This is a genomic window from Streptomyces mabaensis (assembly GCF_053763515.1).
In genome coordinates this window covers 1-57,671 of the sequence record NZ_JBSOPZ010000011.1, presented here as the reverse complement: position 1 = coordinate 57,671, position 57,671 = coordinate 1, and the positions used below count along the sequence as shown (strand labels likewise).

Here is a 57,671-nt window from a genome sequence, read left to right as displayed (position 1 = left end):
CCGTGTTCGCGCGCTCGGTCTCCGGGCACTCGGAGCTGCGCGAGGCCTCGCGCGGGCTCGCGGGCCCCACGGCGACCGCGCTCGACGACGCGGCCGCGGCGAAGTTCGCGGAGCAGGTCGAGCAGGCGCTCTACGCGTCGAAGATCGTGTCGTACACGCAGGGCTTCCACCAGGTCCGGGCGGGCAGCGAGGCGTACGACTGGGGCGTCGACCTGGGCGCGGTGGCGGCGATCTGGCGCGGCGGCTGCATCATCCGCGCCGCGTTCCTGGACCGCATCAAGGCCGCGTACGACGCCCAGCCGGCCCTGCCGAGCCTGCTGTCCGACAAGACGTTCGCCGAGGAGATCGGTGCCGCGCAGGACGACTGGCGGGCGGTGATCGTGGCCGCCACCCAGCAGGGGGTGCCGACGCCGGGCTTCTCGGCGGCGCTCGCGTACTACGACGCGCTGCGCGCCGAGCGGCTGCCCGCGGCCCTCACCCAGGGCCAGCGCGACTTCTTCGGCGCGCACACCTACCGGCGCACCGACCGGGAGGGTTCGTTCCACACCCTCTGGGGCGGCGACCGGTCGGAGGTGGAGTCCGGCTGACCGCCGGACCGCCGGCGGTCAGAACAGCGCTCGTAAGGACAAGGACCGCGGTCGTCAGGTCAGCGGTCCGGGCTGCGGGCTCGGCTCCGGTACGGGGTCGGGCCCGGGCGGGCGGGGCACCGGATCGGGCTCCGGGTACGGCGGCGGACCGGGAGCCGGCGGGCCCGGGGAGGGCGGAACCGGTCCGGGCAGCGGCCCGGGGTCGGGACCGCCGGGTCCGGGAGGCGGTGTCGGCGCCGGGGGTACGGGGTCGGGGGGCGGCTGCGTCATGACGGGCCTTCCGGTGGTCGGGAACGTGGGCCTCCTCGCCCACTCTCACCCCCTGCGGCTGCCCCCGCCCGCCGGGTCCACTCTTCGGAGTATTCCGGGACTTCGGCCTGTCGACCCGGTCCCGTACCCGCCCAGCAGGCGTGGCCGGGGGCGCCGCGAACGCCCTTCAGCCCAGGCGGTGTTCCGAGGCCTCCGCGCCCGGCGCGCGGGCGAGGGCGGCCGCCGCGCTCAGCCCGGGGCGCGGGCTGGACAGGACCGGGACGCCGGCCTCGGCCCTCGTGGCGGCGGCCGCCATCGACGCCTGGGCCAGCACGATCACGTCCGCGGCCGTGTCCGCCTGCACGGCGTGCACCGTCTCGGCGACGGCCGTGAGAAATCCCGCCCGGTCGCCCGCCTCGAACCGTTCCCAGGCCCCTTCGGCGAGCCGGGTACGTACGTCGGCGAAGCGGCCGGCCCGCGCCGCCTCCTCCCGGATGAGCCCGACGGTCGGCTCCAGGGTGCTGCGCAGCGCGGCGATCACGACGATGCGTACGACGGTCCGGCCGGGCGCCGCGGTCACCGCCGCGGCCGCCATCGGCCGGTCCACCCGCAGGACCGGGATCCGGGCCGCCGCCGCGGCTGCCTCGGCGACACCGCCGATGGTCGAGCAGGTGCACAGGACCGCCGCGGCGCCCCCGGCGGCCGCCGTGCCGAGCACGGCGGCGATGTCGGCGGCGACGGCGTCGGGACCGTCCGTGCGAGCCCGGCCGAGCAGGTCCTCGTGCACCAGGTGGCGCAGCCGGAGACCGGGGTGGTCCGCGTCCCTGAGTGCGTCGAAGACCGGCACGTGGACGGGCGAGGTGTGCAGCAGCGCGAGTACCGGGCCGGTCCCGCCGGCCGGCCGGGTCAGAGTCCCGGCACCAGCGCGCGGGCGTGCGGGCTGCGCTCGGTGTCCGTGCCGGGGACGGGGGCCGAGGCGTCGGCGCCGAGCGCGACAATCCGGTTGCCGGCGTCGACATGCACGACGCGGGGCACGAGCGCGCGCGCCTCGGCGTCCTCGACCTGGGCGTAGCTGATCAGGATGACCAGGTCGCCGGGGTGGACGAGATGCGCTGCCGCGCCGTTGATACCGATGACGCCCGAGCCGCGCTCGCCCTCGATGACGTACGTCTCCAGGCGGGCGCCGTTGTCGATGTCGACGATGTGGACGAGCTCGCCGGGCAGCAGGTCGGCCGCCTCCATCAGGTCGGCGTCGACGGTGACCGATCCCACGTAGTGCAGGTCGGCCTGGGTGACGGTGGCCCGGTGGATCTTGGACTTGAACAGAGTACGCAGCATTTAGCGCTCCCAGAATTCGGCTCCCTGCCTGCTCTTGCAGGTCAAGGGCGTTCGTCACTCTATAACGGCACGCCAGGGCTCGAGGCCTGTGAGAAACATCGCTTCGCTCCGGCGAGAAGGCTCCCTGCCTGTGCTTCCGAGCCAACCAAGCTGCTGTGACGCCGCCGACCAGGCGCCTGTTCGGACACCGTCTCGGAATGTGCGGCGCCTGATACTGATCAGATGCTGACATACCTGACGCCACATCAGTCACATGAGTACACAGTGCGGTGAACCGCTCGACGCCGCGCACCTCGCGCATCGGAGTCAGCGGTGAACGCTCCGGTCGGGGATCGCCTTGACCTGAGCCAGGAGGTCGAGTACCTCGGCGACCCGGTAGCGCCTTTGCACTGACAGGCATGAACAAAGGAGCCCGACCCGGATGAAGCCCGGATCGGGCGCCTTCCACTCGCTCCGCCATGCATGCTCAGGGATTTCGCAGCGGGCCAGAGCGACCCCATGCGCCGATCAGCGACGTCAACAGGGAGAGCGCACCCAACGCGACCCAGCCCGCGCTGTACCCCGCAGCGGGGACGACCTCGCCGAAGACCATAGGCAGAAGGAAGCCGCCGACCGCCGCGAGGGTAAGCATGAGACCGATGGCGGTACCGATGTGCTCGGCGTCGATGCGGGAGATCTCGGTGGGGACGCAGAGCCATGCGGGGAAGCTGAAGAGGAACAGGAATCCGATGAGTGCAGAGAGGAACCACAGCAGCGGAGCCGAGCGGATGGGGACGAGGAACAGGGCCACACTCATCGCCAGGAACGGCACGATCATGATCAGTCGGTAGTTCTTCAGCCGGTCGGCCACATGTCCGCCGACGAGGCTTCCCGGGATGCCCGCCAGAGCGAAGACCGCCCCGAGCAGTCCTCCCTGCCCGGCCGTGAAGCCGAGTTCGTCGATCGCGTACTCGCCGAGCAGTTGCGAGGCGGTGATGTACGCACCGTAGACGCCGATCATGGCGCCGCCGTAGATCCAGAGCTGCCGCTCCCCCAGAGCCTTGGCGAGGCCTTCCCGGGTGATCTCCGCTCCGGCGAGGCCGGCCACGTCCACCGGGGTACGGAACCATGCCGCGGAGGCCGCGGCCAGTACCACGTTGACCGCCCCGCAGACCCCCAACATCAGTCGCCAGCCGATGACTTCGGTCAGGACGACACACCCGTACAGCCCGATGGCGGCGCCGACGCTGAACGCCGCACCACCGGTGACTCCCAGGGCGAAGTTGATCTCGTGATTGCGGAACCAGACGCTGACCGCGCCCACGGACACCGAGAGGAAGATGGAACCGCCGATACCGGCCACCACCCGGTACACGGCGAGATCGCCGTAGCCGGTGGCGATTCCCGACAACGCGCCACCGACGCCCTCCAGCACGAGGCCGAGGACCAGTGTGCGCTTCAGGCCCAGCCGGGTCGCGAGAAGGCCGGCGGGAATGTGGACCACGCCGTATCCGATCAGGAACAGCGCGATCAGGAAGGCCAGTTGCGTGAAGGACGCGCCCAGATCGGCGCTGATCGGCGTGAAGGCCGACGCGATGTTGAACCAGTTCAGTGTCAGGCCGATGTACCCGGCCACCAGGAGAGCGAGCATGCGCCAACGAGCAGCGTAGATGTCAGATGACATGAGCCGGTCTTCCCTTCTCGGAGGTGCGGTGCCCGGCGGGCGGGGGAGCCCCCGGCCCGTCCGGTGATGGTGCGCGTGGTGCCTCCCTCGCCGCCCGCTCGAGGGAGGCACCACGTCGGCTACTGCTTCCTGACCGCGATCGCCTCGAACTCGACGATCAACTCCGGCTGCACGAGCCCGGTGACGAACACGAACGTCGAAGGAGGACGGGTCGGCAGCCATCGGTCACGGACCGATCGGATCTCCTCGAGCGCCTCAGGCCTGGCGATGAAGCCGGTGATCTTGACGATCCGGTCCATCGAGCTGCCGGCCGCCTCGAGGGTTCGGGCCAGGTTCGCGAACGCCTGCTCGGTCTGGGCGACGGCGTCGTCCGCACCGACGACGTCGCCCTTCTCGTCCCACCCGATCTGACCGGAGGTGAAGACGAGTTCGCCCACGGTGCCGGCCCAGTGCCACGCCGCCCCGGAGAGGACGCCGGGCACGTCGGTGACGAGGTTCAGGTCCGCGGCCACGTCAGCCCTCGTCGGTGATCGCGATGGCCCGCACCGGTCCGGCGGTGCCGTTGGCGATCTTCAGAGGCATGGCGATCACCTGGAAGCCGTGCGAGGGCAGCTGGTCGAAGTTCGCCATCTTCTCCATGTGGACGTACTCCTTCTCCAGCCCGAGCAGGTGACAGGGCCAGAGGAACTTCGGGTCGTGGCCGTGCTTGTGGTAGTCCGCGGCCCACGCGGCGTACGGGCGGTCGTAGCTCCACGCGTCCGTCCCCACGGTGGTGACGCCCTGATCGAGCATCCACTCCAGGGCCTCCCGGCTCATGCCGCCACCACGGGTCATGTACACGTCCGTACCGAAGTACTTGTCGTTGCCGGTCATCGACAGGACGATGTCGCCCGGCTTGAGGGTGTAGTCGATGTCGCGGAACTTCTGCTTGAGCTTCGCGAGCGACACCTCCTCGCCGTCCTCACAGTCCTGGATGTCGATGACGACTCCATCACCGATGCAGCGCTCCAGCGGCCACTCCTCGATGGTCTTCGGCTTCGAGCCGTCCGCCATCACCGGGCCGAAGTGCCACGGCGCGTCCATGTGCGTGCCCGTGTGGTCGGTGATCTCGAGATTGCAGATGGCGTAGGCCTCACCGGGGGTGGGCCAGTCCTGCGGGTCGATGTCGTAGTTGTCCTTGTTCCACTGGGCCCCCTCCGAGTGGGGAACCAGCGTGACCCCCTTGCCCTCGAGAGTCGGGTCGGTGTCCACGGTCATCGAGAGGTCGATGATGCGCTTGGCCAAGGGACTGCCTCACTTTTCATGGGATCTGTATCCGCTGAGCGGATATGAATCCTGTCTGGCGGATATCGTGTCCGTGACATTAGGTGGGTGGTCGGGTGTCGTCAATGGGGTGCGGCTATTCGTTCAGACAGACAAATCAGCCCGCGGGCGTCAGGGCTACGGGCAGGCCAAAGCAACGCCACGGCGTGGTGGCGCGTGCGGCATCTGCCTGCGGATTACGGGCGTTGGCGGGCTTTACCGTTCAGGAACGCCTCCACTCCGGCGCGCAACTCCCCGTCAGGGCCGAAGCACGCCCGGCGCAGGCCGGCCGTGTCGAGCGATGCGCGAGGGGAAGCTGGGTCGAGCACTGCACCGACGATCCGCTTGTTGGCAGCGGTTGCTCGTGGCGCGAGACCGGCGACACGCCTGGCCATCCGCACCGCGACGTCGACATGGGCTCCTGCATCGGCCAACTCCGCCACCGCCCCGGCATGCCAGGCCCGGCGCGCGTCCACCCGACGCCCGAGGAGCAGCATCTCGCGTGTCAACGATCCACCCCACACCGCCGCGAAGCGGCTTATCCCGGTGTCGGAGTAGACCAGGCCGAGGTCTCCGGCCGGGATGCCGAAGGTCGCGCCGCGCGTGGCGACGCGGGCGTCACAGCAGGACGCCAGCTCCAGGCCGCCTCCGAGTGCGGGGCCGTCGATCGCGGCGATGATCGGGAACGCGGAGTTCTCCATCACGTCGAACACGGCATGCGCGGGATGAGCGATCAGGCTCTCGGCGAGCTCTTCGAGATCCGGGCCGGCGACACTGTGCAGGTCGTAGCCCGCGCAGAACGCCACTCCGCTGCCGGTGACCACGACGGCACGGGCTTCGACGCGGGCGAACGCTGCGGCCAGTTCGTCGAGCGTCCCCGCGTCGAGTGCGTTTCGCCGAGCGGGTCGGTCGAGCGTCACGACGGTGATGCCTGGTTCCGCCTCCTCGATACGGACGGCTGCTCGCGCGCCGGGCTCAGTGCGCACGTCCGTCCGCCCTCTGTTTCGCCAGTCGCCGGAAGGGCTCCAGCGCTTCGGGATTGGCCACGGCATCCCGGTCGACCACGCTGTCGAGCTCCGCCCCCATCAGCAGCCGTTTCATCGGTACCTCCAGTGGCTTGCCGCTTCGTGTGTGGGGCACTTCGTCGATCCGGTGGACGGCGTCGGGCACATGCCTCGGGGAGCAGTCCGTACGGAGACGCGCTGCGATCGCTCGCGTCAGTTCGTCGTCGAGCGTGCTTCCGGCGGCAAGGACCACGAAGAGCTCCAGGCGCGATGTCGCGTCCGGCTCGACGATGTCCAGGGCCAGCGCGTCGACCACTTCGTCGAGCGCCAGGACGGATCGGTAGAGTTCGCTGGTGCCCATCCGGACACCGCCCCGGTTGATCGTCGAGTCCGAGCGGCCGTAGATCACCACGCCCCCGGTCGAGGTGATCTCGATCCAGTCCCCGTGACGCCACACGAGCGGTTCGACCCCGTAGTGACTGAAGTAGGCGTCGCGGTATCGGCTTCCGTCGGCGTCCCCCCAGAACATCACCGGCATCGAAGGCATCGGCGCCGTCAGTACCAACTCCCCCACCTTGCCGGTCACCGGTCGCGCCTCGTCGTCCCAGGCGACGATCGGTGCGCCGAGTGATCTGCGCTGCAACTCGCCCGCCACGACGGGCAGGGTCGGAACGCCTCCGACGAACGACGTGCAGACGTCCGTACCGCCGCTGGACGAGAACAGCCAGAGATCCGGGCCGAGTTCCTCGTAGACCCAGTCGAAGACTTCCGGGGTGAGCGGTGACCCGGTCGAACCGACGGCGCGAAGACGCCGGAGATCCCTGCCGTCACGGGGCCGCACCCCGTCGGCGCGGCACGCGGTCAGGAAGCCGGCGCTCGTTCCGAAGCAGGTGGTCCGCGTCGCCTCGACCACGTCCCACATCGCAGCGGTGTCCGGGTGGCGGGGGCTTCCGTCGTAGAGGACGATCGCCGCGTCAGTGAGCAGGCCGCCGACGAGGAAATTCCACATCATCCATCCCGTACTGGTGAACCACAGGATGCGGTCATGTGGGCGGGCGTCAACGTGCAGATGCAGCTTCTTGAGGTGTTCGAGCGTGATCCCGCCCTGGCCGTGGACGATCGGCTTGGGTGCACCGGTCGTACCCGAGGAGTAGAGAATCCACAGGGGGTGATCGAAGGGCACCCGTTCGAACGTCAGCGGAGCCCGGTCGGCGGAGAACGTCTGCCACGTGATGGCGTCGCCGAGCCCGGTGAGGGCTCTGCCGGGGTGGAGGCGGTCCGCCACCACGACCTTCTTCAGCGTCGGCAGGCTGTCCACGAGCTCGCGCACCACGTCGAGGCGGTCGAACTCACGTCCGGCGTACCGGTATCCATCCACGGTGATCAGCACCGAGGGATCGATCTGCCGGAAGCGATCCAGCGCGCTCTTCGCGCCCATCTCGGGCGCGACGACGGACCAGATCGCACCGAGGCTCGTCGTCGCCAGGAGCGCGATCACCGCCTCGACGGTGTTGGGCAGGTACGCGGCGACACGATCACCGCGCCCCACGCCCGCGGCAACGAGCCCAGCTCTGGCACGCGTCACGCGGTCGATCAACTCCGCCCATGTCACCTCCACCGTCGGACCTTCCTCGGCGGCGCATACGATCGCCACTCGCTCAGGGTCACGTCCGGTGAGGATCTGTTCGGCGTAGTTGAGCGCCACGTCGGGGAACCAGCGGGCGCCTGGCATCGTCCGGTCGGCGAGCACCGTGCTGGGGTCGCCGTCGGCGCGTACCTCGAAGTAGTCCCAGATCGCTTTCCAGAACCCCTCGATGTCCTCGACCGACCATTGCCAGAGCGCGTCGTAGTCGCGACAGTCGGATGCGCCTCGGTGGTCAGCGAGCCAGTCCTGAAAGCGGGTGAGCTCGCTGCCTGCGATCCATTCCTCGGACGGCGACCACAGCACTGGCCTCGTTCCGGCGACGTCTGCGTTCACCATGCGACTGCCTCCATCAATTGCTCGGCGTGGTGCATGAGCTGGTGGTCCTTTCCGTAAGGGGAAATCAGCTGGAGCGCGGCCGAGGGATCACCCGGCACAAGAGGCAGGGAGATCGCCGGCCAGCCGTACGCACCGGCGGCGCGGGTGAACCGAGAGGCGTCCAGTACCCCCGCCGGCTCAGCAACGGCCGGTGGCGGTACTGGCGCCGTGGGCAGCGCGATCACGTCAACCCGGGCGAACGCCGCAGCCGTACGTCGGGCCGCCAGCGAAACGGCTGCCCGGGCAGCCTCATAGACATCGGATGCCATGTGCGAACCGTGATCGAGGGCGAAGAGCAGGTCCGGCTCGTCGGGTACGACGCGGCCTGCCCACCCCGCGGCCAACTCACATACGAGGACGCGCCCCATGCCCTTGGGCCGAAGTTCGACGTCGACGTCGGCGACGGTGTGGCCGAGACCGGCGAGGCGTTCGACGGTGGTCCGGAACGCCTCGGCCACTCGGGAGTCCATCGGACCGTGTGCTTCCAGGCTCGACGGGACGCCGATGCGTAGCCCTGTACCGGCGAGGGCCGGGCCGGTCACTCCCAGCACGTCGGCTGCTGTCCGGCAGTCGCGGACGGACGTGGCGAACACGCCGACGGAGTCCATGGACGGAGCAAGTGGCGCGCAGCCGTTCATCGCGACGGCCCCATGGGACAGCTTCGCTCCTACCACTGAGCACCAGGCAGCCGGCACACGCACCGAGCCGGCGGTGTCAGTGCCGATCGCCAGTGGGACGATGCCGGCCGCGACGGCCGCCGCGGATCCGCCGGAGGAACCACCGGGCAGGGCGCCCGGCACGGCAGGGTTGGGACACGGCGGCCTTCCCGGAGCCTGCCCGGTCATACTCCAGCCGAGCTGGTCCATCGCCGTCTTTCCGACGACCACGGCGTCGGCCGCGCGCAGTTGCTCGACGACTGTCGCATCGGCCTCGGCGCCGTGGATCGGGGTGCGCAGACCGACGGTGGTGACCAGCCCAGCCACGTCAAAGCTGTCCTTCACGGCCACCGGCACACCGGCGAGCGGGCCCAGCCGCTCCCCGCGCGCGACGCGGCGGTCGATGGCGCGCGCCGCCTCCAGCGCCGTACGGTCCACCGACCAGAACACCCCCTCGGCCTCCACCGCCGCTGCCAGCGCCTGTCGGCAGAGCTGCTCGGCGGACAGGGCACCGGCCCGCACCGCCTCCGCGAACGCCGTCGCGTCGAGGCGCCCACGGCCGGTGGTTCTACCGGCGCGCGTCACCGGGCACTCCCGGAGGAGGCCACCAGGGCATCGCGCGCCTCGAGGAACGGAGCGATGGGCAGCTGGGTGATGCCGGCGCCGACTTGGCCGACTCCCGGCTCACGGTGTGCAAATCCGTTGTTGACGACCGGGGCGATCCCCGTCCGATGGACGAGCTCGACATCGATGCCCACGGGCGTACCGGTGAAACCGTCGGACGGGACGAGGAACCGCTCGCTGCGGCCCCGGCAGATGCGTCGCATCGCTCCGACGAGTTCCGCGGCCTCCTCGGGCCTGCCTCCGATGAACGAGCTGATGGCCGGAGCGGCAGTGAGGGCGAACGCGCCGATACCGACCGTCTCCGTGATGAACGAGTCACCCATCGCGGGGCACGCGTCCTCAACGGTGTATCCGGCGAACAGCTTCGGCTGCCCCGTCGGCGCAGGTGCGGTGACCCACCCGCCCACGCCGCTCACCCGCAGGCCCAACCGCCGGCCGTTCGCGCACATCGCGGTGACGAGGCCAGGTGTGTCACCCGCGGCATGGGCGGCGTCGCCGATCGCCTTCGCTGCGGCCATCGAGAAGGAGAGGAAGGTGTGCGGGTTTCCAGAGAGGAATTCCAGGACCGAAACGGCCGTCGCCGTGTCCGGGGCCACGCGGACGACGGCCGGCGCCAGTCGTGCCAGCAGTGCGGCGGTGCTCGCGACGTTGCGGTTGTGACACTCGTCGCCGCGACGCAGACCTTCGGCCTGCATCGTGACGACGTCGACGCCCTCCAGGATGCCGAGGGCGTCGTCGAGGACCGGGGCGAGAGCATCGCTCATCCACCGCAGGCGTGTCATCACGCGTTCGTTCGTCGAGCCGAAGCGCAGCGCCTCGCCGAGGCCCTCGTTGAGCGGGGCGAAGGCCGTCCGTCCGTCGACTCCCTCGACCACGACGACGGGGATGCTCGGGGAGACGATCCCCGCCATGGCGCCGACACCGCCGGCGGAGTGGCAGGGCGCCAGCGATACCTCACCGGAATCGAGCAGCTTCGCCGCCGCTCGCAGATCCTCGGCCTCGCCTTCGAGGACGAGTGCGCCGAGAACGGCGCCGCGCATCGGGCCGACAAGGTCGTCCTGGCCCAGCGGAGGGCCCGCGTGGAGGAAGCTCCTCGGGCCGACGGCATCCGTCACGTCGGCCGCCCGTCGGACTCTCGTCGCCACTGCCGGCGCCTCGGCCAGCAGCCTCCAACCGTCACTGAGGTTCATCTGCAGATTCCCGCCTGTCCAGGGGTGTCGGAGCGTTCGGCCGTCGCACGCGCCAGTGCGGCATGTCTTCGCCCGCACAGCGGCGCCGTGTCAGCCCGCTCGCACGGCCTCGCCGTCAGTTCGCTCAGATTCGGACTATGTACCCGCTCAGCGGATACATCGACCGCTAAGCGAATACGCTACTCACCGCAAGGAATCCATGTCAACGACAGTTCAGATGGGCTCAGGAGGCAATCCGCACCCTCTTGCCCGCCCTGCGGATGCGAGATCCCGCATTGATAGCGTGGCCATATGGCGCAGACACAGGCATCGGCCTCAGCATCCACCTTGCAGGGCATGGACCGGGGAATGCGGATCCTCGAGCTGCTCGCCGAACGACCCATGAGGGCCAAGGACCTGGCCGACGCCATGGGCTCCAAGTGGACGACGACCCACCGCACGCTGACCTACCTTCGGGACAACGGCTATGTGTGGCGCGACGAGGACAGTGGGCTCCATTACGTCGGCCGGCGCATGTTCTCGATCGGCGCCGCCTACCTCAACCACCACGCACTGCTGAACAACAGCCTGCCGGCCATGCGCACTCTCTCCGACGAGATCGGCGGGTTCGTCCAGATCGCCGAGCGTGACGGCACGTTCTCGACGGCGATTGCCAGCGTCGAGCCCCGGTCACCGGCCGACTCGATCACGGCGTCCTCGATGCTGGGCAGGCGCTACCCACTGCACACCGGTGCACGGAGTCTCGTACTTCTCGCGTACGCCGACACGGAGTTCGTCGAGGAGTACCTGGCATCTCCCCTGGAGCCGCTGACGAAGTTCTCGATCACCGACGCCCAGGAGTTGCGCGACAAGCTGGAGGAGACGCGCGAGCAGGGATTCGCCGTGACCGCGCAGGACGTGACGATGTGGAGCGTGTCGACGGCCGCGCCGATCCGTGACCAGCACGGGGCGGTCGTCGCCTCGGCCGCCGTCATCAACTACTACGAAGACCGGGACCGCGCCGCCGCGGCCCCTCGCGCGATCGTGGACCTCGCTCGGTCGTTGTCGCATGCACTGGGCTGGCGACTCGACTGAGTCACACGGAAGGCGCCGCCCGGTCTCAGTGATCGCTCGGCCCCAGGAGCACCCACCGGGGCCGAGCGAGTCCGGGCGGACGCGGCGTCAGATACTCGGCGGCGTCCACAGGACCGGGTCACTGGCCGGCGTCAGCTTCGCGAGCACCAGTTCGTCGAAGGCATTGGCCGTCCCCCACTGGTCCTGTTCCTCCGGGGTCGTGCCCCAGACCTTGGGCGTCCAGCCGTGTTCCTCGTCGATCTGGATCAACTCGGTCGTGTACTCCATGACGAAACCGCTCGACGGCTCCTGGAAGTACGAGTAGGTGTTGTCACCCGCGCCGTGCCGACCCGGGCCCCAGAGAGGCTGATGGCCGGCGCGCATGAGACGCCCCGTCCCGCGCATGAACTCGTCGATGCCGTTGAGTTCGAAGGACACATGGTTCAGGCTGGTGTGCTTCGACTGGGCGAACGCCAGGATGTGGTGCCAGCTCCCGGTGCGCATGAAGCAGAAGAAGTTCTGGAGCCAGTCCGAGATCTTGAAGCCGAGGACCGTCTCGTACCAGGCGACGGTCCGGTTTACGTCGTTGGTGTTGAAGACGACATGGCTGATGAACTTCGGCCTCGACTCGCCGCGCTCGACGGGGCGGTGGGCGCGCTGTTCGACCTCGGCGGCAAGTTCGATGGCGCGGCCGTCGCAGTCGAAGAAGGCGCAGGAGTACCCACCACCGAATTCCGTCCGGTCGCCAGGCTCGCGGATGACCTTGGTGCCGCTGCGAGCGACCCGTTCGAACAGCAGGTCGACCCCTGCCCGGTCGCGGACATCGAAGGTGGTCAGCTCGATCCCGGCCACATCGTTCTGGCGCAGCTTGATGATGTAGTTGCTGGGACAGCCGGAGCCGAAGTAGCTCCTGCCCTCCTCCTTGTTGACCAGGTCGAGCTGCCAGAGGTCGCGGTAGAAGGCCCGCGCGACGGACAGGTCCTCGACCGCTATCGAGACGGATCGCACGCTCGTGATCGGGTGGGGAGTGGGGATGGACATGTGATTCTCACTTTCTTGCCGTGCGGTCGGACGTCTCCTTCTTGTGATCCGACCGCGGTCACCAGGAGGTGGCGATGTACTTCGACTCCATGAACTCGAGCATTCCTTCGGCCCCGCCCTCGCGGCCGAGGCCGCTCTGCTTCACGCCGCCGAAGGGAGCCGCCGGGTCGGACACCAGTCCGCGGTTGACGGCGACCATGCCTGCTTCCAGTTCGCCTGCCACCCGAAGGCCACGGCGCAGGTCGGAGGTGTAGACATAGCCGGCGAGCCCGAGGTTCGTGTCATTGGCGGCCCGGACGACCTCGTCGTCGGTGTCGAAGGCGATGATGCTCGCGACCGGTCCGAAGATCTCCTCGCGGACGATGTCTGCCTGCGGCGGGACGTCCACGAGGACCGTCGGTGCGTAGAACGCCCCGTCGCGCAGGAGCCGTTCGCCGCCGGTGAGGACCCGCGCTCCGGCCGCCACGGCCGACTCGACCAAGGCCGCGACCTTGTCCACGGCGCGTTCGTTGATCAGCGGGCCGCACTCGGTCGCGGGGTCGGTCCCCGGACCGATGGCGAGTTCGGAGAACTTGTCAGCCAGGCGCCGCGCGACCTCCTCGACCAGGGAGCGATGGACGTAGATGCGGTTGGCAGCGGTGCACGCCTGTCCGCCGTTGCGCATCTTCGCGACCATCAGCCCCTCGACGACGTCGTCCGGTACTGCGTCGTCGAGGACGATGAAGGGTGCGTTGCCGCCCAGTTCCATGCTGGACTTGAGGACCGTGTCCGCGGCCTCGTGCAGAAGGACGCGGCCCACTTCGGTGGAACCGGTGAAGGACAGGGCCCGCACCCTCGTGTCATGGAGCATCGCGCGCACCACGTCGCCCGAGCGGCTGGTGGTGACGACGTTGACGACACCGTCCGGGACACCCGCTTCCTTGCACAGACGGGCGATGAGGTAGGCGGTGAGCGGGGTCTCGGCGGCAGGCTTCAGGACGACCGTGCACCCAGCTGCCAGGGCCGGGGCGATCTTCCGAGTGGCCATGGCCGCGGGGAAGTTCCAGGGGGTGACCAGGACGGCGACGCCGATGGGCTCGTACGACACCAGGATGTTGTTGGAGCCGCCCGGCGACGCTGAGAGCTGCCCGACCGCGCGCACCGCCTCTTCGGCGTACCACCGGAAGAACTCGGCGGCATAGGTGACCTCGCCCCGCGCGTCGGCGAGGGTCTTGCCGTTCTCCGCCGAAATGAGCTGCGCGATCTCGTCCGCGCGCTCGGCCATCAACTCCCAGCAGCGGCGGAGGATTTCGGACCGGTCGCGCGCACTGGTCGCTCGCCAGGAGCCGAAGGCCTCCGCCGCCGCAGCGACAGCGGCCAGTCCATCCTCGACGGTTCCGTCCGGGACGCGGTGGAGAAGCTTGCCGGACGAGGGATCGAGCACGTCGATCACCTCGCGTCCACGGCTCGGGGGTGCCGCGCCGATGACGAGATCGGAGTACAGCGATTCGGTGGACGTTGTCATCGAGGATCCTTCGCTACGTGAGGTGGGGAGGTTGAGTCAGGCAGGGTTGCGACCGAGGAAGAACTCCTGGTCAGGGGAGTCCGTGACGTCGAGCCCGGCGGCGACGGCCGCGGCCCGCAGCTGGGCCATCTGCCCGTCGTTGATCCGGGACAGCGGTGCGCGCATCGGGCCGCCGTTGAAACCGTTGAGCCAGCCCTGGTACTTCCACAGGTAGCGATGGACCATGGCGGTGCCGGCCACGGCCTGCCCCACGACGGCGGAGTCGGCTTCGCGCACCGGGTGGATCTTCCAGTAGATCTCCATCGCGTCGTCGAACTTCCCCTCGCGCATGAGGTCGAAGTAGCGCGCCACCCAGGGGCCGTACGCCTCGTAGTTCGACGTCCCCATCCACTGCATTCCGTACATCGAGTGCCACGCCGGGGAGTTGGACTCGATGGGATCCATGACGATGACCTCGTCACGGTACTTGTGGAAGATCTCGGCGATGCCGCCCACGCCGGGTCCGCCGACCTCGGTCTTCACGGCGACGACGTTCGGGATCTCCTCGATCATCCGGCCGATGAGCTGCGGTGAGAAGTGGCTCGGGTGCAGCCGGCGGAAGTTCCACAGGTGCATCGCGAAGATGATGACGCCGAGGTTCGTGCTGTCGGCGACGGCCTTGGTGTAGTCGAACACCTCCTGCTCTGTCGTCGGGTAGAAGGTCAGCGGGTACGACAGGAGGACGTAGGTCGCGCCGAGGCGCTCCGACTCCTGGACGAGGCGGATGTTGTCCTCGAGGGTCGGCAGTGCGGCGTGCACCACCGTCTGCAGCTCGTCCCCGGCCTCGTCGATGGCGATTTCGGTGACCTGGAGCAGCTCGTCGAAGGTGGTGCCGCACTCAGACACGATGAGTGCGCTGGACATGCCCATCTTCTTCTCGAGATCGATGTCGTGCCGGACGGCACGCTCATTGATCTTGGTGAGGTCGCTGGTGAAGGTCGGCAGCAGGCATCCGCAGATGCCCTTCATGTTCTGCTTCGCCCAGTCACGGGCCTCGAGACGCGAGTAACTCATGGGTGGATGCTCCTTCGACTGGATTGAGCGCGGATCCGACCAGCCGCGCGTGCGATATCCAGATAGTGGATACAGTGACCACTAAGTGGATGTGCGGAGGTTAGCAACAGGCTCCAGGCCGGTCAACGGGCCATCCGAGATCACCGCCAGACCCGGACGCACCCGAGCCCCCTCTCACCGCATCCGGGACACGCACGGCGGCAGCGCACAGCGAAAACCAGATCTTTTCGTGCAATTCGCCAGGCGTTGACACCCCATACGCACGGCTGTACCTTCGCGGCACCCACTAAGTGGATGCCTTATCCACTATCTGGATACCACTCTCTGAATGCCGCCCGCACTGTGCTGGACGACAGGAGTCTGCAGATGATCAAGGCAGAAATGACCGACACACGAGTGAGCCGGAAATCGTACTGGGGCGACGACGCGTTCCAGTGGGAGATGGAGCGAATCTTCCGGCGATGTTGGCTCTTCGTCGCGCACGAGAGCGAGATCGCCAGTCCCGGTGACTACGTCACACGGAACCTCGGAGGCGAGGACGTCATCGTGACCCGCGACGAGAGCGGGGAGATCCGGGCGTTCCTCAACTCGTGCACCCACCGGGGCACGCAGTTGTGCCGCGCCGATCTCGGCAACTCGTCACACTTCCGGTGCAGTTACCACGGCTGGACGTTCTCCAACTCCGGCGATCTCAAGGGCGTCCCGGAGCGCAAGCAGGTCTTCGACGCCTCCTTCGACAAGTCGGCGTTCGGCCTCGTCCGCGTCCCCCATGTGGAGAGCTTCCACGGGCTCGTCTTCGCGAGCTGGAACCCCGACGCACCACCCCTCATCGAGGAACTCGGACCCGCCGCCTGGTACCTCAAGGGGATTCTCGACAAGGCCGGCGACCTGGTGGCGGTCGGCCCGCCGGCCAGGGCCCGCGTACGTACCAACTGGAAGCTCGGCTCGGAGAACTTCGCCGGCGACGGATACCACCTGGCCACCACACACAAGAGCCCCATCGACCTGGGCACCTACCTCAACACCGACGCCTTGCCTCAGCTCGCAGGAGTGTCGATGGCTGACATGCGGGGGCGGTGCATCGTCGCCGGCAACGGCCACACCTTCCGGGTCCAGCACTACGACCTGCCGGGTGACCAGCCGATGTTCTTCGGCTACCCGCACGAGAAGTGGCAAGAGATGGCACAGGGTCTCGACGCCGACCAGATCGACCTCATGTCACGGCTGTCGGTATTCCACGGGAACATCTTCCCGAACCTGTCGTTCATCGACGCCCCGGCGCTCTCCTCCGGCGACGACACACCGGCGGTGTCGTACGTGCAGTTCCGCCTGTGGCGGCCGATCGACAGCATGCACAGCGAACTGATGCTCTTCACACTCGTGCCGAAGTGGTACGACGACGAGCAGCGCGCGCATTCTCAGCGGGCCAACCTGCGCATGGTCGGCCTGGCCGGCATCTTCGACACCGACGATCTGCAGAACTGGACCAGTGTCGCCGACATGAGCCGTGGCCCGGTCTCCCGGACGACGGACTTCGTCTACGAGGGCGGCCTCGACGCGGCGGTGGACACCGAGAAGTCCTGGCCCGGCGAGGTCTACGACATCGACCACTCGGAGACCAACCAGCGTGAGCTGTACCGCCGTTGGGCGGAGCTCATGAACGACGACTCGTTCGTCTCCACGGGAACGGGACGGAGGACGGCCCGATGAGTGCCAAGACGGAACACCTCACACAGAGCTGGGCAGCGGACGGCGTGACATCCGGTTCGCTGCGCCTCTTCTACGACATCGAGGCACGGCTGCTGGACAGGTACGACTACCCGAACTGGCTTCCTCTCCTGGAGGACGAGTTCACCTACCACGTTCCCGTCACCGTCACGCGTGACGATCCGGCGCTGTCACCCACGGTCCCCGGGGCGTATCTGGTCGACGAGTCGAAGGACTCACTGGCCTCGCTCTGGGCGCGGCGCTTCGAGCCCGACCACATCGACTTCGCGTGGGGCGAGGTACCGCTGCACCGCATCCGCCGCTTCGTCACCAACGTCGTGGCCGAGCCTGGCGAGAGCGAGGGCGAATACGTCGTCGACAGCAACGTACTCATCAGCGCCGTGCACCAGTCGCACCCCGCAGTGATCGCGCCGGCCGGACGCCGCGACGTCGTGCGACGTCGTCCGGACGGCTGGGGCCTGGTGAGCCGCACCGTGACCTTCGACGAGAGCGTCGTGCGTCTGCCCCATCTGCGGATGGTGGTCTGAGTGTCCGGCGATGCCCCGCACGCGGGTGCGGGCCCCCCGGCCGAAGGGGACGTCGTCGAGGCGGAGTTCACGGTGATCAACGAGTTCACCGCCGTGCGGATCAGCAAGATCAGGACCCGGAACGGACACCGGGTCGAGATCCGGTCCCTTCGGCTGGGCCATCACGTGCACCTGGATCCCCTCGCCCTCGAAAGCATCAGCTGGCAGTCACCGGACACGTTCTCCCGGTTCCTGGACCAGCCCTTCGGGCCCGAAGCCAGCTCCCAGCCCCTGTGACCCGACCGCGGCTCACGCGGTCGAGAAATGAGATGTCGACCATGCTTCTCCTGACGGACGACCAAGTCCGCGCTTCCCTCCGAATGGATCACCTCGTCGATGCGCTGCGCGACGGGTACCGGGTCGAGGCAGAAGGCGGCACCCAGCTCCCCGATCGCATCAACCTGGATGCGCAGCCGGGCTTCTTCCGCCTCATGCCCGGAGTCGTCGGCGGCGCCGGCGTGATGGGCTTCAAGGTGTTCAACCAGGTCGCCAGCGGCGGTGTTCAATACCTGATCGGTCTGTACGACGAGGCATCGGGCGAGCTTCTCGCCCAGCTCGACGGCGCCTACCTCACCGCCGCACGCACGGGCGCCGCGACCGGAGTCGCCGCCGGGCTGCTGAGTCCCACCGCCCCAGTCGAGGTCGGGCTGATCGGTTCAGGACTCGAAGCCGAGACAAACCTCGAGGGAGTCTGCGCCGCCCTCGACGTCACCAGGGTCTCGGTGTTCAGCCCCAACGCCGAGCGGCGCAAGAATTTCGCTGATCGCATGGCCGAGCGGCTCGGGATCGCCGTCGACCCGGTGGACGCGGCCGAGGAGGCCGCCACAGCACCCGTGGTTGTCGTCGCCACGAACACGGGGATCGGAACCGGGCGCGTGGCCTTGCGCGGAGAGTGGCTCAGCGCCGGCGCGACCGTTCTGTCGATCGGTTCCACGATGCCCGCACTGCGCGAGCTCGACGTCGACGTGATCGCCCGCGCCTCCCTCGTCGTCAGCGATGCGCCGGCCCAGGCGCGCGGAGAGTCCGGCGACCTGATCGCCGCACACGAGGCCGGTGTGCTGGACGACAAGCTGAGGTCGCTGGCGCAGCTCACCGTGGACGAATCGCCCCGGCAAAACCCCACGGACATCGCGGTGTACAAGTCGGTCGGAACCGCGCTGCAGGATCTCATCGCCGCCCGCGCGGTGTTCGAGAGCGCGCGGGCGGCCGGAATCGGCCACGCGGTCGACCTGCTCCGCGTCAAGAAGCCGGCCGGATCATGAGCGCCCCCGTCCCCGTCGCGGCCCGGCCCGCCGCGCTGGTCACCGGCGCCGCCAGTGGCATCGGAGCCGCGACCGCCCGGGCTCTCGGCCGGTCCGGCTACGCGGTGGCGGCATGGGACCTGTCCGGCCTCGGAGTGAAGGAAACGGTCGAGGAGATACGGGCGTCGGGCGCCCGGGCTGCGGCGTACGCCGTCGACGTGACCGACGACGCGGCCGTTTCCGAGGCGGTCCGGGCGACGGTGGACGAGCTGGGTCCACTCGACGTCGTGGTACACGCTGCGGGCATCTTCGATCAGAACCAGCCGTTCGCCGAGCTCACCGACTCCGTCTGGGGAGCCGTGCTCCGGGTGAACGTCCAGGGCACCGCCAACGTTCTGCGCGCCGTGCTCCCCGCCATGGTCGATCGGCGACGGGGCAGCGTCATCACGGTGGCCTCGTCGGCAGGAATCGTCCCTCGCGGCGGCGGCGCCGCGTACATCGCGTCCAAGCATGCGGTGGTCGGTCTGACCCTGAAAGTGGCCGCCGAGGTGGCACCGCAGGGTGTCCGCGTCAACGCGGTCGCCCCCGGCTGGATCCCGACCCGCCTCTTCGAGACCAGCGCCGCCGCGTTGCGCGCCGACGCGCGGTCCGGAGACGTCCCGGACGAGCCGACGCCCGTCGGCGGGTCGGTTCCGATGCAACGGCCAGGCACGGTCGACGAGGTCGCGGACGGGATCGTCTTCCTCGCCGACGACCGCTCCCGCTACATCACCGGAGCCGTCCTGCCCATCGACGGCGGCTATCTCGTCGGCTGACCCGGCCGGCCTTCCCGCCGCAGCCGCCCTGCGCCCCTTCGTAACCGAAAATCCAGAGGTAAAGCCATGAAAGTGATCGCCCATCTCGACAAGTGCCGCGGCTACGGCAGCTGCATGCTCGAGGCCCCCGCCGTGTTCGACCTGGACGAGGACGAGAACCGGGTGGTCGTGCTCGATGACGAGCCGGGGGACGAGCTGCGCGCCAAGACCGAGCGTGCGGTCCGCTCCTGCCCGGCCCGTGCCCTTGAGGTGGTGGACCGATGACGTCTCCTGAGCATGTGGTAGTGGTCGGCGCCTCGCTCGGCGGGATGTCGCTCGTCCAGGAGCTTCGGCGGCTCGGCCACGACGGCCGAGTGACGGTACTCGGGGCGGAGAAGGTCCGGGCCCACTACGACCGCACCCAACTGTCCAAGGACCTGCTCACCGGCAGCGCCGAAACCGAGTCGCTCTACCTGATGAGCGAGGAGGAGCTGGCCCGTCTCTCGATCGACCTGCGTGCCGGCCGTCGGGCCACCGGGCTGAGCATCAACGGCACGGTGAAGACCGTGACCGTCGACGACGGTTCAACGGTCGACGCCGACGTCGTCGTGATCGCGTCGGGTTCCTCCGCCCGCCGGCCTCCCTTCCCTGCCGACTTCGCCGGTGTGCACGTGTTGCGCACCATGGAGGACGGCGTCGCGCTACGCACCCAACTGGTGCAGGCGACGAAGGTCGTGGTCCTGGGCGCGGGCTTCATCGGGTGTGAAGTCGCCGCCAGCGCTCGCGCCCTGGGCCGCGACGTGACACTCGTCGATCTGCAGCCGTCACCGATGCACGCGGTCCTGGGCCCCGTCCTGGGAGACCACTTCGCACGACTGCACCGGGCCCACGGCACCGCGCTCGAACTCGGAACCGGTGTCGAGGGCCTCATCGTCACGGAACGCGTCACCGGTGTGCGGCTCGCCGACGGCCGCGTTCTGGACGCGGACCTGGTCGTCATCGGATTCGGAGGTGTCCCCGAGACCGACTGGCTGCGTGGCTCGGGGGTAGACGTGCACAACGGCGTGGTCTGCGACGACGCGGGCCGTACGTCCGTCACCGGCGTCCTCGCTCTCGGCGACGCCGCCAGCTGGCACTCACCCCGCCATGGACAAGCCGTGCGGTCGGAGCACTGGAACCACGTACCGCTGCAAGCCGCGGTCGTGGCGGAGAACATCGTCGCCGGGACTCTGACGGTCGACGACGAGGCCGCCTCACAACTCAACGCGCTGCCCTCCTTCTGGACCGACCAGTTCGGCACTCGTATGCAGCTGGTGGGGTCGCCGGCCGCGGACGACCACGTCCACATCGTCGCCGGAACCCCGGGTGAGTCCGGGCTGGTCGCGATCTACACCCGCGACGGACGCGCCACGGCGGCACTGGCCGTCGACGCGCCCCGCGCGCTGATGCGCCACTACGCACTTGTCGCCGACGGTGCCCTCTGGCCCTCCGAGGACACCGACCACTGATCGCCCCCTGCTGACGGGTCGCCTCCCAGCCGGGCGGATCGGGGCCACTGCCCCTCCGCCCGGTACGGTCCCGTGCGCCGCGTGCCCGACGGGCCCTCGCTCGGTCACGGGCATTCACTCCTAGAGAAGGAAGACGCGTGTCCTCTCACGCACACAGAGATCCCTACGCCGCTCGTTGGCAGATGCTCGTTCTCCTCGTGGCCGGATACATCGGCCTGACGCTCAACTGGTTCAACATCGCTTCGGCCTTCGCGCCGATCAGCACGGACCTGGGCGCCTCATTCTCCCAGCTCGCCTTCCTCATCGCCCTGTTCCTCATCGGATACGGCGTCGTCCACATGCCCGCCGGCATCCTTGCGACGCGGTTCGGCATGAAGCGCACCCTCGTCCTCGGCGGTCTGATGCAGGGCGTCGGGGGAGCGCTGTCGGGGCTCGCCGTCGGGTACGGCGATCTGGCCGTGTACCGCGTGGTGACGGGCATCGGCGCGTCGATCTTCCTGTCGGTCTCGGTGGCAGCGGTGAGCGTGTGGTTCCGGAACCATGAGATCAACCTGGCGCAGGGAATCACGGGCGGTGCGGCGTTCAGCACCGGTGTCGCGCTGGGCCTGTACGCCTGCGCGGTCCTCACCGAGGCCGTCGGTTGGCGCACGATGCTCGTGGTCTGCGGAGCGTTCAGCGTCGCACTGGCCGTGGCCAACGCGTTCTGGTTCCGCACACCCGCCGGCGTGGCCAAACTGTCCGGCGGGGAGATCACCCGAGCCGGCCTGGCCAAGGCAATGGGCGACCGGCAGTTGTGGATCTACGGCTGCGCCATGGTGGGCGTCTACGGCGCCTACTTCACGGCCTCACAGCTGATCGGTGAGTACGCGGTGAGCGAGCTCGGGTTCACGACCGGCCAAGGAGGCATGCTCGGGGCCGTACTCGCCTTCGCCGGCATCCCGGGCAGCCTGGTCGGGGGACGGGTCGCGGACCGGGTGAACAACTACCGGCTCGTGATCGTCCTTCCATTCCTCACCATGGGAGCGGCTCTGCTCCTGGTTCCCCTGGTTCCCGCGCCCCTGCTGTGGGTCGTCTCAGCCGTCGTGGGCTTCCTGTTCCTCTTCAGCTTCCCGGCCTGGCTCTGCATCCCGGTGGTGGTGTCCCGCATCGACCCCGAGCACGTCGGCACCGCCATCGGTCTCATGCTGTCTCTCGCGGCGGTCGGCGGCTTCCTCGTCCCCGTGGCCTTCGGCAGGGTCGTCCCCGTGGCCGGCTTCGACGCCGGCTGGGTCGTGCTCGGAGCGGTGTCGGTGCTGACTGCCCTGATCGGCCTTGTCGGAAGGCGCGGCGTTCCGGCTCCAGTGCCATCGACCGTCACATCCGCACCCCCGCAGATCGGCTGACTCCGCACATGTCCCCGTTAGGCCGTCCACCACGGACTCCCCACCGCGTGTGGCCCTCGCCGGAAATGATGCCGGCAAGGGCCACACGCGTATGTGCCCGTACGACTGCGCGCGTAGGTCGACTAGCGAGGGGCGATCTGCCCGCGCCACCCGAGCATCTGGGACAAGGAGGCCGCCAGGCCCAGCACGGCGTCCCGGGCTTCCTTGGGGTCGTGGTCGTCGTCGCGCGCGTTGACAATGGAGGCGGACGCCATTACTGCGCCCTCGGCGTTGCGCACAGGAGCGGCGGTCGCCGTCGTGGCCCTGGTGATGTCGCGGTCGGTGGTCGCCAGACCGGATTCCCTTGTGCGCTCAAGGATGGCTCGCATCGAAGCAGGGTCATCGATCGCGCCCTCTTCCTCAGCCGTCGAGAAGTGGTCGATGTACGCGTCGATGAACTCGTCCGGGGCGAAGGCGAGGAGTACCAGTCCCCGGGCGCCGACGTGCAGGGGGTACGGGCGGTACGTGTTGGCGTACGAGAGGCTGGGGATCGGGTCGCGCGGTTCGACACTCGCGATCACCACGGACGCGTACGCGTCGCGTTCGGCCAGCTGAACGAACCCTCCGGTCCGGTCGGCCGCTGTCCGCATGAGTGGTTCGCCCGTGTGGAAGAGGGGGTGCTCACTCAGATAGGCCGATCCGATGGCGAACAACCGGCGTCCGACGTAGTGCAGGCCCGTGGCCTCGTCCCGACGTACGAATCCATGATCCCGGAGGTAGGACAGGGTGCGGTGGGCCGTCGCCCATTTCGTGGAGGTGCGTTCGGCGAGTTCGGTGGCTCGCATCGGCTTCTCGGCGAGATATTCGAGCATCTGCATAGCGCGATGCATGCTGAGCATCGAATTCGACGTCGATGCGCGAGCCGTATCCCCACTTTCGAACATCTGCCGAATCTAGCACGGTCCTTACCACGATCGATCACCAGACTTGGACCTGGCGACAGGCCCCTCGCGTTGCAAAAACGTACAGTTGCCCCATGAGCGAGCGGCTGGCCTGGCTCGCCACCGTGGACGTTGACGTCACGGAGAGTGAGGCCTTTCGGCTGGCCCTCCAGCACGCGGTGGCCGAGCTGGGCGGGCTGGGCGGAACCATGCATCTGCGTGGCCACATGACCGCGCTGCGGTTGGTGTCCTCGACCGGGCTGCCCCCGGCCGTCACCCGGCGTTGGGAGATCGTCGACCCTGAGGGCACCGAGGCGCCGGCGCGCGCCGTACGCCAGAGCACCGGCGTGTGGGTGCCCGGCGAGGGAGCCGAGCTGTGGCCCGGGACGGGCCTGGCCGCAACCCCCGTGTTCAGCGGCGAGCACGCGGTGGGCGCGCTCACCGTGCTGACGGGCGACGAAGGGGAACCGACCCCCGGCCAGTGGGATGTCTTGCGAGCCGTTGCAGGCTGGGCCCAGGAGCGAATGAGCCAGGGGCAGCCGCCTGCCCGGCCGCCTGGGACGGAGTTCACCGGAAGCCAGTTGAGGGAGGCTCTGCAAGAGGTCCGGGTCGGCTCGTGGGAATGGAACCTTACGACCCGGGAGCTGGCCTTGGACGAAGCGAGCATGGCCCTCTTCGGAATCGAGGCGACCGACCCCGCACCACCGGTCGAGAGCTGGCTGAAGATCGTCCATCCCGATGACCTGCCGTGGACGCTTTCCGTGCTCGAGAAGGCGATCCGCGACCGGAGCGTCTACGAGGTGGAGTACCGGGCCCGCCGCCCGGACGGCGCCTACAGCTGGACGAAGTCGCGCGCCAAGGTGGTCCTCGATGATCAGGGGGAACCGGTACGCATGGTCGGCATGGCGTGGGACAGCACGGAATCCCGCTCGGCCAGGGACGCGCTCAGCCGCGCCCTGCGCCACATGAGCGACGGATTCCTGGCGGTGGACGACGACTGGCGCATCGTGTTCGTCAACGTGCAGGCGGAGCGCACCCTCGGTACCTCCGAGGAGCTGATCGGCCACGTCTTGTGGGAACTCCGCACCCTGCGGCAGGTGGCGGACCTGGAGGCCTGCTGCCGGGATGCCGCCGCCACGTCCACTGCGGCTGGCTTCGACATGGAGCTTGCCGGCACCGGGCGCTGGTACCACCTGCGGCTCATCCCGGGGCCCGGCGGCACCACCTGCTATTTCACAGACGTCACCGAGCAGCGGCGGCGCGACGCCCAACAGCAGGCAGCGGAGAGGGCCGCGGCCGAACGCGCCGCGCGCATCGCCGAGCTGACAACGGCGCTCGCCACGGCGACGACCTCGCGCGACGTGGTGGACGCCGTGGCGTCCCGAGTGCTGCCGCCGTTCGGCGCAGCGGGACTCATCGTGCAGGCCGTCGAGGGCAGCAGGGTGTACAACGTCGGGGCCGTCGGCTACACGCAGGGATTCCTGGACCGGATTGACGGTCGGCCGCTCGCCGCCACGAGTCCGATCGCGGACGACCTGCTGACAGGTACTCCCGTGTTCGTCTCCTCGCCGGAAGAGCTGGCCGCCCGATACCCGGAGCTCGCCGAGGGGGCAGGCGAGGCGGGCGCGCAGTCCTGGGCCTTCTTGCCGCTGGCCGCGTCCGGGCGACCCTTCGGCGTCTGCGTGATCAGTTTCGACCGCCCACGTCGGCTGACCGGCGAGGAACGGACCCTGCTCACCGCGATCAGCGGCCTCGTCGCGCAGGCACTTGAGCGGGCCCGGCTGTACGACGCCGAACACGCCCGGGCTCAAGAGCTCCAGCGCGGCCTGCTCCCCCGTGAGCTGCCCGACCTGCCCGCCTGTACGGCCGCCGCCCGGTACCTTCCCGCGGGGCGCGGCAGCGAGGTCGGCGGTGACTGGTACGACGTGATCCCGCTGTCTTCCGGGCGCGTGGCGCTCGTCATCGGCGACGTGGTCGGTCATGGACTGTCCGAGGCGGCCACGATGGGGCGGCTGCGTACCGCCGTCCGGACACTCGCCGATCTCGAACTCCCCCCCGACGAGGTCATGGTCCACCTCAACGAGATCGTCGGCGGCCTCGGCGACGACTCGTACGCCACCTGCCTGTACGCGCTCTACGACCCCACGACTCGGCTCTGCTCCTTCACGAGCGCCGGACATCCGCCGCCAGCCGTGGTCCACCCCGACGGAACCCTTCGCTTCCTCGAGGGTGACCCGAATCCACCTCTCGGCGCGGCGGAGCCCCCCTTCGAGACGGTGGAGCTCGTGCTGCCCGAGGAGACTCTCCTCGTGCTCTGCACCGACGGCTTGATCGAATCCCGGCGGCGCGACATCGACGAGGGGATGGCCGATCTCGCCCGATTGCTGAAAAGCGCCGACGTGAAAGACCTCGACCAGCTCTGTGACACCCTCGCGACCGGGCTGCTCACCACGGAACAAGACTCCTCCGATGACGACGCCGCACTGCTCGTGGCCCGCGTCCATGCGCTGGCCGCCGCCCGGATGGCCTCGTGGTCGCTGTCGGACGACCTGCAGGCGGCCGGCGAGGCCCGCAAGCACGTCCGGGAGCAGCTCGCTGCCTGGGAGTTGGACGACCTGGTGACAACGACGGAACTCTTGGCGAGCGAGCTGGTCGGAAACGTTCTCCGGTACGCGAAGGGCCCAGCACGGCTGCGGTTGCTGCACAGCGCGAGCCTCGTGTGCGAGGTCTACGACGGCAGCCTGACCATGCCCCACGTCCGACGTGCTTCGGAGACGGACGAAGGCGGTCGTGGCCTGCAGCTCGTCGCCGCGCTGTCACAGCGGTGGGGGACTCGTTACACGGGGACCGGGAAGTGCATCTGGACCGAACAGGCGCTGCCCGGCGCGGACGGCCGACCCGTTGACATTGCCGACCCACTGCTGGGTGCTTGGGAATTCGACGGGGACCTGGACTCGATCCCGTTCACAGATGACGACTGACACTGAACCTGCCCCCCTCGCCCCTTTAGCCCTCACCGTCGCCCCTTCGCCAGGAATGCCGAACAGGATCAGCACAGACGCCTATCCCGTGCGGCGGCCGGAGAGGCGTTCCGCTCATTCCCGGACCAGAGGAAAGATCATGGGTGACGCGATCGGCGGAATGCTGCCCTCAGCCCGCTGCCCCCTCATCACGATCAGCCTCATGCTGACCACTCAGAACCCCATGCCACGGGCGAGCTGTCGGGCCACGTATCGAGGCTTCCGAGCGGTAGCGGGCAACCATGCACAGGCACTGCGCAGAGGGCGGAAGGCCAGGAAGCGGAGACAAGGCTGCGACGCATGCTGACCTTTTGCTGACCTGAGGGGCCTCCAGCATGCCCCTGGCCTGCGCAGACGTCCAAATGCTAGATCTTGGACTTGAACATGGTACGAAGCATGGAGAAGCTCCCGTTTCGTCTGCTCCCTGCCTGCTTTCTGCAGGTCAAGGGCGGTCTCCGCACCTACAACGATCCGCATGTCCGGTCAGCTTTCCCCGGGCCTTCTCCGGCCCGGGGAAAGCTGCGATGCCCTGGCAGCCTTCGATCTGCGATCGAGACTTGAGTTCTTGTCAGACGGGAGGCTCTGCGTGTTCTCGTAGCGGTGCGGTCTGCTGTGCGCGACCATACGGACGCCGAGCACGGTGCGCAGTGCTCGGCACCAGCAATGCCAACAGGAAGGACGGACGTGCCCGGCAGCGAGAGCGAGAACCCAGTAATCCCCTCCCCTACCCCCACGCCGACTCGGCCCAAGGGAAACCAGGACTGGTGGCCGAATCAGCTGGACCTTCAGGTTCTCCACCAGCACTCGCCCCAGTCCAATCCGATGGGCGAGGACTTCAACTACGCGGAAGAGTTCGCGACCCTCGACCTCGACGCGCTGAAGCGGGACGTCTTCGAGGTGATGACGGCCTCCCAGGACTGGTGGCCTGCCGACTACGGCCACTACGGGCCCCTCTTCATCCGGATGAGTTGGCATGCCGCGGGAACGTACCGCCTCGCCGACGGCCGGGGCGGTGGCGGCAGCGGCGCTCAGCGCTTCGCGCCCCTCAACAGCTGGCCGGACAACGCGAGCCTCGACAAGGCACGCCGCTTGCTCTGGCCGGTCAAGCAGAAGTACGGACGGAAAATCTCCTGGGCCGACCTTCTGGTCTTCGCCGGCAACTGTGCCATGGAATCGATGGGGTTCAGGACGTTCGGGTTCGGCTTCGGGCGAGAGGACATCTGGGAACCCGAGCAGATCTTCTGGGGGCCCGAGGACACATGGCTCGGAGATGAGCGCTACAGCGGCGACAGGGAACTCGCCGGTCCGTTCGGCGCCGTGCAGATGGGACTGATCTACGTCAATCCGGAGGGGCCCAACAGCAACCCGGATCCGATGGCTGCTGCCCGGGACATTCGCGAGACGTTCGGGCGTATGGCGATGAACGACGAGGAGACGGTTGCGCTCATCGTCGGCGGCCACACGTTCGGCAAGTGTCATGGTGCGGTCGATGCCGAGCACATCGGCCCGGAGCCCGAAGGCTGCCCCATCGAGCAGCAAGGCATCGGCTGGAGGAACACGTACGGCAGCGGCACCGGCGCGGACGCGCTCACCAGCGGGCTCGAGGGCGCATGGACCTCCGAGCCGACGAGGTGGGACAACGGGTACCTGGACAACCTGTTCCGGTACGACTGGGAGCTGACGACGAGCCCCGCCGGTGCGAAGCAGTGGACTCCCACGGATCCCTCGGCCCAGGGCACTGTGCCCGATGCCCATGATCCGTCGAAGAGGCACGCGCCCATGATGCTGACGACGGACCTCTCGCTGAAGCTGGATCCGGTCTACGGGCCGATCGCGAAGAGCTTCCACGAGAACCCGGACAAGCTCGCGGTGGCGTTCGCCAAGGCGTGGTACAAGCTGTTGCACCGCGACATGGGACCCGTCTCCCGTTACCTCGGCCCGTGGGTTCCCGAGCCACAGCTGTGGCAGGACCCCGTCCCCGAGGTCGAGCACGCACTCGTCACGGATGAGGACATCGCTGCCCTCAAGGGCAGGATCCTCGCCTCGGGACTGTCCATCTCCCAGCTGGTCACCACCGCTTGGGCATCTGCGGCGTGCTTCCGCGGCACCGACAAGCGCGGCGGGGCCAATGGGGCACGTATCCGGCTCGCGCCACAGAGGGACTGGGAGGCCAATGACCTGCCCGAGGTGGCCGAGGTGGTGCAGACCCTCGAGCAGATCCAGCAGGACTTCAACCGCTCGGCCGGGGGAACGAAGGTCTCGCTCGCCGACCTGATCGTCCTGGGCGGGTGCGCGGCCGTCGAGCAAGCCGCGACGAACGCCGGGCACGACATCACGGTCCCGTTCGCACCGGGGCGCACGGACGCCTCGCAGGAGCAGACCGACGTGGAGTCGTTCTCCGTGCTCGAACCCAGGGCGGATGGGTTCCGCAGTTACGTGCGGGCGGGAGAGAAGCTGTCGCCGGAGACGCTCCTGCTGGACCACGCCAGCCTGTTGACACTGACCGCTCCCGAGATGACGGTTCTGGTCGGCGGCATGCGGGCCCTGAACACCAACTTCCAGCGGTCTCCGTACGGCATCTTCACTCACCGGCCGGAGACATTGACCAACGACTTCTTCGTCAACCTGCTCGACATGGGCACGGAGTGGAAGGCGTCGGCGTCGGACGAGAACGTATTCGAAGGCCGGGATCGCGCCACGGGCGAGGTGAGGTGGACCGCCACCGCCGTCGACCTCGTCTTCGGTTCGCACTCCCAGCTCCGAGCCGTCTCGGAGGTCTACGCGTCCGAGGACGCGGGAGAGAAGTTCGTGCGTGACTTCGTGGCCGCGTGGAACAAGGTGATGAACCTCGACCGGTTCGACCTGCCCTGAGCCCGATGTCCCGGTCGGCCGCCGATCGGCCGACCGGGACGCCCTCGGGATCCGGTCAGGACAGGCGGCCGTTGACCTCGGCCGGACAGCGAGACATGGAAATCGGTCCTCGGGCAAGACGGTGACCAACTGGTCGCCGCCACAGGGCAGTCGGCCCGCCGAACCGAGGAGACACCATGCCGCTCACCTTCCGCAAGAGTTTCCGGATCCTGCCGGGCGTGACGCTGAACATCAATCGCAAGTCCTGGTCGATCACGACGGGTGGCAAGAACGGCCCGCGCCACACCCGCAGCAGCACCGGCCGTCGGACCATGTCCATGAACCTGCCGGGCCCGTTCGGGTGGCGCCGCACCACGCGGGCCTCCGGCCGGCGCTGAGGACCCGCGCCGGCTCGCCGGTGCCGCCGTCGGCGCCCGGCCTCAGTGAACGGGCTCGGCCGTCTCCGTCGCCGTCTCCGTCCCCGGCCGCTCGAACTGGGTGCGGTACAGCTCCTCGTAGCGGCCACCGGCGGCCAGCAGGGCGGTGTGGGTGCCGCGTTCGACGACCCGGCCGTCCTCGATCACCAGGATGAGGTCGGCGGCCCGCACGGTCGACAGCCGGTGGGCGATCACCACGGCGGTACGGCCGTCCAGCGCCTCGGCCAGCGCCTCCTGGACCGCGGCCTCCGAGGTGGAGTCCAGATGGGCCGTCGCCTCGTCGAGGATGACGACCCGCTGGCGGGCCAGCAGCAGCCGGGCGATGGTCAGCCGCTGGCGTTCGCCGCCGGAGAGCCGGTAGCCGCGTTCGCCGACGACGGTGTCCAGGCCGTCGGGCAGCGACGCGACCAGGCCGTCGAGGCGCGAGCGGCGCAGCGCGTCCCAGAGGTCGTCCTCGGCGGCGTCGGGCCGGGCCAGCAGCAGGTTGGCGCGCACCGAGTCGTGGAAGAGGTGGCCGTCCTGGGTGACCATGCCGAGCGTTTGGCGGATCGATTCGGCGCTCAGGTCGCGTACGTCGATGCCGTTCAGCCGTACGGAGCCGGACTCGGTGTCGTACAGCCGCGGCAGGAGCTGGGCGATCGTCGACTTGCCCGCCCCCGAGGAGCCGACGAGGGCCACCATCTGGCCGGGTTCGGCGCGGAAGGAGATGTCGTGCAGCACCTCCGTGCCGCCGCGGGTGTCGAGGGTCGCGACCTCTTCGAGGGAGGCGAGCGAGACCTTGTCGGCGGACGGGTAGCCGAAGCGCACGGCGTCGAACTCCACGGACACCGGCCCCTGCGGTACCCGCCGGGCGTCCGGCTTCTCGGCGATCAGCGGCTTCAGATCAAGGATCTCGAAGACCCGCTCGAAGCTCACCAGGGCGCTCATCACCTCGACGCGGGCGCCTGCCAGCGCGGTAAGCGGGGCGTAGAGCCGGGTGAGCAGCAGGGCGAGGGCGACGACGGCTCCCGGCTCCAGCGTGCCGCGCAGCGCGTAGAAGCCGCCGAGTCCGTAGACCAGCGCGAGCGCCAGGGCCGAGACCAGGGTGAGCGCGGTGATGAAGGCGGACTGCGCCATGGCGGTACGGACGCCGATGTCACGCACCCGGCGGGCGCGGGCGGCGAATTCGGCCGACTCGTCGGCGGGCCGTCCGAAGAGCTTGACGAGGGTCGCGCCGGGGGCGGAGAACCGTTCCGTCATCTGGGTGCCCATGGCGGCGTTGTGGTTGGCGGCCTCCCGCTGGAGCCTGGCCATCCGGGAGCCCATCCGCCGGGCGGGGATCACGAACACCGGCAGCAGGACGAGGGCGAGCAGGGTGATCTGCCAGGAGATGCTGAGCATGACGGCGAGGGTCAGCAGCAGGGTGACGAGGTTGGAGACGACGCCGGACAGCGTGTTGCTGAACGCCCGCTGGGCGCCGATAACGTCGTTGTTCAGCCGGCTGACGAGCGCACCGGTGCGGGTACGGGTGAAGAAGGCGACCGGCATCCGCTGGACGTGATCGAAGACGGCGGTCCGCAGGTCGAGGATCAGTCCCTCACCGAGGTTGGCCGAGAGCCAGCGGGTGAGCAGGCCGAGGCCGGCCTCGGCGAGGGCGATCACGGCGATGAGGCCGGCGAGCCGGATGACCACTCCGGCCGCCTGGCCCTTGACGATCGCGTCGACGACCTGACCGGCGAGGACCGGGGTGGCCACCGCGAGCAGCGCCGTGATGACGCTGAGGAGCAGGAACTGGCCGATCTGCCGGCGGTGCGGCCGGGCGAAGGCGGCGATCCTGCGGAGCGTCGCGCGGGAGAAGGGCCGCCGGTCCTGCTGGGCGTTCATCGCGCTGTGCAGCGATGTCCACGCGGTGACTTCCATGTCCATGAGGTGCCTCCGAGATGTTGTGAGCGCACCGTGAACGCTAGGACCTCAACCAAGATTGAGGTCAAGTCCCCGGTGGACCGGACTCTCGACCGGACTCTCGTCTGCTACCGCCCCCGCTGCCATCATCTGGGGATGTTGCAGGAATCCGAGTCCGCAGACCCCGGCCCGCGCACCCCTGAGGCCATCATCCACCTCTTCGATCGATGGGTCCGCGAAACTCCCGATGCCCAGGCCGTGGTCACCGGGGACACGCACCTGAGCTACCGGGAACTCGATCTCCAGGCGAACCGGCTGGCACACCACCTCCGGGAAGCCGGGCTGCCGGCCGGCCGGACCGTGGCCGTGGAGACGGACCGGATGCCCGACGTCCTGGTCGCCGTCCTCGCCGTACTCAAGGCGGGCGGGGCGTACACGGTCGTCGACGCGCGGAGTGCGCCCCTGGCGGTACGTCAGCAGCTGGCGCAGGCAGACCCGTACGCGGTGATCACGGACGACGGCCGGCGGGCCCGGCCGGACCACGGCGACGGCCGTCGGACGATCTGCCTGGACTCCGAGGCGCAGGCGATCGCCGCCCGGCCGGCCGAACCGCTCGACGTACCGCCGGGCGCCACGGCCGTGGTCCTCTTCACCGCGGCCGAGAGCCCGCGCGCCGTGCCGGTCGGTCATGCGCGGCTGCTGGCGGCGTACGACGGATGGGCCGAGGTCTACCGGCTGACTCCGCAGGACCGGCACCTGGTCACCGCCCGGCCCGATGCCACCGTGTTCACCGGCGGCTGGATACGGGCGCTGGGCTCCGGGGGCGCGCTGGTGCTGCCCGAGCGGCGTTCCGGGGAGGCGCACCGGCTGATCTCCGCCGAGTCGGTCACCGTCGTGGACACCGACCCGGCCGGCGCGGTCCGGCTGCTGCGGCGTACGGCGGGACCCGACCCGGCCCTGTCGTCGCTGCGGCTGCTGACCGTCACCGGCGACCGGCTCCACCTCGACGAACTGGAGGAGCTGCGCGGCAGGCTCCGGCCGGGGGCCCGGCTGCTCAACGTCTACGGAGTCACGGAGGCCGCCGGCTGCGGCACCTGGTTCGAGCTCTCGCAACTGTCCGCGCCGGCCGAGCACCCGGGCCGGGTCTCACTGCTCGGCACGCCGTTCCCCGGATGCCGGGTGGAGACGGACGGCGACGGCAGCGGCAGCGGCGAGGGCGTCGGCGAGATACGGCTGACTCCGCCGGACGGCGGTGACGCCGTCCTCACCGGCGACTTCGGGCGGCTGCGCGAGGACGGGCTGCTGGAGTACCGGGGCCGGGCCCGGCACCGGGTCACGATCGGGCGCCGGTCCTTCGATCCGTACCGCGTCGAGTCCGTGCTGCGCGACCATCCCCGGATCGGCGCGTGTCTGGTCACCGCGGCGGACGGCCGGGCGCGTACGCCGCGGCTGGTCGCGTACGTGGTGCCGTCGGGCGCGGACGTACCGGACGCCGCCGGGATCCGGGCATATCTGACCGGCCAGGTGCCCGACGAGGAGATACCGCGGACCGTCGTACGGCTGCGGTCGCTGCCCCGCAACCGGGCCGGGCAGGAGGACCGGGGCGCGCTGCCGCAGCCCGCGGGGACGGCCGGCGGCGGGGTGGCCGGGGTCGGTAGGGCCTACAGGGCGCTGCTGAGCGACGACGTCGTCCGGGTCGGGCTGCCGGCCGGCTGCGGCATGATCATCGTGGCGTTCCTCGCGCTGATGTTCACGGACCCGATCTGGCCCGGGTCGACCGACCTGTCCGCCGTGCCCGGTCAGTGGTCGGGGTTCTTCCGGGTGCTGTACCTCGTGGAGTGCCTGGCCTTCGGGGCGGGCGTGATGTTCCTGTTCACCGGACATTCGCGGATGCGCGAAGCCGGCAGACCGCGGGGGCTGACGCGGGCCGCGCATCTGGCCCTCGTGTATCTGCTGGTCTCCTGGTGGCCGCAGGACAACTTCCACCGGCTGGCCGCGAAGGACGACTGGTCGCACCAGGCCGCTCTGGTCCACGTCTTCAACGTCCCGCTGATGATCGCCGCGGCGATCGTCGCCGTGTACGCGACACGGCAGCGTCCGGGCCCGGCGGACGGAGGCTGACCCGGATCCGCGAACGTCCGGGCGAGTCCCCGGTCCACGCCTGTCCCGACCCGGCGCGCACGGGCAACGCAACCTCGAAGCGGGGCAGTTCGCGGCCCGCCACCGATCCGGCGCCCTGCGATCTCCTCCGGCACGGATCCGCAGCTCGTCCCGGCAGGCCGCCATAAAGCGCTCGTCGTACCCCCAATTGCGCCTCGGACCGGGGCACGAGCTCGGCCAGCTGCTCCGCCTCCTCCGCCCGCGCCGCTCAGGCCCTCAGCATCGGCGCCCCTCCCACCCCTGTCGCCGTACTTCCGTGCGATAACTTTGCGTTCCCCACTGGCAACGATCACCTTCATGCGCCGCAGCGGCGGCGGGGAGACAGGCTTCTCATTGACATCCTCCACCCCCTAGAGAGCGTGGATTCCTTCCCTCGCGGTTCGGGCTTTCTGCTTCGCTGACCGCTGCCTTTCAGGAGTGCTCCGTTGAGGTCTTACACCGTCTCCACAGACTGTCACCGCCAGCCCGGCGGCCAGAATGTTGCGTGCCGCGTTCACGTCGCGGTCGTGCAGGGTGCCGCAGTCGCACCGCCATTCGCGCGTGTTCAGCGGCAGGGTTTCTCTGATGGTGCCGCACGCGGAGCACAGTTTCGAACTGGGGAACCACCGGTCGATGGTGATCAGCTCGCGTCCGTACCAGGCGGCTTTGTATTCCAGCATCATCCGCATGTCGGTCCACGCAGCATCAGAGACAGCGCGAGCCAGCTTGCCGTTCTTGACCATGTTGCGCACGGTCAGGTCCTCGATCACGATCGTTTGGTTTTCACGAACGAGTCGGGTAGTCAGCTTGTGCAGGAAGTCACGGCGGCGGTCAGCGATCCGGGCATGGACACGGGCGACCTTCCGGCGGGCCTTGGCCCGGTTCGCACCGGCGCCGGGGGCCTTGTGGGACAGTGTCCGCTGAGCCTTGACCAGGCGGGCGCGGTCGCGGCGTTCGTGTCGGGGGTTGGTGACCTTCTCCCCGGTGGAGAGCGTGACGAGGCTTGTGATTCCCGCGTCGATCCCGACCGCCGCGTCAACCGCCGGGAGCGGCTTGATGCTCGCGTCTTCACACAGCAACGACACGAACCAGCGCCCGGCGCTGTCCTGCGACACGGTGACCGTGGACGGCTCGGCGCCCTCAGGAAGGGGGCGGGACCAAACGATGTCCAGCGGCTCCGCCATCTTCGCCAGCGTCAGATGGCCGTTCCGGAACTTGAACGCGGAGCGGGTGTACTCCGCCGAACGGCGCGTCCTCTTCTTCAACTTGAAACGGGGGTACCTCGCCCGGCCCTCGAAGAAGTTCGAGAACGCTCCTTGCAGATGCCGCAGTGTCTGCTGCAACGGCACCGACGACACCTCGGACAGGAACGCCAGCTCCGGCGTCTTCTTCCACTCCGTCAGCATCGAGGAGGTCGCGTTGTAGTTCACCCGTTCGTGGCGCTGGAACCACGCCCGCGTACGGGCATCCAACGCCATGTTGTAGACCTTCCGCACACACCCGAACGTGCGCGACAGCTCGGCTGCCTGCGCATCGTTCGGGCGGAAGCGGTACTTGAACGCCCGCTTCATATGCTCGGTCTTCACGTCTCACAAACTATGGACTAGTTGGTGAGAAGTCAAACCGTCAGAGCACGTACGCAACAACGCTCAGGCTCCGCGCCCCCGGGGCCAAGGATGCGTTTCCTCACCCGGCTGAAGCTGGGGGTTTCCACGCAAGGAGATTTGGATGAGCGACATCGTCAACGGACTTGGCCGCGCCACCGCCTACGGTGCTCTCGGCGTGGTGCTGCTGATCCTCGGCATCGTGCTGGTGGATCTGCTGACGCCCGGAAAGCTGGGCCGGCAGATATGGGAGGAGCGCAACCGCAATGCCGCCGTGCTGCTCAGCTCGGCGCTGCTCGGCATCGGCGGCATCGTGTTCACGTCGATCTGGACGACGTACGAGGACTTCGCCAAGGGCCTGGTGTCCACGGCCGCGTTCGGCCTGCTGGGCCTGGTGATGATGGCGGTGGCGTTCCTGGTGGTGGACCTGGTGACGCCGGGCAAGCTGGGCGCCACGCTGGTCGAGCGGGAGCCGCACCCGGCGGTGTGGGTCACGGCGTCCTGCAACCTCGCGGTGTCCGCCATCGTCTCGGCGTCCATCGCCTGAGCCCGGAGCCCCGGCCCCGGGGTCAGCCCCGGTGTCACCCCAGCAGCGCGTACACGGTCGACGCGCGGGCGGCGGCCTCCTCCGCTCCCTCGGCCGTCATGGTGATGTCGGCGAACGCGAGCCGGCGGCCGAGTTTGGTGATGCGCGCGTCGACCAGTACATCCGCCCCGAGCACCGCGCGCTGGAAGCTCGTCGACTGCTGCACGGTGATCATCGGCCCGTAGCCGCCGCGGGCCGAGGCCACGGCGATCACCGTCGCCGTGTCCGCGGCCGCCATCAGCGCCTGTCCGGACAGGCCGCCGCCGTCGCGGGCCAGCCGGTCCGACCAGGGCAGCCGCAGCACGGCGTGCCGGTCGCCGGTCTCGACCACGGACAGCCCGAGGTCGAGCACCCACGGCGCGAAGTTGTCCGCCAGAATCTTGTCTGCCTCGATGAGGGTCAGCGTCACAGGGAGATTGTGGCGGTCCGGGCGGCCCCCTACAACTCCCCCTGCGTCAGAGGGCGGCGTCTCAGGCGGCGTCTCAGAGGGCGGCGGCGAGTTCCGTGCCCTGCTTGATGGCCCGCTTGGCGTCCAGCTCGGCGGCCACGTCCGCGCCGCCGATGAGGTGGACGGAGGCGCCGGCCGCCGTCAGCTCCTCGTACAGCGCGCGCCGCGGCTCCTGTCCGGTGCACAGGACGACCGTGTCGACCGGCAGCACCGAGGAGACGCCGTCGACGGTGAGGTGCAGTCCCGCGTCGTCGATCCGGTCGTAGGTCGCGCCGGCCACCATGGTGACGCCTCGGTGCTTGAGTTCGGTCCGGTGGATCCAGCCCGTCGTCTTGCCCAGTCCGGCGCCGACCTTGCTGGTCTTGCGCTGGAGAAGATGCACGGTCCGGGGCGGCTTGGGACGCTCGGGCGCGCGCAGGCCGCCCGGGCTGCGGTAGTCGGTGTCGACGCCCCACTGCCGGAAGTACGTGTCCGGGTCCAGGCTCGCCGCGTCGCCGCCGTCGGTGAGGTACTCGGCGACGTCGAAGCCGATGCCGCCCGCGCCGAGGATCGCGACCCGCTCCCCGACCGGCGCGCCGTCGCGCAGGACGTCGAGGTAGCTGACGACGCTGGGGTGGTCGACGCCCGGGATGTCGGGGGTGCGGGGGGTGACACCGGTGGCGATCACCACGTCGTCGTATCCGTCGGCCGTGAGGTCCGCCGCGGTGGCCCGGGTGTTGAGCCGTACGTCCACACCGTGCGCCGCGAGCTGCGTACGGAAGTAGCGCAGGGTCTCGTCGAACTCCTCCTTGCCCGGGACGCGCTTGGCGATGTTCAGCTGCCCGCCGATGTCGTCCGCGGCGTCGAACAGGGTGACCGTGTGGCCGCGTTCGGCGGCCGACACGGCGAAGGCGAGCCCGGCGGGTCCGGCGCCGACGACGCCGATGCGCTTGCGGTGCCGGGTCGGGGAGAGTACGAGCTCGGTCTCGTGGCAGGCGCGGGGGTTGACCAGGCAGGAGGTGAGCTTCCCGCTGAAGGTGTGGTCCAGGCAGGCCTGGTTGCAGCCGATGCAGGTGTTGATGGCCTCGGCGCGGCCGTCCCGGGCCTTGGCGACGAAGTCGGGATCCGCGAGGAAGGGGCGGGCCATCGACACCATGTCGGCGCGGCCCTCGGCGAGCAACTGCTCGGCGACCTCGGGGGTGTTGATCCGGTTGCTGGTGATCAGCGGGATGGACACCGAGCCCATGAGCTTCTTGGTGACCCAGGTGTACGCGCCGCGCGGCACGGAGGTCGCGATGGTCGGGATGCGCGCCTCGTGCCAGCCGATGCCGGTGTTGATGAGCGTCGCGCCGGCCGCCTCGATCCGGCGGGCGAGAGCGATCACCTCGTCGAGCGAGGAGCCGCCGGGGACCAGGTCGAGCATGGACAGCCGGTAGATGAGGATGAAGTCCGGGCCCACGTGTTCGCGGACGCGCCGGACGATCTCCAGGGGGAAGCGGATGCGGTTCTCGTACGAGCCGCCCCACCGGTCCTCGCGGTGATTGGTGGCGCTCGCGATGAACTCGTTGATCAGGTATCCCTCGGAGCCCATGATCTCGACGCCGTCGTAGCCGGCCAGCTTCGCCAGCCCGGCCGCGCGGACGAAGTCCTCGACGGTCTGCTCGACCTCGGCGTCGGTGAGCGCGTTCGGGACGTACGGACTGATGGGCGCCTGGACGGCGCTGGGGGCGACCAGGTTCTCGTGGTAGGCGTACCGCCCGAAGTGCAGGATCTGCATCGCGATCCTGCCGCCCTCGCGGTGCACCGCGTCGGTCACGGTCCGGTGCTTCTCGGCCTCAGCCTCGGTGGTCAGCTTGGCGCCGCCCTCGTACGGCCGCCCCTCCTCGTTGGGGGCGATGCCGCCGGTGACGATGAGCCCGACGCCGCCGCGGGCGCGCTCGGCGTAGAAGGCGGCCATCCGCTCGAAGCCGCGCTCGGCCTCCTCCAGCCCGACGTGCATGGACCCCATGAGCACGCGGTTGGGCAGCGTGGTGAACCCCAGGTCGAGCGGGCTCAGCAGGTGCGGGTACGGGCTCATTCGGCGCCTCCTCGGGGCGGGTCGTCGGGACAGTTCTAGACCCTCGGAGGGCCCTTTTGCAACAAAGTGCAAAACGAAGTGACGACCACCTCATCCGACACGGTCCTCCGAGGCGTCAAAATGCGCAAAACGCCATAATCCGACCTTTCGCCCCTGTTGCTTGACGTCGTACGCTCGACCGGCTGCGCCACCGGTGGATTGGCCGACGAGAGGCAACCACGCAAAAGAAGATTCGAGGATGAACAGACTGGGAATCAACGAGTCTCCCCACCCGAAATGGACGTTCCGCGTTGACACAGCCGACAGCTACGTGATGCTTGAAGGTGTGAACTCCGAGGAACTCGACGCCGGGGAATCTGGGCCGACCGCCAGTAAACTGCGAGACCCTTCGGTTTGGGCAGCCTGGGCCGGCGTAACGGTAGCGATCGTCGCGCTTGGGACTTCCATATTCACGGCCCAGTTGGCAAATAAAGCCGAAGATCGCGCCAGGGACGCACAAGAACAGGCCAACGAAGAACACCGGAAGGCGCAGGCTCAATGGGTGGAATACTACTTCGACCACGACGCGGAGGGGAAGGCGATAAGGCTTGTCGTTGAGAATCGCAGCCAGGCAGCAATTGATAAAATCTTCGTGCACTTCAAAGAGCAAATGCATTATCTGTACTTCGATCGCATCTCGGCCTGCAGGCAGGAGCGGATCGAACCCCTAGTTGCCAACGCACAGAGCATGGAAGGCTACCTGGAGCAATACGATCTGACGACCAGCAAGACGGTATCTGTCCAGTTTGTCGATACCCAAGGCGCCTCATGGGAGAAAGGTTACCCGTCGGGCTTGCGGCCAATTGGTAAGCCTGCTGCACCAGAGGATTCAATCAACGTGACCAACGCCTTTCGTCAGAACCACGCGCTATACATTGAGAACGTTCCAAACTGTCAATAAAGGCACAGATGGCCTGCGCTGGAAGAATTCACGCACGCAGGCATCAGCCCTTGCCACCGATATCACCCCAGGCTGCCCGGCCTTGCGGACACTCTCCACCAGACACGCCGCAGTCTAATGGGAGCTACGGAGTCAGGGAACGGTTCCGTAGCCGCCAGCAGGTGAGCATTATCGGCGCCGCAACCAGCCGAGGATCCATTACGCCGCGTGCGTGCCTTCCGCAGGCCGCACCGCTGTGTGAAATACGTGATGGGAGGGTCTATCGTCACGGCGGCGCGGACCTGGACCCGGCCGGGCGAGTCCTGGAAGACGGGCGCTCGTCGCTCGGGAGAAGTCGAATCCAAGGCTCTCATCCGCGTGATGAGCGTCGCGTTGAGCTCCATGTACGAGTCGCCCCGTTCAATCGGGCACGACCGAGCAGAACTCGAGGCCGGTCCCGACCAGCTCTTCCCATTCTTGTCATTGTGTCCATGACCCACTCCCTCTTACCGCATCCCGTCATGCGGCCCTGTCACACAACCAAGTCGACCGAGGGCGAGGCGGGCAGGCCGGCTGCCCGATAGCGTTGAGGCGCCGTACCGCACATCTGTCACCATGCTCAATCGTTGGGGATCAGCCTTGACTTCTGTGATCAGCCCGCTTCTGCCCAGCGACCCACCGCAGATCGCCTCGTACAGGCTCGTGGGCCGGCTCGGTTCGGGTGGAATGGGTACCGTATACGCCGCCGTGGACGGCCACGCGCGCAGGGTCGCGCTCAAGATGGTGCACCAGCAGCTCGCCGCCGATCCGCAGTTCCGTGCACGTTTCCATCGTGAGGTGGGGGTGCTCCGGCGGGTCTCAGGGCCGTACTTGGTTCCCTTCGTCGACGCCGACCCGGCCGCCGGCATCCCGTGGCTGGTCACCGAGTACGTACCCGGCCCCACCCTGCATCAGCATCTGGCCATGTACGGCCCGCTGTCCGGTGTCCAGCTGAACCTGTTCGCGGCGGGGACGGCGGCCGCACTCGCTGCCGTACATACCGCGGGTGTGGTCCATCGCGACCTGAAGCCGGCCAATGTGATCCTTTCGCCGCAGGGTCCCCGCGTGCTCGACTTCGGCATCGCCCATGTCGCGGACGGAACCGCGGTGACCCGGACGGGCATCACGACCGGCACTCCGGGCTGGATCAGCCCGGAGCAGTACCGTGACGGCACAACGGTCTCCTCAGGAGACGTCTTCGCCTGGGGCTCCCTCATCGCGTACGCCGCCAGCGGTCGACCCGCGTTCGGGACTGGCACGCCGGACGTGGTGGCCTACCGCGTGCTGCTCCAGCCGCCCGACCTCGAAGGCGTTCCGCAGGAGCTCCGGGAAGTGGTCACGTCGTGTCTTGCCAAGGACCCGGGACAGCGCCTCACCGCTGCTGATCTGGCGGACGTCACCTCCGATCTGCTCGGCCGCGCGGTGACCCAGGTACTTCCCGCGGCCCGGAGCAGCCCACAGCGGTCCACGACCTGATGTCCACGCTGTGGCGCATACCTACCGTCGAGGACCCTTCTTGGAGCGCAACTCCCCAGCACCCCCTGGGGAGGCGCAGAGTCTGGCTGCGCCGCGGGGCGCTCATCGCGGCCGCCGCAGCCGTAGGCTCCCTCGGCGGCGTGCTCCTCACTCTCGTCCCGCACGATGCCTCACCGAAGAAGCCGTTGGCCGGTTCGGCCACATCAGCCCCTCAGGCCCAGAGCGACAAGCGATCCGGGAGCCCTCAGCCCTCGAACAGTGCCAAAGAATCCAGCACCGCCCATGCGGGCGAGTCCGGCAGTGCACCGACAACCTCCGCGCCGGGGCTGACACGGACGGAAGTCCGCACCATTGCCCCCTGGGCCATTGGCGGCATGCCAGCCAAGGACATTGTCATCACGATGGAGGCCGTCGGGTCGTGTTGGAGCAGCTCCAGCAAGACGCAGCGCACCGACGCCTGGCGCTGCACCGACGACAGCACCGTCCTCGACCCGTGCTTCGCTCCCGACGCAGGCCCGGAACACCCGATGCTTCTGTGCATGGAGGCCGACCCGAATCGCATGCTGCGCCTGACGCTCACGGAATCGCTTCCCGGAAACAACTTCCATATTCCGGGCGGCCCGGTCCCGACACCCTTGCTCCTCGAGCTCGTCAACGGCGATATCTGCCGATTCGCCTCAGGCGCAACTGACGCGCTGGTGGGCCAGCGCCTCAACTACACTTGCGAACAGGGTGGAAGTGTGTACGGAGACCCGAACCAAAGCCGAGCACTCTGGACCGCCGCCTATCGGGCAGACGAGGCAAGCACCACGGTGAGCACCCCTATCAGGACCGTTTACCAGTAGGACCCTTCTCGCCTCCATCTGGAGGCCCGTCGTTGCAGTTCTACGCGTAAGGGTCGACGGAGCCCAACTCGGCTTCCTCCCCGTATGAACGTCTCGCGCACGCCTACGGCAACATGCCGACCGTCCGACGCGGGTACCGTCGGACATGACCCACGGCGAGGGACATGCCGTTCGGCTGCCGGTGCCGGCCTGATTGGAGGGCCGAGGCGGAGGGCCGTCTGCAGATGGCGCGCCCTGCCCGCCTGGGACCGCGCCTATGCCTTCTTCCGCGGCCGACGCGCCGCTGCTGGCAGTGACGGTCACCGCTGCGTCAGTCACGGCTGAGCAGCATCAGGCCGAGGAACTGGACGGGCTCCGCCTGGACCACTTCTGGATATAGAGTCCTTAATCCGGGCGCAGGCAGTGCACATGACGGCCCGTCGTGCAGCAACGGGCACACCGTGTGGTCCCCAACTGGTCCCCACCTCATGCCCTCGCTCAGCCCCGTGCCTCTCTGTGATGCGTCCTAGCGACAACGAAGCTGGGAACTGCCCCACTTATTACGGCAGTCTGCCGATACCATCCCGTTCCTGGGCTGGGGGGCTCCATTCACGGGTGTGTGTCCAGTCTCATGGCGCTCCATCGCAGAAGAGGAACGAACACCCTGTGAGCATCGCTCGCGTAGAAGGGCGGGTACAGCCTGCCCGCTCCGGTGACCCGAAGCGGGTCGGTGCCTACCGGATCATCGGCCGTCTCGGCTCGGGCGGCATGGGCACCGTCCACGCCAGTCTCGACCCTGACGGCCTCCGTGCCGCGGTGAAGGTGATCCACTCTGCGCAGGCCGAGGACCCTGAGTTCCGTGCCCGCTTTCGCCGAGAGGTCCAGCTCTCCTCCCGCGTGCACGGGCCGTATGCCTCATACCCCTCCTCGCAGCAGACCCGGATGCCGAGACCCCGTGGCTGGCAACCGCCTACGCGCCCGGAGTCACCCTCGACCAGCATCTCGCCACCCACGGAGCGCTCACGGCGGCACCCTGTACGCCTTGGCCACCGGCACCGCCCAGGCACTCGCCGCCATCCACATCGCCGGCGTCGTCCATCGGGATGTGAAACCGCAAAACGTCATCCTCACACCGGCCGGCCCCCGAGTCCTGGACTTCGGTATCGCTCATGCCGCCGACGGAACCTCCGTGACCCGGATCGGTGTCATGACCGGTACGCCGGTTGGATCAGCCCCGAGCACTCCACATGCCCTTGCCGTATTTCGGCGCTTGTCTTGGTGGCCGGCCCGCCGAGTTCGTCGCGCCGACCGGCTGGGAGGGCGAGGCGGTCGCCGGCCCCGCCCAGGGGGCCGACGGCGCGGGCCGGCCCCGGCTTTTCTGTACCACGGCCATGGCGAGATTCCGGGTCAGCGTTCCAGGCTCGAGAGAACCGCCTTTGCCGCGTTCTCGCCCGAGGTCGCTGCGTCAGCGAGCGACGGCATGTCGAGCTGATAATCGCCGGCCAGGTAGATCGGTCCGAGGGGGTTGCGCAGCGTCGGCAACGACTCGCGTCCCCGGGGCGCCCAGAACGGCACCACGCGATGGTGGCGTCGCACGATCCCGTCCCCGAGTTTCCCTTCGAGCTGGGGGTAGACCGAGAGCAAGTCCTTGGAGAACCGAGCGACGATCTCTTCGTCGGAGAGCTCGAACAAGGCGTCGGCCGACGCACCACCCGCGAAGCATGCCAGCGCACCGCCCGGCTTGCGCGGGTCGGCTTTGCGCATGGCGGCAGCGTGGTTGAACATCGCTTGGAAGGAGAGCTGCGGCGTGGAAACGCCGAGGAGTCCGTCCCAAGGCTGAGGCCCCTCCTCTTCGGTGAAGAAGCCGACAATCACGTACCGGCCGTAGCGAATGTCGTCGAACGCGTTACGGTGCGTCTGCGGAAGTTCCGGAAGGATCTGCAGCGCGACGTCGCTGGGAACCGTGACGATGGCGCGTTTCGCGCGCATCCTCACCGGGCGGCCCGCGTCGACGTAGTTCACGACGACCCCGTCTCCGCTCTTCTCCACGGACCGGACGGTCGACTTGAGCCGAAGGCGTTCGCCGAGGTCCTTGGCAAGGATGTCGGTCAAGGTCTGATTGCCGCCGACCGGCAGGGCGAAGTTCGGCACCTTCGCCGGGTCCGCGAGGGCAAGTCCGATCGACACCACAAGCTGGGTCGCCGCCGTCTCTGCTGGCTCGCACCCCATCCACTGGCCCGACCAGGACCGGACCACGGCCCGAGTCAGATCGGAGCGAACACCGCGCAGGAGGTCGGATGCGAGACGCCTGTCGAGGTAGGCTCGCACCCTTTTCGCCAGCCGGCTGTCAGACTCCAGGAACGGGACGGCTGAGAGGATACGGGCACCGACCATCGCCATGCCGACCCGGTCCATGAAACTCATCCGCGTGCGGAACATGAGGGCAAACATGTTGGACGTGTCGACCAGGACCCCGTTGAGGACCAGCCCCACGCTCGTGTCGGCCAGCGATCCCATCTCGATACCGTGCTGGTTGAGAGCGTCGATCAACGGCCCGGTCCCCTCCGTGAACTGGGTCCCGACGTTGATCCAGTAGTCGCCATTCCGGACCGTCTCGACGCGTCCGCCCGGCCGATCCTCCGCCTCGAGCACCACGACGTCGGCCTTGCCTGCGACGGTTGTGGCCGCCATGAGACCCGACATTCCCGCGCCGACGACCACGACGTCGGTCTCCTCGTCTACACGTTCCATTGCGGCCATGACTCGCGACTCCTTCTGCCTGTTCGTCATCGTTCTGCACCGTTTCCAGGTTCGCTGCCTCGCGGCCGGGCGAGCCGGCAGCCAGTTAACAAAACTCGAATCGATTTCGATAAAATCAACGCCGCGGGGGCCACGAGAATGACCATCGCCCCCGGCGTTTTGACGGGGCAGCCTCAAGAGAACTTCTATCCGATCGAGCGGCTGGCCCGGCGGTGGCGGATTTGGCAGCGAACGACACCAGCCGATGCGTGCGGGGCACGTCTACTTCGGTCCTGTACCGGTGGGGTGACCTACTGCGGTCTCCGGAACGTCAAGGTACGCCGCCTGCAACCCTGATCAGTTCACCGGAGCCGCGCCGCGTCGGGCGTTCCGCCGGCTTCCGTTGATCAGGTCGTTGAAACGGTCGACGGTCCAGATGGTCCGCAGCCCCAGAGCGCCCATCATCAAAGGACGAGGGAACCTGGGCTTCTTCACCCAGAGCGCCTTCAAGTCCTCGTGCTGTTCCCCGTCCACGATCAGGTCGGCGATGAGGGAACCGACGTACGGCGCCTGGGCCAAGCCGTGGCCGACGCAGGCGACCGAGTAGAAGACGCTGTCGCCGATCTTGCCGGCGAGCGGAAGCCACGACGAGGTGATCGCGACCCATCCGCCCCAGGCTCGCGCGGCCGCGACGTCGGCGAGCGCGGGGAAGCGCCCTTCGAAGGCGCGTGCGAGATCGGCGACGACAGCCTCGTCCGGCTTCCTCAGGGGAAGCGGGTGGTTCTTCCCCCGCTGGAGCCGACGGACGCCGAACACGATGGTGTTGCGTGAGGTCAGCCGGTAGTTCTCCATGACGTTGTGCTGGGTCACCACCCCCGACCGGCTGGTCCACCCCAGCGCGGCCAGGCGCGCGGGATCGATCGGCTCGGTCTCCACCTCGGTGACCCAGATCGGCACGGAGAGTCGCTTCGGAGCGATGGCCAGCTCGCCGCCGAAGGCGTTCGTCGCGAGCACGATCTTGTTCGCGCGCACCTCGCCTCCGGGTGTCCTGACGATGACATGATCGCCGTTCCGCGTGACGTCGGTGACGCGCGTCTGCTCGAAGACCCGGGCGCTCGACGAGAGGACGGCGCGGCGGATGCCCAGGCTGAACTCGCCGGGGTTCATCATCCCGCCGACGGACTCGCGCATACCGCCGAGGAATCCGCGGGGGATCCCGAGCTCCGCGCTCGTGCCCAGCTCGACCTTCGCGCCGGCCTTCCGCAGGAGCTTCGTCACGCGACGCACGCGACCCATCTGCCCCCGGGACACGGCAGCACAGACGTTGCCCGTCGGCTCGTAGTCGCAGTCGAGGTCCAGTCGTTCGATCAGCTGCTCCACGAAGTGCGCGGCGTTCTCGGCGAACTGGACGATGCCGGGAAACCTCTTGGGGTAGAGCATGCTCAGGAGCTGGATGTCGCCCCCCGGGGCGCCTGCCACCTGCCCGGCGTTGCGCGAGGCGGAGCCGTGGCCGCAGAACTCGGCCTCCAGCAGCACCACGTCCCGGCCGCGCTCGGCCAGCCGCAGCGCCGTCGACATGCCCGCCAAGCCGCCGCCCACGACCGCGACCTCACAGGTGACGTCTTCTCGCAGGGCGGGCTGGACATCGCGGGGTGGGTCGACCCACCCGCTGAAGGTGGTGTACTCGACGTTGTCCGTCCGCATCTCACTGTTCCTCGTTTCGCGTCGTACGCAGCAGGGGGTGTCGTTCCGGCTCTGCTCGGCCTCAAGCCAGCTCGCGCTTGAGAATCTTTCCGGTGCCGGTCATCGGCAGGCTCGACACGAGCTCGACGATGCGGGGGTACTTGTAGGAGGCCATCTGCTCCTTGCCCCAGGCGACGAGCTCCTCGGCGGTGACGGCGGCGTCCTTCTCGAGGATCACGAAAGCCTTGATCTCTTCGCCGTGGCTGTCGTGCGGGACGCCGATGACCGCCGCCAGGCTCACCGCGGGATGGGTGAGCAGTACCTCCTCGATCTCGCGGGGGTAGACGTTGAAACCGCCGCGGATGATGAGGTCCTTCACGCGGTCGACGATGTAGTAGAAACCGTCCTCGTCGCGTCGTGCGAGGTCTCCGGTGCGGAACCATCCGTCGCGGATCACCTCGGCCGTCGCCTTCGGGCGGTTGTAGTAGCCCTTCATGACGTTGTGGCCCCTGATCGCGATCTCGCCGACCTCCCCGGCCTCGGTGACCTCTGTCCAGTCCGGCCGGATCAGCTTCAGCTCCACACCCCAGATCGGGACGCCGATCGAGCCCGGTCGGGTTTCGAGCCGGGGGTCGCTGAACGTGGCGACGGGTGACGTCTCGGACAGCCCGTACCCTTCGAGCACGGTGATGCCGAGGCGCTGCTTGACCTGGCTGATGATCTCGACCGGCAGGGCCGCCCCGCCTGAGATCCCGATCCTCAGGTGCGCGGCGATCCGGTGGACGTCGATGTCGTCGGTGAGGGCGTTGAGCAGTCCCCACCACATGGTCGGAACACCGGCGAAGAACGTGATGACCTCGCGGTTCATCAGCTCGACCACCTCACGGGCGGCGAAGCGCGGCACGAGGTGCAAGGTCGCGGCGACCGAGAACCCCGCGTGCATCTGCACCGTCGCGCCGAAGGTGTGGAACAGCGGAAGGCACACCAACTGGCTGTCGGCGGCCGGTTCGCTGCGGAACAGCCGGTTGTTGGCCATCACGTTCATCATCGTGTTGGCGTGGGAGAGTTCGGCGCCCTTGGGCTGGCCGGTCGTTCCCGACGTGTACAGGATGACCGCGGTGTCGGTCGGCTCTCTGACCACCGACTCGAACACGGTGCTCATGCCGGCGAGTGCCTGACCGAGTGTCTCGGTACCGGAGATCGGACTGGGAGCTTCCGGGTCGGCGGTGATGACGAAGAAGTGCTCCACCGTCTTGACCTCGCGGTATCCGGCATGGCCCTCCGCGGCCATGGCGAGCTCCGGAGTTCCTTCGAAGCAGAAGTAAGCCGAGACGTCCGCGTCGTCCAGGTGGTACGCGATCTCGCGGCCCTTGAGCAGGACGTTGAGAGGCACCACGACCGCCCCGGCCTTGAGGACGCCGTAGTAGACGATGGGGAGGTAGGGGAGATTGGGGCAGCTCAGTGCGACCTTGTCGCCGGGCTGGATACCGCGGGACACCAGCAGGTTGGCGACCTGGTTCGCCGCCGCGTCAACCTGGCGGTAGGTCAGCCGGTTCGAGCCGAGTACGAGTGCGTCCCGGTCCGGGTACGTGCGGGCGGAGTCTTCGAGGAGGATCGAGAGGTTCAGCATGGGGGTTCTCCAGCGGCGATGGGTTCGGTCATCGGGCGACGCGTTTCACAACGGAAGGTCCGGCGAGTCGACGCCGACCACCCGGTCGCCGCAGAACACGCGCACCGACTCGGCCGGGCCGTGACCGCCGATGCCGGCCGGCCCCCAGAAGCTCTGCGCGGAATCGTCGCCGAGGTCCGCGACCTTCGCGCCGTTGACGCGTACCTCGCCGGACAGCACCCGCGAGCCGACCTCGATCGCTCGCTCGGTGTCGCCACCGAAGACGTAGGCGTCGAGTCCCGAGGGGCTGGAGTTCGCGATACGCAGCGCCTCCTCGTCGGAATCGACGGCGTGCAGGGACACGACGGGACCGAACAGCTCCGCGGTGGCCTTCGCCGGGTCGGCCCCGGCGGCGACGGTCGGCGAGAGGAAGAATCCGTCGAGATCCGGCAGCCTGGCCGGCTGGTGGACCGTGGCTCCCAGGGCGCGCAGTCCTTCGATCCGGCTCTCCAGCGTCGCGAAGTGCGGTGCGTTCGAAATCGGGCCGAGCTCGACGCTCTCATCGAGCGAGTGACCGACCACGACCTTGGCGATGCGCTCGGTCAGCGCTTCGAGCAGCGGCTCCACCAGGCTCCTGTGGGCGAGCACCTTGCCCGGTCCCTCACACCATTGACCGTTCAGTTTGGTCATTCCCTCGATGATGCCGTCGGCGGCGACCTCGACGTCGGCGTCGTCCAGGACGAGCGCGGGGTTGTTGCCGCCGAGCTCCAGCTGAAGGACCTTGAAATCCTCCGCGGCGGCGCGGGCGATCGCACGGCCGGCGACCGGACCGCCGGTGAATGAAACGATCTTGATGCGCGGGTCACCGGTCAGCGCGGCACCCACCTCGCCGCGGCCGTGCACGAGCTGCAGGGCGCCGGCGGGCAGTCCGGCTTCGACGAAGCACTCGACGATGATCTGGGCGCTGCCCGGAGCGTGCTCCGACGGCTTCAGAATCACCGGGCACCCCGCCGCGACCGCGCTCACGACCTTGGCCGCGGGGATGAAACTCGGGCCGTTCCACGGGGTGAGGATCGCGGCCGGTCCCCACGGGACCTTGTACAGGCGGACGTCACGGCCGTCCGCCGCCAGCGCTCGCACGCGGGGGATGCTCAGCAGTTCCGCTGCCGTCGCCCGGATCCTGGCGGGCAGGAAGGCGGCCACCTTCCGCGTGACGCCGATCGGCACGCCGCTGGTCAGGGAATCCGTGCGGGCGATGTCCTCCGCTCGGCTCTCGATGAGCACGGCGACGCGTTCCAGCATGTCCGCGCGCTCTCGACGGGCCTCGTCGTCCCACCGGCCGACGCTGTACACGCGCTCCGCGTACCGCAATGCCCGTTCGACGTCCCCGGGTCCGGTCGTGACCATGGGGTGCACCGGTCGGCGGGTGTTGGGGTCGACGTTCCATTCGTCTTGGACCGTCTCGCAGTCGCTCCAGGCGTCCGCGATGTAGTTCACCGGCCGGGGAACGGCCGTCTCGCTGCTCGACATGTGAGTCATCTCCGCGTCCGTGTTCATCAGGCCTTCAGGTCGACGACGATGCGGGTCACGTCACCGCTGCGCATCGCCTTGAAGCCCTCGTTGATCTCGCCGAACGGGATGACCTGCGTGACCATCTCGTCGAGCAGCAGCCGCCCCTGCCGGTACAGGCGTGCGAGCTGGGTGATGTCCTGGCGCACCTGACCGGAGCCCATGTACGAGCCGATGAGGCGCTTCTCGCCGAAGAAGAAGTCCGACGCGGGCAGTGTGAGCTCGGTGCCTGCCGGGGCGATGCCCACCAGGCACGCGGTGCCGGTCGCCCGCAGCACCGACAGCGCCGTGGCCGCGGTGCGCGCCGAGCCGACGGCCTCGAACGAGTAGTCGACCCCGTCGCCCAGCAGGTTCCGCACCTCCGCGGCGACGTCTTCGGCGCCTCCGTTCACGACGTGGGTCGCGCCGTAGCCGCGCGCCGCTTTCAGTCGCGCCTCGTCCAGGTCGATCGCGACGATGGCCGAGGCCCCCGCGAGCCTGGCTCCTTGGATGATGGCCGATCCGACGCCGCCGCAGCCGATCACCGCGACCGTGCTTCCCGGACGCACCCGGGCGCCGCGGAAGACGGCGCCCACGCCGGTGATGACACAGCACGCCAGGAGACACCCCACGTGCAGCGGCACCTCGTCGTCCAGCTTCACCAGCGCGTTCTCCCGCATGAGGGTGTGCCGCGAGAACGCGCCGATGGCGCCGAGCCGCTCGACCGGCTGCCCGTTCGCCAGCTGGAAAGCGGGCCGCGGGCGACGCCGGATCTCCTCGACGCTCCGGCACTGCGTCGACCGGCCGGCCTCGCAGTTGACGCACCGGCCGCACGACGGCGTCAGCGCCCCGACCACGCGGTCGCCCGGGCGCAGCCCGGTCACCGCGGAACCGATCGCCTCGACCACGCCGGCCACCTCGTGGCCCACCACCACCGGCAGTTCGGTCGGCACCGTTCCGGTCATGTAGTGCAGGTCGCTGTGGCACAGCCCCACGTTCACGACTGCGACGCGCACCTCGTCGGGCGCGGGGTCGTCCACCTGGATCGCAGTCATCTCGAGCGGTTCGTTCACCGCGGTGAGCACCGCGGCCTCTGTGTCGATCACGTCCAAGTCTCCTCTGTCGTTCGTTTCGTAAAAGTGCGATGTCGCCCCCCGTCCCGGAGCTATTCGCCGGCGCCCTTCGCGGCCCAGAAGCCCTTGATGCCGGCGCTGAACACCCCGCTCTCCCAGGCTTTCTGCGCGGCGACTTCCTCACGGGCGAAGGCCTGCTCGATCTCGTCGGGCTGCGGGCGCAGGAGCGCGAGGTGAAGGGCCGTCGTGTTGCTCTCCGGCGTCCACTCGACGACCAAGTCGACGGCCCGGTCGACCAGTTCGTCCGGCGCGACGATCTCGTCCAGGAGACCGATCCGCACGGCCTCCTCGGCGCCGATCCGCGGCGAACCGAGGACCATGCGCATCGCGTGGTTCCGGACGAGGCGGGTCAGCAGCAGGCTCGACGCGTTCGAGATCGTGATGCCTCGGCCGTTCTCCGGCTGGTAGTACTCCGTCGCCGAGGTTCCGATCCGCGCGTCGCAGCAGAGGGTGATCTCCGAGGCGCCCCCCACCGCAAGACCGTTCACCGCCGCGATGACGGGAACCTGCGTCTCCACGATGGCTCGGGTGATGTCGTGGAAGCTCTCGAACGCCGCGCGGACCTGCGCGTGCGAGGTCGGCACGGACCCGAGGTCCTCACCCGACGAGAACGCCCGGCCCTCGCCGGTGAGCACGATCCCGCGCACGTTCTCGCCGGAGCCGTATTCCCGGACGACGCTCGCCAGCCGCAGCCGAGTGGCTACGTCCATGGCGTTCAGCTTCTCCGGACGGCGCAGTGTCAGCACCGCCACACCGCGGACGACGTCGACGCCGAGGAAGTCCGTGGATGGGACGGTGGTCCCGCGCCGGGCGCTTAGGTCGTAGGTGACGCCGAGCTCGGCCGCGGCGCGCTCCTTGAGCGCCGGCTTGGACACGCGCTCGGACGGTGTACGGGGGAAGTCGGCGACGAACTCGACGTAGCGCGGCACCTTGAAGCGGGCGAGCTGCCGACCGGCCCGGTCAATGATCCGCGCGGCGGTCGTGCGGTCGGCCGGCATCCCGGCGGCGAGCTGGACGAAGGCCTTGACCTCTTCGCCGAACGTCTCGTCGGGTTCGGCGACGACCGCGCTGGCCACGACCGCGTCGTCACGTTCGAGAACGGCCTCGACCTCGGCGCTCGCGATGTTCTCGCCGCCGCGACGCACCATGTCCTTGATCCGCCCGACCAGCTGGATGCCGCTGTCAGGCCGGCGGACGACGACGTCTCCGGTGTGCAGCCAGCCGTCCCGCAGCACCCGGGCGGTGTCCTCCGGACGGTTCCAGTAGCCGCGCATCATCGGCTTCCCCGAGACGATCAGCTCACCGGGCTCGCCGTCGGGCACATCGGCGCCCTGCGGATCGACCACCCGAACCCGCTTGTTCGGCACCGGAAGCCCCAGGCTCCCGCTCCCCACGGCAGTCACGTCGTCGACGGGACTGAACATGTCGACGCCGGTCTCGGTCATACCGTAGATCTCCCGCCACGGCGCGCCCCAGCGTTGCTCCAGCTGGGCGTGGAGCCCGACCGGCACGCCCGAGCAGAGCACCAGGCGCACCTCGTTGTCCAGGTCGTCGAGGCTCGGCGGCTGCTTGAACAGCAGCGTCGGCATGGACCCGAGCACGTAGAAGAAGGTCGCGCGATGGCGGCGGACGTCGGCGAAGAAGCCCGACGCGGAGAACCGCGGGAGCACGACCAGCGGGGCCCCGACCGTCAGGGCGAGCGCGGTGTTCCACTGCGGGTCCATGTAGGAGAACGGCTGAGCGGTGAGCAGGACGTCCTCGGACCCGAGGCCGGTCACCGCGGCGCAGGTCCAGCCCAGCCGCACCCAGTAGTCGTGGGTGAGCATGCACGCCTTGGGGAAGCCGGTGGTGCCCGACGTGTACTGCAGGTTCGCCAGGGTCTCGGCGGTGGGGCGCACCTTCGGAGCGGTCGCCGGGAACGGCGCGGAGCCGTCCGCGGCGACGTCGACGATGCGCAGGTCCGCCAAGTCACTCTCACCGACGGCGACTTCCGTCAGGAGAGCTGCCCGCTCGCGGTCGCTGAACACGACCCGGGCTCCCGAATCCCGCAGGAGGAACGTGAGATCAGCCCGCTTGTACGAGGAGTTGACCGGTACCGCCACAGCGCCGGCCTTCAGTGCGGACAGCCACACGACGGGCCAGTGCACGATGTTCGGGAGCATGATCGCGACGCGGTCGCCGGCCTGGACACCGTCGACCTCGATCAGCCGGTGCGCCAGCCTGGAGGTCCAGGCGTCGATCTCGGCAAAGGTCCAGGATTCGTCTCCGAAGCGCAGGAACTCCTGATCCGGCGATCGCCGCGCGCGCTCGGACAGCAAGCCGGTCATCGTCGCGGTGGACGGGTCCTCCCCCATCTGCTCGGGCCTGACGGCCGGTCGCGGACGGTGCGAGGCCATGGTTCCCTCTCGCTGAGGTGTTTCTTTCACGGCGACGGCTGCTTCCTCTGCATGGAACGTTCTCCTTGGTTCTCTGCCTTGAACCGCGGCTGCTCAGGCGCCGGCGATGGGGCTCTGTTCGCGCCGCTCCGGCGCCGCATCGGCCGCCTCGTTGTGGGCGTGCAGGGTGCGGTAGGCGAAGTAGTACATGCACATCTGGAATCCCCAGGTGCTCAGCGCGGCGGTGTAGAAGAGGGTGTGCGCCTCGTCGTCGCCTGGGATGGGGACGAAGTCGTACGTCGCGGCGATGACGAATGCGGCAGCGGTCGCCAAGCCCGCGCCGATGGCCATTCCTTTCGCGCCGATCGCCCAGAGCCGCTTCGAGAAGTAGATCAGGAACAGAGTGGTCAGCACATTGACGACGACGTAGAAGATGTCCATGCCCAGACCCAGCTGTTCGCCGAACAGCTGCAGGACGAGCCCGACGGCGGCCGCGAACGCGAACACCCCGACATCGGTTGCCTTGGACGGCTTGTACCGGTGCGTCACACCCATCAGGCCCATGACGAGAATCAGCGTGATGCCGACCGATCGGGAGAACGCGTCGAGGAAATGCGCCGCGGTGTACATGGGGCTCTCCTCGTCGGCCCCCAGGAGCGCGTAGACGAGGAAGTTCGACCCGGAGGTGGCGACGATGATCCATTCGAGGCCGAGAAGGTAGTTCCCGTAGTTCCGGATGAATCTCCATCCGAAGATGAATCCGGCGGCGATCATCCAGACGTCGGCGAGCAGAAAGAGCAAGTTCTTGAGTTCCATTTTTCCTCAGTTCCTTGAGGCCTCCGACGACCGGTCGAGGGCTCGCCGAATCTCTACCGGGAGCTTCCGGATCCGCTCCGGGCTGCACGTGAGGACATCGGTCGTCCCTCCGGTCGAGATCGGCGAGGGCGGCAGGCCGTCGCGAGGGGTGAGGTTTATGCTGCTTCATCATGGTCGTCCGATCAAGTCATTGGACCAACTATTTGTCCGCGAGGGCTGCGGCCTGGGCTGATGCGGGGAAGTCCGCTGTTAGCCTGGTCGCTGACTTGATCGATCGTCCAACTTCTGCAGGGGGCACAAGTGGCACGTGTACCGGCGGCCGAGCGGCGCAACGACCTGGTGAACGCCGCCATCCAAGTGATCGCGAGCCACGGCGTCGACGGTGCGACGACCCGCCGGATCGCCGAGCAGGCCAACGCTCCGCTGGCGACGCTGCACTACTGCTTCCAGTCCAAGGAGCAGCTGTTCGCAGCCGTCTTCGAGAAACTGGCGGAGCGGTACCGCGAGGTTCTGGTCGCGAACGATGTGCACGGCGACGTGACCACGACGGCGCGTGCGATCCTCCGCGGACTCACGAACTGGTATCTCGACGAGTCCTCGGATTTCGCCTCCGCGACCATCGAGCTGATCAGCTGGGCGCAACGCCAGAAGGAGCGTCCGGCCGAGACCGTCTACAACGAGGCGTTCAAGGTCATGCGCTCGATCCTCGAAAGCGCCTCCTCCGAACAGGACATCACGCCCGAGACGATCGACCAGATCGGCTACGTCGTCGCCGCCCTGTCGGACGGCTTCGTCATGAATTGGCTGACGTACGCCGATCGCGCCCAAGCCGCCCAGCAGGCTGAGATCGTCATCGACGTCCTCGATGCGTGGCTGGCCGCGAAGCTCGCCTGATCACGAGCGCCTCCGAGTCCGCCAGGCTCGGCGGTGGACGGCGGACCCGAGTGCGTCTGCCGCCTGCCACGAGCGGACGCACTCAGATCCCCCTCGTCACAGGCGTTTCACGGATTCCTCGACGATCCACGTCATCGTCGGATCGTCGCTCTCCATCCATTCCGGATGCCACTGGACACCCAGAACCGGTGCGTCCGGGAGCTCCACCGCCTCGACCACGCCGTCGGCCGCCCGGCCCGTCACGACGAGCCCCGCGCCGCAACGATCGACGGCCTGGTGGTGCCACGAGTTGGTGACGGCCTGCGCTCCGAACAGTCCCGCCACGATCGAGCCGGGCTCGAAGGTCACGAGGTGATCGTCCGTGCCGTCGGTGAGCGCGGCCTCCTGCGACAGATGCTGCACCTCACCGGGCGGCAGGTCGGCGATGAGCGTGCCGCCGAGCGCGACGTTGAGGATCTGCAGGCCCCGGCACACGGCGAGCACCGGGATCCCCCGGTCGAGCGCGGCACGCACGAGTGCGAGCTCGTGCGCGTCCCGCTCGGAGTCGTGGACCATCGGGTCCGTACGCGGGTCGACGTCGCGGACCACGGACGGGTCCCCGCCCCAGCACGCCGGATGCAGGTCCTGCCCGCCGGTGATGACGACGCCGGCCAGCCAGTGACAGACCGCCTCCGGATCCGTCTCGTACGAGAGATTCACCGGCAGACCGCCGGCCCGTGCGATCCGGATCCCGTAGTCGGACATGTAGCTGTCGACGCAGCGATCGCCGTACCGGGGGTCCGCACCCCTGATCAGGTCCAGCCGGAACCGCCGGCCGGTGATGCCTATGAGCGGCCGCACCGCGTTCGACGCATCGCCCTGCCCGCTCACGGCAGTTCGAAGTATCGGTTGGACTCCCACGGGGAGAGTTCGGCGAACGGGTCGCCGCCCGCGGTGTGGAACTGCATCCACTCCCACCGGCGCGATCCGACCCAGTAGTCCACGAATTCGGAACCGAGGAGGTCGCGAAGGATCGGATCCGCTTCGAGCGCGGCGGCGGCCTTCGTGAGGGTGTCCGGCAGGCGTGTGATGATCCCGGGCGGCATGCACCAGGCCATGTCGGTGACCGGCTCCGGCGGTTCGATCTTGCGTTCCAGACCCGCGATCACACCGGCCAGCACGCCGGCCAGCGCGAGGTACAGGTTCGCGTCCGCGCCCGGGACCCGGTACTCCAGGCGGGAGTACGACGGGTGTCCGCAGACCGCCCGGACCGCGGTGGTCTTGTTGCTGATGCCCCAGCTGACGGTGACCGGCGGGCCGCTGAGATCCACCAGGCGCCGGTACGAGGTGATCTGCGGGAGCACGATCGAGCAGTTGCCCTCGAGCGTCGCGAGCAGACCGCCGATGGCATGGCGCATCGTCTCCGACGGTCCCTCCTCCGCGTAGAACGCGTTGGCGCCGTCGCGCTGGAGAGACAGATTGATGTGCGAAGCCTGTCCGTAACCCGCGGTGGGCTTGGCCATGAAGGTGACCGTGTGTCCGCGGTCGAACGCGACCTCGCGCATGATCTGGCGGGTCCGCGCCCAGGCGTCACACACCGCGATCGGGTCGCCGGGCGCCAGGTTGATCTCGATCTGACCGGCGGCGTCCTCGTCGCTCCAGGCCTCCCACTCGATGCCGACCGCGTCGAGCCGGTCGGCGACGGCGTTCATGTACCCGCTCCAGTCCTTCGACTTCGCGAGGTGATAGGCCGTACCCGCACTCCCGCCCAGCGGTGTCAGGTCGCGGTATCCGCGTGCGCGCGCCTCGTGGACGGATTCCTCGAAGACAGTCGCCTCGATCTCGACGGCGACGGTCGCGGTGAAGCCGAGCGAGGCGAGGCGGCCGATCATCTTCCGCGTGAGGTTGCGCGGACAGATGGGGACCGGCGTGCCGTCCTTCAGCCAGTAGTCGCCGATCACGGCGTCGAGACCCGGCTCCCACTCGACCCGGGTCGACATGTCGGGGCGGAAGTAGACGTCGTCCAGATGCCCGCGCCAGTCGGGGAAGGCGAAACCCAAGGCCGGGGCGTTGCCGAGGTCGAGCCCGAACAGGAGGTCGGCGAAGGCGAACCCCGAGTTCACGCCCGAGGCGAACTTCTTCGGCGCCACGGTCTTGCCGAGGAACGAGCCGTCGTGGTTCGTCGCCTCGAGCCGGACGGCCCGAGCTCGGGCATCGCGGACATCAACTCCCGCGACCGGCTGGGTGAGTTCAGACATCGTAACGAACCTTCCAGGATGCGCCGACCATGACCGACAGCTGAGAGAGGGTGCCCTGAACCCCGAGCACACCCGTGGACAAAACGGCGAGCAGGTCGTCGGCTCCGGAGAACACGCCGGCGAGCGTCTCGGGGGCTCCGGCGATCAGGTACTGCGTCGTACCCTCGCCGAGCACGACCTGCTCCAGGCCCTCGGGGCCTTCGGTGACCGCGACGAGCACGTCAGGAATCCCCGGCACGGAACGCGCGGCAGTCCAGAAGTGCTCGGCGGCGGCCTGCCAGCCCGGTACCGGCGGCGAAAGCGCGAACAGCACGTCCGCAGCGAACTCGGCGTCGCCCGAGAGAGCTTCAGCGGGCGCGAAGCGGGCGTTCAGGTCGACGGTGATCGCGGCGTCGGGTTCGGCGGGGACTCCGCTCGAAACGGCGACCACGCCGCCGCCGAAGGTGATCGTCGCCGCCTGCGGCGTGTCGTGGGACCGGATCGCCACCGTGGCGGCCGCCTTCTGGAGTGCCGGAAGCGCATGGCCCGTGCGGGCGGAATCCCGCAGGGTGCGGCCGATCAGCCGAACGAGGGGAGTCGCGTCGTCCTCGATCCGTACGTCGACCTGTAGGGCCGCCTCTGCGCCGGACACCGCAGGGACCGTCGTGGTTTCGGTCATCCTCCAGTCCTTTCGACTTCGGGAGATCGCGCGCGCCGCGCATCGGCCGCTCCGGATCTCGCATGGGGTGATCAACTTGGTCAAGTGACTCGATCAGATGACTAGGATGGTGGGGCACGGGCTACCACATGTCAATGACTTCAGAGAGGTCCCGCCGTGAACGAAGCGCAGCCCCCGCACTGGGATCAGTTGGACGCCGATTGTCGGCGTACGGCCTTAGCTCCCCAGTTGTGTACAGACGAACGTCCCCAGACGTCAGGCCACTTCGGTCTCTCGC

Annotated in this window: 47 protein-coding genes and 1 pseudogene (1 of these 48 running past the window's edge); 21 read left to right on the top strand and 27 right to left on the bottom strand. The window is 68.6% G+C overall.

What is annotated here, in order from left to right; all coding sequences use genetic code 11:
• A protein-coding gene (gndA, locus tag ACWV17_RS12035; protein WP_455359650.1) for an NADP-dependent phosphogluconate dehydrogenase crosses the window boundary here: on the top strand, positions 1 to 587 show its final stretch. Its footprint begins 856 nt before the window's first position; 587 of the gene's 1,443 nt are visible here — the last part of the coding sequence; its start codon lies beyond the left edge, outside the window; the stop codon is at positions 585 to 587.
• A 436-nt stretch (positions 588 to 1,023) separates the two neighbouring features.
• Here gndA and ACWV17_RS12030 read toward each other — a convergent pair whose 3' ends face one another.
• From ACWV17_RS12030 to ACWV17_RS11990, 9 genes are all read right to left on the bottom strand, one after another.
• Positions 1,024 to 1,683 carry an aspartate/glutamate racemase family protein gene (locus ACWV17_RS12030; protein WP_455359649.1) on the bottom strand — a complete coding sequence of 220 codons (660 nt, stop codon included), beginning with the start codon at positions 1,681 to 1,683 and terminating at the stop codon, positions 1,024 to 1,026.
• A gap of 59 nt (positions 1,684 to 1,742) precedes the next feature.
• Positions 1,743 to 2,174 carry an aspartate 1-decarboxylase gene (panD, locus tag ACWV17_RS12025; RefSeq protein WP_455359648.1) on the bottom strand — a complete coding sequence of 144 codons (432 nt, stop codon included), beginning with the start codon at positions 2,172 to 2,174 and terminating at the stop codon, positions 1,743 to 1,745.
• A 466-nt stretch (positions 2,175 to 2,640) separates the two neighbouring features.
• Positions 2,641 to 3,837, bottom strand: coding sequence for an MFS transporter (locus ACWV17_RS12020; RefSeq protein WP_455359647.1), 1,197 nt, complete (start codon positions 3,835 to 3,837; stop codon positions 2,641 to 2,643).
• Positions 3,838 to 3,956: 119 nt separating this feature from the next.
• On the bottom strand, positions 3,957 to 4,349 hold the full coding sequence (locus ACWV17_RS12015; protein ID WP_455359646.1) for a RidA family protein: 393 nt from the start codon (positions 4,347 to 4,349) through the stop codon (positions 3,957 to 3,959).
• A gap of 1 nt (position 4,350) precedes the next feature.
• Positions 4,351 to 5,121, bottom strand: a complete 771-nt coding sequence (locus tag ACWV17_RS12010; RefSeq protein ID WP_455359645.1) for a cyclase family protein — start codon at positions 5,119 to 5,121, stop codon at positions 4,351 to 4,353.
• 215 nt (positions 5,122 to 5,336) lie between these two features.
• Positions 5,337 to 6,125, bottom strand: coding sequence for an enoyl-CoA hydratase/isomerase family protein (locus ACWV17_RS12005; RefSeq protein WP_455359644.1), 789 nt, complete (start codon positions 6,123 to 6,125; stop codon positions 5,337 to 5,339).
• Positions 6,115 to 8,124: an acetoacetate--CoA ligase gene (locus ACWV17_RS12000; RefSeq protein ID WP_455359643.1), complete on the bottom strand. Its 2,010-nt coding sequence runs from the start codon at positions 8,122 to 8,124 to the stop codon at positions 6,115 to 6,117. The genes ACWV17_RS12005 and ACWV17_RS12000 overlap by 11 nt, the downstream gene beginning before the upstream one ends.
• Positions 8,118 to 9,404: an amidase gene (locus ACWV17_RS11995; RefSeq protein ID WP_455359642.1), complete on the bottom strand. Its 1,287-nt coding sequence runs from the start codon at positions 9,402 to 9,404 to the stop codon at positions 8,118 to 8,120. The genes ACWV17_RS12000 and ACWV17_RS11995 overlap by 7 nt, the downstream gene beginning before the upstream one ends.
• Entirely contained in the window at positions 9,401 to 10,633 is a 1,233-nt protein-coding gene (locus ACWV17_RS11990) for an oxamate carbamoyltransferase subunit AllG family protein (RefSeq protein WP_455359641.1), read from the bottom strand. The genes ACWV17_RS11995 and ACWV17_RS11990 overlap by 4 nt, the downstream gene beginning before the upstream one ends.
• 291 nt (positions 10,634 to 10,924) lie before the next feature.
• Between ACWV17_RS11990 and ACWV17_RS11985 the strand changes: the two genes are divergently transcribed.
• Positions 10,925 to 11,707 carry an IclR family transcriptional regulator gene (locus tag ACWV17_RS11985; RefSeq protein ID WP_455359640.1) on the top strand — a complete coding sequence of 261 codons (783 nt, stop codon included), beginning with the start codon at positions 10,925 to 10,927 and terminating at the stop codon, positions 11,705 to 11,707.
• A gap of 87 nt (positions 11,708 to 11,794) precedes the next feature.
• Here ACWV17_RS11985 and ACWV17_RS11980 read toward each other — a convergent pair whose 3' ends face one another.
• From ACWV17_RS11980 to ACWV17_RS11970, 3 genes are read right to left on the bottom strand one after another with little or no spacing between them, the layout of a single operon-like run.
• Entirely contained in the window at positions 11,795 to 12,727 is a 933-nt protein-coding gene (locus ACWV17_RS11980) for a VOC family protein (RefSeq protein ID WP_455359639.1), read from the bottom strand.
• A gap of 58 nt (positions 12,728 to 12,785) precedes the next feature.
• Positions 12,786 to 14,231 (bottom strand): NAD-dependent succinate-semialdehyde dehydrogenase, encoded by a 1,446-nt coding sequence (locus tag ACWV17_RS11975; RefSeq protein WP_455359638.1) that lies wholly within the window; start codon positions 14,229 to 14,231, stop codon positions 12,786 to 12,788.
• A 36-nt stretch (positions 14,232 to 14,267) separates the two neighbouring features.
• Positions 14,268 to 15,284 carry a dihydrodipicolinate synthase family protein gene (locus tag ACWV17_RS11970; protein ID WP_455359637.1) on the bottom strand — a complete coding sequence of 339 codons (1,017 nt, stop codon included), beginning with the start codon at positions 15,282 to 15,284 and terminating at the stop codon, positions 14,268 to 14,270.
• Positions 15,285 to 15,650: 366 nt separating this feature from the next.
• Between ACWV17_RS11970 and ACWV17_RS11965 the strand changes: the two genes are divergently transcribed.
• From ACWV17_RS11965 to ACWV17_RS11930, 8 genes are all read left to right on the top strand, one after another.
• The gene (locus ACWV17_RS11965; RefSeq protein WP_455359636.1) at positions 15,651 to 16,994 is read left to right on the top strand and encodes an aromatic ring-hydroxylating oxygenase subunit alpha; all 1,344 of its coding nucleotides are present in this window, start codon (positions 15,651 to 15,653) and stop codon (positions 16,992 to 16,994) included.
• Positions 16,991 to 17,539, top strand: coding sequence for an aromatic-ring-hydroxylating dioxygenase subunit beta (locus ACWV17_RS11960; RefSeq protein ID WP_455359635.1), 549 nt, complete (start codon positions 16,991 to 16,993; stop codon positions 17,537 to 17,539). The genes ACWV17_RS11965 and ACWV17_RS11960 overlap by 4 nt, the downstream gene beginning before the upstream one ends.
• The gene (locus ACWV17_RS11955; protein ID WP_455359634.1) at positions 17,540 to 17,815 is read left to right on the top strand and encodes a hypothetical protein; all 276 of its coding nucleotides are present in this window, start codon (positions 17,540 to 17,542) and stop codon (positions 17,813 to 17,815) included.
• 41 nt (positions 17,816 to 17,856) lie between these two features.
• Positions 17,857 to 18,840, top strand: coding sequence for an ornithine cyclodeaminase family protein (locus ACWV17_RS11950; protein ID WP_455359633.1), 984 nt, complete (start codon positions 17,857 to 17,859; stop codon positions 18,838 to 18,840).
• A complete protein-coding gene (locus ACWV17_RS11945) occupies positions 18,837 to 19,634 on the top strand; it encodes an SDR family NAD(P)-dependent oxidoreductase (protein WP_455359632.1) in 798 nt (265 codons plus the stop codon). Before ACWV17_RS11950 ends, ACWV17_RS11945 begins: the two co-directional genes overlap by 4 nt.
• Before the next feature lie 66 nt (positions 19,635 to 19,700).
• On the top strand, positions 19,701 to 19,898 hold the full coding sequence (locus tag ACWV17_RS11940; RefSeq protein WP_455359631.1) for a ferredoxin: 198 nt from the start codon (positions 19,701 to 19,703) through the stop codon (positions 19,896 to 19,898).
• Positions 19,895 to 21,121: an NAD(P)/FAD-dependent oxidoreductase gene (locus ACWV17_RS11935; RefSeq protein WP_455359630.1), complete on the top strand. Its 1,227-nt coding sequence runs from the start codon at positions 19,895 to 19,897 to the stop codon at positions 21,119 to 21,121. The genes ACWV17_RS11940 and ACWV17_RS11935 overlap by 4 nt, the downstream gene beginning before the upstream one ends.
• A 137-nt stretch (positions 21,122 to 21,258) precedes the next feature.
• Positions 21,259 to 22,503, top strand: a complete 1,245-nt coding sequence (locus ACWV17_RS11930) for an MFS transporter (protein ID WP_455359629.1) — start codon at positions 21,259 to 21,261, stop codon at positions 22,501 to 22,503.
• Between the two features lie 122 nt (positions 22,504 to 22,625).
• Here ACWV17_RS11930 and ACWV17_RS11925 read toward each other — a convergent pair whose 3' ends face one another.
• A complete protein-coding gene (locus tag ACWV17_RS11925) occupies positions 22,626 to 23,372 on the bottom strand; it encodes an IclR family transcriptional regulator (protein ID WP_455359628.1) in 747 nt (248 codons plus the stop codon).
• A 146-nt stretch (positions 23,373 to 23,518) separates the two neighbouring features.
• On the opposite strand from ACWV17_RS11925, the gene ACWV17_RS11920 reads away from it, so the two are divergent.
• The 3 genes from ACWV17_RS11920 to ACWV17_RS11910 all read left to right on the top strand — a co-directional run bounded on the left by ACWV17_RS11920 (position 23,519) and on the right by ACWV17_RS11910 (position 29,691).
• Positions 23,519 to 26,404, top strand: coding sequence for a SpoIIE family protein phosphatase (locus ACWV17_RS11920; RefSeq protein WP_455359627.1), 2,886 nt, complete (start codon positions 23,519 to 23,521; stop codon positions 26,402 to 26,404).
• 702 nt (positions 26,405 to 27,106) lie between these two features.
• A complete protein-coding gene (gene katG, locus ACWV17_RS11915) occupies positions 27,107 to 29,314 on the top strand; it encodes a catalase/peroxidase HPI (RefSeq protein ID WP_455359626.1) in 2,208 nt (735 codons plus the stop codon).
• A gap of 176 nt (positions 29,315 to 29,490) precedes the next feature.
• The gene (locus ACWV17_RS11910) at positions 29,491 to 29,691 is read left to right on the top strand and encodes a DUF4236 domain-containing protein (RefSeq protein WP_455359625.1); all 201 of its coding nucleotides are present in this window, start codon (positions 29,491 to 29,493) and stop codon (positions 29,689 to 29,691) included.
• A 42-nt stretch (positions 29,692 to 29,733) separates the two neighbouring features.
• Here the strand turns inward: ACWV17_RS11910 and ACWV17_RS11905 are convergent, their stop codons facing one another.
• Positions 29,734 to 31,635, bottom strand: a complete 1,902-nt coding sequence (locus ACWV17_RS11905) for an ABC transporter ATP-binding protein (RefSeq protein ID WP_455359624.1) — start codon at positions 31,633 to 31,635, stop codon at positions 29,734 to 29,736.
• Positions 31,636 to 31,767: 132 nt separating this feature from the next.
• Between ACWV17_RS11905 and ACWV17_RS11900 the strand changes: the two genes are divergently transcribed.
• On the top strand, positions 31,768 to 33,732 hold the full coding sequence (locus ACWV17_RS11900) for an AMP-binding protein (protein WP_455359623.1): 1,965 nt from the start codon (positions 31,768 to 31,770) through the stop codon (positions 33,730 to 33,732).
• A gap of 389 nt (positions 33,733 to 34,121) precedes the next feature.
• Here the strand turns inward: ACWV17_RS11900 and ACWV17_RS11895 are convergent, their stop codons facing one another.
• Positions 34,122 to 35,321, bottom strand: a complete 1,200-nt coding sequence (locus ACWV17_RS11895; protein ID WP_455359751.1) for an RNA-guided endonuclease InsQ/TnpB family protein — start codon at positions 35,319 to 35,321, stop codon at positions 34,122 to 34,124.
• 157 nt (positions 35,322 to 35,478) lie between these two features.
• Here ACWV17_RS11895 and ACWV17_RS11890 point away from each other — a divergent pair, with 157 nt between their 5' ends.
• Positions 35,479 to 35,901: a DUF350 domain-containing protein gene (locus ACWV17_RS11890; RefSeq protein ID WP_455359622.1), complete on the top strand. Its 423-nt coding sequence runs from the start codon at positions 35,479 to 35,481 to the stop codon at positions 35,899 to 35,901.
• A 34-nt stretch (positions 35,902 to 35,935) separates the two neighbouring features.
• Here the strand turns inward: ACWV17_RS11890 and ACWV17_RS11885 are convergent, their stop codons facing one another.
• Both ACWV17_RS11885 and ACWV17_RS11880 read right to left on the bottom strand, forming a co-directional pair.
• Positions 35,936 to 36,349 (bottom strand): PaaI family thioesterase, encoded by a 414-nt coding sequence (locus ACWV17_RS11885; protein ID WP_455359621.1) that lies wholly within the window; start codon positions 36,347 to 36,349, stop codon positions 35,936 to 35,938.
• 73 nt (positions 36,350 to 36,422) lie between these two features.
• Positions 36,423 to 38,444: an oxidoreductase gene (locus ACWV17_RS11880; RefSeq protein WP_455359620.1), complete on the bottom strand. Its 2,022-nt coding sequence runs from the start codon at positions 38,442 to 38,444 to the stop codon at positions 36,423 to 36,425.
• Positions 38,445 to 38,682: 238 nt separating this feature from the next.
• Here ACWV17_RS11880 and ACWV17_RS11875 point away from each other — a divergent pair, with 238 nt between their 5' ends.
• The 5 genes and pseudogenes from ACWV17_RS11875 to ACWV17_RS11855 form a co-directional block, all read left to right on the top strand.
• Positions 38,683 to 39,384, top strand: coding sequence for a hypothetical protein (locus tag ACWV17_RS11875; RefSeq protein ID WP_455359619.1), 702 nt, complete (start codon positions 38,683 to 38,685; stop codon positions 39,382 to 39,384).
• A 594-nt stretch (positions 39,385 to 39,978) separates the two neighbouring features.
• Positions 39,979 to 40,878: a serine/threonine-protein kinase gene (locus ACWV17_RS11870; protein WP_455359618.1), complete on the top strand. Its 900-nt coding sequence runs from the start codon at positions 39,979 to 39,981 to the stop codon at positions 40,876 to 40,878.
• Positions 40,879 to 41,018: 140 nt separating this feature from the next.
• Positions 41,019 to 41,723: a hypothetical protein gene (locus tag ACWV17_RS11865; protein ID WP_455359617.1), complete on the top strand. Its 705-nt coding sequence runs from the start codon at positions 41,019 to 41,021 to the stop codon at positions 41,721 to 41,723.
• Between the two features lie 256 nt (positions 41,724 to 41,979).
• Positions 41,980 to 42,102 carry a hypothetical protein gene (locus ACWV17_RS11860; protein WP_455359616.1) on the top strand — a complete coding sequence of 41 codons (123 nt, stop codon included), beginning with the start codon at positions 41,980 to 41,982 and terminating at the stop codon, positions 42,100 to 42,102.
• A gap of 341 nt (positions 42,103 to 42,443) precedes the next feature.
• Positions 42,444 to 42,944 (top strand): annotated as a pseudogene (locus ACWV17_RS11855) (serine/threonine-protein kinase); the annotation flags it as partial.
• A 165-nt stretch (positions 42,945 to 43,109) separates the two neighbouring features.
• On the opposite strand, the gene ACWV17_RS11850 reads toward ACWV17_RS11855, so the two are convergent.
• From ACWV17_RS11850 to ACWV17_RS11820, 7 genes are all read right to left on the bottom strand, one after another.
• Positions 43,110 to 44,462 carry a flavin monoamine oxidase family protein gene (locus ACWV17_RS11850; protein ID WP_455359615.1) on the bottom strand — a complete coding sequence of 451 codons (1,353 nt, stop codon included), beginning with the start codon at positions 44,460 to 44,462 and terminating at the stop codon, positions 43,110 to 43,112.
• 336 nt (positions 44,463 to 44,798) lie between these two features.
• Positions 44,799 to 46,145 (bottom strand): NAD(P)/FAD-dependent oxidoreductase, encoded by a 1,347-nt coding sequence (locus tag ACWV17_RS11845; protein WP_455359614.1) that lies wholly within the window; start codon positions 46,143 to 46,145, stop codon positions 44,799 to 44,801.
• A gap of 61 nt (positions 46,146 to 46,206) precedes the next feature.
• Complete coding sequence (locus tag ACWV17_RS11840; RefSeq protein WP_455359613.1) at positions 46,207 to 47,754, bottom strand: long-chain-fatty-acid--CoA ligase; 1,548 nt, start codon at positions 47,752 to 47,754, stop codon at positions 46,207 to 46,209.
• A gap of 45 nt (positions 47,755 to 47,799) precedes the next feature.
• Positions 47,800 to 49,263 carry an aldehyde dehydrogenase family protein gene (locus tag ACWV17_RS11835; RefSeq protein ID WP_455359612.1) on the bottom strand — a complete coding sequence of 488 codons (1,464 nt, stop codon included), beginning with the start codon at positions 49,261 to 49,263 and terminating at the stop codon, positions 47,800 to 47,802.
• Between the two features lie 26 nt (positions 49,264 to 49,289).
• The gene (locus tag ACWV17_RS11830; protein WP_455359611.1) at positions 49,290 to 50,387 is read right to left on the bottom strand and encodes a Zn-dependent alcohol dehydrogenase; all 1,098 of its coding nucleotides are present in this window, start codon (positions 50,385 to 50,387) and stop codon (positions 49,290 to 49,292) included.
• A gap of 59 nt (positions 50,388 to 50,446) precedes the next feature.
• On the bottom strand, positions 50,447 to 52,810 hold the full coding sequence (locus ACWV17_RS11825) for an AMP-binding protein (RefSeq protein ID WP_455359610.1): 2,364 nt from the start codon (positions 52,808 to 52,810) through the stop codon (positions 50,447 to 50,449).
• 93 nt (positions 52,811 to 52,903) lie between these two features.
• On the bottom strand, positions 52,904 to 53,605 hold the full coding sequence (locus ACWV17_RS11820; protein WP_455359609.1) for a transporter: 702 nt from the start codon (positions 53,603 to 53,605) through the stop codon (positions 52,904 to 52,906).
• A 300-nt stretch (positions 53,606 to 53,905) separates the two neighbouring features.
• On the opposite strand from ACWV17_RS11820, the gene ACWV17_RS11815 reads away from it, so the two are divergent.
• On the top strand, positions 53,906 to 54,499 hold the full coding sequence (locus ACWV17_RS11815) for a TetR/AcrR family transcriptional regulator (protein ID WP_455359608.1): 594 nt from the start codon (positions 53,906 to 53,908) through the stop codon (positions 54,497 to 54,499).
• A gap of 96 nt (positions 54,500 to 54,595) precedes the next feature.
• Here the strand turns inward: ACWV17_RS11815 and ACWV17_RS11810 are convergent, their stop codons facing one another.
• Genes ACWV17_RS11810 through ACWV17_RS11800 form a run of 3 tightly spaced genes read right to left on the bottom strand, consistent with a single transcriptional unit; the run spans position 54,596 to position 57,394 of the window.
• Complete coding sequence (locus tag ACWV17_RS11810; RefSeq protein ID WP_455359607.1) at positions 54,596 to 55,369, bottom strand: gamma-glutamyl-gamma-aminobutyrate hydrolase family protein; 774 nt, start codon at positions 55,367 to 55,369, stop codon at positions 54,596 to 54,598.
• Entirely contained in the window at positions 55,366 to 56,736 is a 1,371-nt protein-coding gene (locus tag ACWV17_RS11805; RefSeq protein WP_455359606.1) for a glutamine synthetase family protein, read from the bottom strand. The genes ACWV17_RS11810 and ACWV17_RS11805 overlap by 4 nt, the downstream gene beginning before the upstream one ends.
• Positions 56,729 to 57,394 (bottom strand): hypothetical protein, encoded by a 666-nt coding sequence (locus ACWV17_RS11800; protein WP_455359605.1) that lies wholly within the window; start codon positions 57,392 to 57,394, stop codon positions 56,729 to 56,731. The genes ACWV17_RS11805 and ACWV17_RS11800 overlap by 8 nt, the downstream gene beginning before the upstream one ends.
• Positions 57,395 to 57,671: the final 277 nt, after the last annotated feature.

Bases quoted from the DNA above. Each gene is read 5' to 3' on its own strand.
- ACWV17_RS11945 (WP_455359632.1), top strand. From the start codon at position 18,837: ATGAGCGCCCCCGTCCCCGTCGCGGCCCGGCCCGCCGCGCTGGTCACC.
- ACWV17_RS11950 (WP_455359633.1), top strand. From the start codon at position 17,857: ATGCTTCTCCTGACGGACGACCAAGTCCGCGCTTCCCTCCGAATGGAT.
- ACWV17_RS11825 (WP_455359610.1), bottom strand. From the start codon at position 52,810: ATGGCCTCGCACCGTCCGCGACCGGCCGTCAGGCCCGAGCAGATGGGG.
- ACWV17_RS11860 (WP_455359616.1), top strand. From the start codon at position 41,980: ATGCCTTCTTCCGCGGCCGACGCGCCGCTGCTGGCAGTGACGGTCACC.
- ACWV17_RS12000 (WP_455359643.1), bottom strand. From the start codon at position 8,124: ATGGTGAACGCAGACGTCGCCGGAACGAGGCCAGTGCTGTGGTCGCCG.
- ACWV17_RS11965 (WP_455359636.1), top strand. From the start codon at position 15,651: ATGATCAAGGCAGAAATGACCGACACACGAGTGAGCCGGAAATCGTAC.
- ACWV17_RS11925 (WP_455359628.1), bottom strand. From the start codon at position 23,372: ATGCATCGCGCTATGCAGATGCTCGAATATCTCGCCGAGAAGCCGATG.
- ACWV17_RS11970 (WP_455359637.1), bottom strand. From the start codon at position 15,284: ATGAGTTACTCGCGTCTCGAGGCCCGTGACTGGGCGAAGCAGAACATG.
- ACWV17_RS11835 (WP_455359612.1), bottom strand. From the start codon at position 49,263: ATGTCGAGCAGCGAGACGGCCGTTCCCCGGCCGGTGAACTACATCGCG.
- ACWV17_RS11990 (WP_455359641.1), bottom strand. From the start codon at position 10,633: ATGAACCTCAGTGACGGTTGGAGGCTGCTGGCCGAGGCGCCGGCAGTG.
- ACWV17_RS12020 (WP_455359647.1), bottom strand. From the start codon at position 3,837: ATGTCATCTGACATCTACGCTGCTCGTTGGCGCATGCTCGCTCTCCTG.
- ACWV17_RS11940 (WP_455359631.1), top strand. From the start codon at position 19,701: ATGAAAGTGATCGCCCATCTCGACAAGTGCCGCGGCTACGGCAGCTGC.
- ACWV17_RS11975 (WP_455359638.1), bottom strand. From the start codon at position 14,231: ATGACAACGTCCACCGAATCGCTGTACTCCGATCTCGTCATCGGCGCG.
- ACWV17_RS11840 (WP_455359613.1), bottom strand. From the start codon at position 47,754: ATGCTGAACCTCTCGATCCTCCTCGAAGACTCCGCCCGCACGTACCCG.
- ACWV17_RS11880 (WP_455359620.1), bottom strand. From the start codon at position 38,444: ATGAGCCCGTACCCGCACCTGCTGAGCCCGCTCGACCTGGGGTTCACC.
- ACWV17_RS11875 (WP_455359619.1), top strand. From the start codon at position 38,683: ATGAACAGACTGGGAATCAACGAGTCTCCCCACCCGAAATGGACGTTC.
- ACWV17_RS11895 (WP_455359751.1), bottom strand. From the start codon at position 35,321: ATGAAGCGGGCGTTCAAGTACCGCTTCCGCCCGAACGATGCGCAGGCA.
- ACWV17_RS11900 (WP_455359623.1), top strand. From the start codon at position 31,768: ATGTTGCAGGAATCCGAGTCCGCAGACCCCGGCCCGCGCACCCCTGAG.
- ACWV17_RS11980 (WP_455359639.1), bottom strand. From the start codon at position 12,727: ATGTCCATCCCCACTCCCCACCCGATCACGAGCGTGCGATCCGTCTCG.
- ACWV17_RS11850 (WP_455359615.1), bottom strand. From the start codon at position 44,462: ATGGCCGCAATGGAACGTGTAGACGAGGAGACCGACGTCGTGGTCGTC.
- ACWV17_RS11845 (WP_455359614.1), bottom strand. From the start codon at position 46,145: ATGCGGACGGACAACGTCGAGTACACCACCTTCAGCGGGTGGGTCGAC.
- ACWV17_RS11910 (WP_455359625.1), top strand. From the start codon at position 29,491: ATGCCGCTCACCTTCCGCAAGAGTTTCCGGATCCTGCCGGGCGTGACG.
- ACWV17_RS11805 (WP_455359606.1), bottom strand. From the start codon at position 56,736: ATGTCTGAACTCACCCAGCCGGTCGCGGGAGTTGATGTCCGCGATGCC.
- ACWV17_RS11905 (WP_455359624.1), bottom strand. From the start codon at position 31,635: ATGGACATGGAAGTCACCGCGTGGACATCGCTGCACAGCGCGATGAAC.
- ACWV17_RS11985 (WP_455359640.1), top strand. From the start codon at position 10,925: ATGGCGCAGACACAGGCATCGGCCTCAGCATCCACCTTGCAGGGCATG.
- ACWV17_RS11820 (WP_455359609.1), bottom strand. From the start codon at position 53,605: ATGGAACTCAAGAACTTGCTCTTTCTGCTCGCCGACGTCTGGATGATC.
- ACWV17_RS11800 (WP_455359605.1), bottom strand. From the start codon at position 57,394: ATGACCGAAACCACGACGGTCCCTGCGGTGTCCGGCGCAGAGGCGGCC.
- panD (WP_455359648.1), bottom strand. From the start codon at position 2,174: ATGCTGCGTACTCTGTTCAAGTCCAAGATCCACCGGGCCACCGTCACC.
- ACWV17_RS11890 (WP_455359622.1), top strand. From the start codon at position 35,479: ATGAGCGACATCGTCAACGGACTTGGCCGCGCCACCGCCTACGGTGCT.
- ACWV17_RS11920 (WP_455359627.1), top strand. From the start codon at position 23,519: ATGAGCGAGCGGCTGGCCTGGCTCGCCACCGTGGACGTTGACGTCACG.
- ACWV17_RS11935 (WP_455359630.1), top strand. From the start codon at position 19,895: ATGACGTCTCCTGAGCATGTGGTAGTGGTCGGCGCCTCGCTCGGCGGG.
- ACWV17_RS11960 (WP_455359635.1), top strand. From the start codon at position 16,991: ATGAGTGCCAAGACGGAACACCTCACACAGAGCTGGGCAGCGGACGGC.
- ACWV17_RS11870 (WP_455359618.1), top strand. From the start codon at position 39,979: ATGCTCAATCGTTGGGGATCAGCCTTGACTTCTGTGATCAGCCCGCTT.
- katG (WP_455359626.1), top strand. From the start codon at position 27,107: ATGCCAACAGGAAGGACGGACGTGCCCGGCAGCGAGAGCGAGAACCCA.